Annotated in this window: 50 protein-coding genes (2 of these 50 running past the window's edge); 12 read left to right on the forward strand and 38 right to left on the reverse strand. The window is 72.8% G+C overall.

Annotated features, from left to right (window positions below; all coding sequences use genetic code 11):
• Positions 1 to 161 carry the 3' portion of a methyltransferase gene (locus tag ACIP5W_RS11305; RefSeq protein ID WP_401470178.1) on the forward strand. It extends 925 nt beyond the left edge of the window, so 161 of the gene's 1,086 nt are visible here — the last part of the coding sequence; its start codon lies beyond the left edge, outside the window; its stop codon occupies positions 159 to 161.
• Between the two features lie 89 nt (positions 162 to 250).
• Here the strand turns inward: ACIP5W_RS11305 and ACIP5W_RS11310 are convergent, their stop codons facing one another.
• The 9 genes from ACIP5W_RS11310 to ACIP5W_RS11350 form a co-directional block, all read right to left on the reverse strand.
• Complete coding sequence (locus ACIP5W_RS11310; protein ID WP_401470181.1) at positions 251 to 1,768, reverse strand: MDR family MFS transporter; 1,518 nt, start codon at positions 1,766 to 1,768, stop codon at positions 251 to 253.
• A 27-nt stretch (positions 1,769 to 1,795) separates the two neighbouring features.
• Positions 1,796 to 3,265 carry a multicopper oxidase family protein gene (locus ACIP5W_RS11315; protein ID WP_401470184.1) on the reverse strand — a complete coding sequence of 490 codons (1,470 nt, stop codon included), beginning with the start codon at positions 3,263 to 3,265 and terminating at the stop codon, positions 1,796 to 1,798.
• A gap of 109 nt (positions 3,266 to 3,374) precedes the next feature.
• Positions 3,375 to 4,133 (reverse strand): response regulator transcription factor, encoded by a 759-nt coding sequence (locus tag ACIP5W_RS11320; RefSeq protein ID WP_401470187.1) that lies wholly within the window; start codon positions 4,131 to 4,133, stop codon positions 3,375 to 3,377.
• Between the two features lie 92 nt (positions 4,134 to 4,225).
• Entirely contained in the window at positions 4,226 to 4,663 is a 438-nt protein-coding gene (locus ACIP5W_RS11325; protein WP_401470190.1) for a GNAT family N-acetyltransferase, read from the reverse strand.
• Positions 4,647 to 5,936: an adenylosuccinate lyase gene (gene purB / locus ACIP5W_RS11330; RefSeq protein WP_401470193.1), complete on the reverse strand. Its 1,290-nt coding sequence runs from the start codon at positions 5,934 to 5,936 to the stop codon at positions 4,647 to 4,649. Before purB ends, ACIP5W_RS11325 begins: the two co-directional genes overlap by 17 nt.
• A gap of 25 nt (positions 5,937 to 5,961) precedes the next feature.
• The gene (locus ACIP5W_RS11335; protein WP_401470195.1) at positions 5,962 to 7,473 is read right to left on the reverse strand and encodes a glutamine synthetase family protein; all 1,512 of its coding nucleotides are present in this window, start codon (positions 7,471 to 7,473) and stop codon (positions 5,962 to 5,964) included.
• Between the two features lie 4 nt (positions 7,474 to 7,477).
• Positions 7,478 to 8,875 (reverse strand): amidase, encoded by a 1,398-nt coding sequence (locus ACIP5W_RS11340; RefSeq protein WP_401470198.1) that lies wholly within the window; start codon positions 8,873 to 8,875, stop codon positions 7,478 to 7,480.
• A complete protein-coding gene (locus ACIP5W_RS11345; RefSeq protein ID WP_401470201.1) occupies positions 8,872 to 10,806 on the reverse strand; it encodes a hypothetical protein in 1,935 nt (644 codons plus the stop codon). Before ACIP5W_RS11345 ends, ACIP5W_RS11340 begins: the two co-directional genes overlap by 4 nt.
• Complete coding sequence (locus tag ACIP5W_RS11350) at positions 10,803 to 11,129, reverse strand: 4Fe-4S dicluster-binding protein (protein ID WP_401470204.1); 327 nt, start codon at positions 11,127 to 11,129, stop codon at positions 10,803 to 10,805. The genes ACIP5W_RS11345 and ACIP5W_RS11350 overlap by 4 nt, the downstream gene beginning before the upstream one ends.
• A gap of 211 nt (positions 11,130 to 11,340) precedes the next feature.
• Between ACIP5W_RS11350 and ACIP5W_RS11355 the strand changes: the two genes are divergently transcribed.
• Positions 11,341 to 11,805: a VOC family protein gene (locus tag ACIP5W_RS11355; RefSeq protein ID WP_401470207.1), complete on the forward strand. Its 465-nt coding sequence runs from the start codon at positions 11,341 to 11,343 to the stop codon at positions 11,803 to 11,805.
• 72 nt (positions 11,806 to 11,877) lie between these two features.
• Here ACIP5W_RS11355 and ACIP5W_RS11360 read toward each other — a convergent pair whose 3' ends face one another.
• Both ACIP5W_RS11360 and ACIP5W_RS11365 read right to left on the reverse strand, forming a co-directional pair.
• Positions 11,878 to 12,330, reverse strand: coding sequence for a carboxymuconolactone decarboxylase family protein (locus ACIP5W_RS11360; protein WP_366056996.1), 453 nt, complete (start codon positions 12,328 to 12,330; stop codon positions 11,878 to 11,880).
• A gap of 188 nt (positions 12,331 to 12,518) precedes the next feature.
• Positions 12,519 to 14,639 (reverse strand): MMPL family transporter, encoded by a 2,121-nt coding sequence (locus ACIP5W_RS11365; protein ID WP_401470211.1) that lies wholly within the window; start codon positions 14,637 to 14,639, stop codon positions 12,519 to 12,521.
• A 276-nt stretch (positions 14,640 to 14,915) separates the two neighbouring features.
• Here ACIP5W_RS11365 and ACIP5W_RS11370 point away from each other — a divergent pair, with 276 nt between their 5' ends.
• Complete coding sequence (locus ACIP5W_RS11370; protein WP_401470214.1) at positions 14,916 to 15,785, forward strand: sigma-70 family RNA polymerase sigma factor; 870 nt, start codon at positions 14,916 to 14,918, stop codon at positions 15,783 to 15,785.
• A 20-nt stretch (positions 15,786 to 15,805) separates the two neighbouring features.
• Here ACIP5W_RS11370 and ACIP5W_RS11375 read toward each other — a convergent pair whose 3' ends face one another.
• The 11 genes from ACIP5W_RS11375 to ACIP5W_RS11425 form a co-directional block, all read right to left on the reverse strand.
• Complete coding sequence (locus ACIP5W_RS11375) at positions 15,806 to 16,654, reverse strand: alpha/beta hydrolase (RefSeq protein WP_401470460.1); 849 nt, start codon at positions 16,652 to 16,654, stop codon at positions 15,806 to 15,808.
• A 71-nt stretch (positions 16,655 to 16,725) separates the two neighbouring features.
• Positions 16,726 to 18,246: an FAD-dependent monooxygenase gene (locus ACIP5W_RS11380; protein ID WP_401470217.1), complete on the reverse strand. Its 1,521-nt coding sequence runs from the start codon at positions 18,244 to 18,246 to the stop codon at positions 16,726 to 16,728.
• Between the two features lie 91 nt (positions 18,247 to 18,337).
• Positions 18,338 to 19,867, reverse strand: coding sequence for an FAD-dependent monooxygenase (locus ACIP5W_RS11385; protein WP_401470220.1), 1,530 nt, complete (start codon positions 19,865 to 19,867; stop codon positions 18,338 to 18,340).
• Position 19,868: 1 nt separating this feature from the next.
• Positions 19,869 to 20,813 (reverse strand): aromatase/cyclase, encoded by a 945-nt coding sequence (locus tag ACIP5W_RS11390; RefSeq protein WP_401470223.1) that lies wholly within the window; start codon positions 20,811 to 20,813, stop codon positions 19,869 to 19,871.
• 29 nt (positions 20,814 to 20,842) lie between these two features.
• Positions 20,843 to 21,628, reverse strand: coding sequence for a 3-oxoacyl-ACP reductase FabG (gene fabG / locus ACIP5W_RS11395; protein ID WP_401470226.1), 786 nt, complete (start codon positions 21,626 to 21,628; stop codon positions 20,843 to 20,845).
• Between the two features lie 13 nt (positions 21,629 to 21,641).
• On the reverse strand, positions 21,642 to 21,911 hold the full coding sequence (locus tag ACIP5W_RS11400) for an acyl carrier protein (protein WP_401470229.1): 270 nt from the start codon (positions 21,909 to 21,911) through the stop codon (positions 21,642 to 21,644).
• A gap of 86 nt (positions 21,912 to 21,997) precedes the next feature.
• Complete coding sequence (locus ACIP5W_RS11405; RefSeq protein WP_401470231.1) at positions 21,998 to 23,209, reverse strand: ketosynthase chain-length factor; 1,212 nt, start codon at positions 23,207 to 23,209, stop codon at positions 21,998 to 22,000.
• Positions 23,206 to 24,477 carry a beta-ketoacyl-[acyl-carrier-protein] synthase family protein gene (locus ACIP5W_RS11410; RefSeq protein ID WP_401470234.1) on the reverse strand — a complete coding sequence of 424 codons (1,272 nt, stop codon included), beginning with the start codon at positions 24,475 to 24,477 and terminating at the stop codon, positions 23,206 to 23,208. Before ACIP5W_RS11410 ends, ACIP5W_RS11405 begins: the two co-directional genes overlap by 4 nt.
• On the reverse strand, positions 24,474 to 24,803 hold the full coding sequence (locus tag ACIP5W_RS11415; protein WP_401470237.1) for a TcmI family type II polyketide cyclase: 330 nt from the start codon (positions 24,801 to 24,803) through the stop codon (positions 24,474 to 24,476). Before ACIP5W_RS11415 ends, ACIP5W_RS11410 begins: the two co-directional genes overlap by 4 nt.
• Before the next feature lie 143 nt (positions 24,804 to 24,946).
• On the reverse strand, positions 24,947 to 25,642 hold the full coding sequence (locus ACIP5W_RS11420; RefSeq protein WP_401470239.1) for an antibiotic biosynthesis monooxygenase: 696 nt from the start codon (positions 25,640 to 25,642) through the stop codon (positions 24,947 to 24,949).
• 61 nt (positions 25,643 to 25,703) lie between these two features.
• A complete protein-coding gene (locus ACIP5W_RS11425) occupies positions 25,704 to 27,167 on the reverse strand; it encodes an FAD-dependent monooxygenase (protein WP_401470242.1) in 1,464 nt (487 codons plus the stop codon).
• Positions 27,168 to 27,344: 177 nt separating this feature from the next.
• Between ACIP5W_RS11425 and ACIP5W_RS11430 the strand changes: the two genes are divergently transcribed.
• Positions 27,345 to 27,812 (forward strand): nuclear transport factor 2 family protein, encoded by a 468-nt coding sequence (locus ACIP5W_RS11430; protein ID WP_401470245.1) that lies wholly within the window; start codon positions 27,345 to 27,347, stop codon positions 27,810 to 27,812.
• A gap of 56 nt (positions 27,813 to 27,868) precedes the next feature.
• Here ACIP5W_RS11430 and ACIP5W_RS11435 read toward each other — a convergent pair whose 3' ends face one another.
• Entirely contained in the window at positions 27,869 to 28,285 is a 417-nt protein-coding gene (locus tag ACIP5W_RS11435; protein ID WP_401470248.1) for a pyridoxamine 5'-phosphate oxidase family protein, read from the reverse strand.
• Positions 28,286 to 28,373: 88 nt separating this feature from the next.
• Positions 28,374 to 28,508, reverse strand: a complete 135-nt coding sequence (locus ACIP5W_RS11440; protein ID WP_401470251.1) for a hypothetical protein — start codon at positions 28,506 to 28,508, stop codon at positions 28,374 to 28,376.
• Between the two features lie 694 nt (positions 28,509 to 29,202).
• Here ACIP5W_RS11440 and ACIP5W_RS11445 point away from each other — a divergent pair.
• A complete protein-coding gene (locus tag ACIP5W_RS11445; protein WP_401470254.1) occupies positions 29,203 to 29,439 on the forward strand; it encodes a DUF6059 family protein in 237 nt (78 codons plus the stop codon).
• 17 nt (positions 29,440 to 29,456) lie between these two features.
• On the opposite strand, the gene ACIP5W_RS11450 is transcribed toward ACIP5W_RS11445, so the two are convergent.
• From ACIP5W_RS11450 to ACIP5W_RS11505, 12 genes are all read right to left on the reverse strand, one after another.
• Complete coding sequence (locus ACIP5W_RS11450) at positions 29,457 to 30,599, reverse strand: ParB/RepB/Spo0J family partition protein (RefSeq protein ID WP_401470257.1); 1,143 nt, start codon at positions 30,597 to 30,599, stop codon at positions 29,457 to 29,459.
• A 145-nt stretch (positions 30,600 to 30,744) separates the two neighbouring features.
• Positions 30,745 to 31,638, reverse strand: a complete 894-nt coding sequence (locus tag ACIP5W_RS11455) for an ABC transporter permease (RefSeq protein WP_401470260.1) — start codon at positions 31,636 to 31,638, stop codon at positions 30,745 to 30,747.
• Entirely contained in the window at positions 31,625 to 32,413 is a 789-nt protein-coding gene (locus tag ACIP5W_RS11460) for an ABC transporter ATP-binding protein (protein WP_401470463.1), read from the reverse strand. Before ACIP5W_RS11460 ends, ACIP5W_RS11455 begins: the two co-directional genes overlap by 14 nt.
• Before the next feature lie 20 nt (positions 32,414 to 32,433).
• The gene (locus tag ACIP5W_RS11465; protein ID WP_401470263.1) at positions 32,434 to 33,573 is read right to left on the reverse strand and encodes an aliphatic sulfonate ABC transporter substrate-binding protein; all 1,140 of its coding nucleotides are present in this window, start codon (positions 33,571 to 33,573) and stop codon (positions 32,434 to 32,436) included.
• On the reverse strand, positions 33,570 to 34,895 hold the full coding sequence (locus ACIP5W_RS11470; RefSeq protein WP_401470266.1) for a sulfate adenylyltransferase subunit 1: 1,326 nt from the start codon (positions 34,893 to 34,895) through the stop codon (positions 33,570 to 33,572). The genes ACIP5W_RS11465 and ACIP5W_RS11470 overlap by 4 nt, the downstream gene beginning before the upstream one ends.
• Before the next feature lie 2 nt (positions 34,896 to 34,897).
• Entirely contained in the window at positions 34,898 to 35,845 is a 948-nt protein-coding gene (gene cysD, locus ACIP5W_RS11475) for a sulfate adenylyltransferase subunit CysD (protein WP_401470269.1), read from the reverse strand.
• Positions 35,842 to 36,378 carry an adenylyl-sulfate kinase gene (cysC, locus tag ACIP5W_RS11480; RefSeq protein ID WP_401470272.1) on the reverse strand — a complete coding sequence of 179 codons (537 nt, stop codon included), beginning with the start codon at positions 36,376 to 36,378 and terminating at the stop codon, positions 35,842 to 35,844. The genes cysD and cysC overlap by 4 nt, the downstream gene beginning before the upstream one ends.
• Before the next feature lie 210 nt (positions 36,379 to 36,588).
• Complete coding sequence (locus tag ACIP5W_RS11485) at positions 36,589 to 38,091, reverse strand: FAD-dependent monooxygenase (RefSeq protein ID WP_401470275.1); 1,503 nt, start codon at positions 38,089 to 38,091, stop codon at positions 36,589 to 36,591.
• Positions 38,088 to 39,653, reverse strand: a complete 1,566-nt coding sequence (locus tag ACIP5W_RS11490) for an FAD-dependent monooxygenase (protein WP_401470278.1) — start codon at positions 39,651 to 39,653, stop codon at positions 38,088 to 38,090. Before ACIP5W_RS11490 ends, ACIP5W_RS11485 begins: the two co-directional genes overlap by 4 nt.
• 158 nt (positions 39,654 to 39,811) lie before the next feature.
• Positions 39,812 to 41,332 carry an alpha/beta fold hydrolase gene (locus tag ACIP5W_RS11495; RefSeq protein WP_401470281.1) on the reverse strand — a complete coding sequence of 507 codons (1,521 nt, stop codon included), beginning with the start codon at positions 41,330 to 41,332 and terminating at the stop codon, positions 39,812 to 39,814.
• A gap of 497 nt (positions 41,333 to 41,829) precedes the next feature.
• On the reverse strand, positions 41,830 to 42,504 hold the full coding sequence (locus tag ACIP5W_RS11500; RefSeq protein WP_401470284.1) for a sulfotransferase family protein: 675 nt from the start codon (positions 42,502 to 42,504) through the stop codon (positions 41,830 to 41,832).
• Between the two features lie 265 nt (positions 42,505 to 42,769).
• Entirely contained in the window at positions 42,770 to 43,216 is a 447-nt protein-coding gene (locus ACIP5W_RS11505; RefSeq protein ID WP_401470287.1) for a carboxymuconolactone decarboxylase family protein, read from the reverse strand.
• A gap of 344 nt (positions 43,217 to 43,560) precedes the next feature.
• Here ACIP5W_RS11505 and ACIP5W_RS11510 point away from each other — a divergent pair, with 344 nt between their 5' ends.
• The 5 genes from ACIP5W_RS11510 (at position 43,561) to ACIP5W_RS11530 (ending at position 49,314) form a co-directional block, all read left to right on the forward strand.
• Positions 43,561 to 44,289, forward strand: coding sequence for an SDR family oxidoreductase (locus tag ACIP5W_RS11510; protein WP_401470290.1), 729 nt, complete (start codon positions 43,561 to 43,563; stop codon positions 44,287 to 44,289).
• A gap of 362 nt (positions 44,290 to 44,651) precedes the next feature.
• Positions 44,652 to 44,969: a Rieske (2Fe-2S) protein gene (locus ACIP5W_RS11515; protein ID WP_401470293.1), complete on the forward strand. Its 318-nt coding sequence runs from the start codon at positions 44,652 to 44,654 to the stop codon at positions 44,967 to 44,969.
• 13 nt (positions 44,970 to 44,982) lie between these two features.
• On the forward strand, positions 44,983 to 45,714 hold the full coding sequence (locus ACIP5W_RS11520; RefSeq protein ID WP_401470296.1) for a gamma-glutamyl-gamma-aminobutyrate hydrolase family protein: 732 nt from the start codon (positions 44,983 to 44,985) through the stop codon (positions 45,712 to 45,714).
• 643 nt (positions 45,715 to 46,357) lie between these two features.
• Positions 46,358 to 48,172: an FAD-dependent monooxygenase gene (locus ACIP5W_RS11525; RefSeq protein WP_401470299.1), complete on the forward strand. Its 1,815-nt coding sequence runs from the start codon at positions 46,358 to 46,360 to the stop codon at positions 48,170 to 48,172.
• A 254-nt stretch (positions 48,173 to 48,426) separates the two neighbouring features.
• Positions 48,427 to 49,314, forward strand: coding sequence for an NmrA/HSCARG family protein (locus tag ACIP5W_RS11530; protein WP_401470302.1), 888 nt, complete (start codon positions 48,427 to 48,429; stop codon positions 49,312 to 49,314).
• A gap of 1,851 nt (positions 49,315 to 51,165) precedes the next feature.
• Here ACIP5W_RS11530 and ACIP5W_RS11535 read toward each other — a convergent pair.
• A complete protein-coding gene (locus ACIP5W_RS11535; protein WP_401470305.1) occupies positions 51,166 to 51,942 on the reverse strand; it encodes an alpha/beta fold hydrolase in 777 nt (258 codons plus the stop codon).
• A 1,036-nt stretch (positions 51,943 to 52,978) separates the two neighbouring features.
• Here ACIP5W_RS11535 and hemG point away from each other — a divergent pair.
• Complete coding sequence (gene hemG, locus ACIP5W_RS11540) at positions 52,979 to 54,430, forward strand: protoporphyrinogen oxidase (RefSeq protein ID WP_401470308.1); 1,452 nt, start codon at positions 52,979 to 52,981, stop codon at positions 54,428 to 54,430.
• 55 nt (positions 54,431 to 54,485) lie between these two features.
• A complete protein-coding gene (locus ACIP5W_RS11545; protein ID WP_401470311.1) occupies positions 54,486 to 55,106 on the forward strand; it encodes a DsbA family protein in 621 nt (206 codons plus the stop codon).
• 225 nt (positions 55,107 to 55,331) lie between these two features.
• On the opposite strand, the gene ACIP5W_RS11550 is transcribed toward ACIP5W_RS11545, so the two are convergent.
• On the reverse strand, positions 55,332 to 55,557 hold the final stretch of the coding sequence (locus ACIP5W_RS11550; protein WP_401470314.1) for a cytochrome P450. Its footprint extends 746 nt past the window's final position; 226 of the gene's 972 nt are visible here — the last part of the coding sequence; the start codon falls outside the window, past its right edge; the stop codon is at positions 55,332 to 55,334.

A 55,557-nucleotide genomic window follows, 5' to 3' on the forward strand; every position in this document is an offset into this window, starting at 1 on the left:
ACTCGGGGAAGCTGGTCGACCTGTGGCTGATGCTGCTGGTGGGCGGCAAGGAGCGCACCCGCGCCCAGTACGGCGACCTGCTGGACAGGGCCGGGTTCAGGCTGGAGCGTGTCGTGCAGACGCCGGCGGCGATCTCGATCGTCGAGGCGAGCCGGCGCTGACCGCACCGGTGCCGGTTCCGGCCCCGCGGCCCCCTGATGCTTGGGGGGCCGCGGGGCCGTCCTTGTCGCCGGGGGGGCTGCTGCGGGGGTCAGGTGCGGTCGGTGCGCAGGGGGACCTCGCGCACGAGGAGCGCGGTCAGCAGGGCGAGGCCGGCGGCCAGCGACGCCAGCAGGAAGGCGCCCTGGACGCCCTGGGCGACGGCGCCGCGGTAGACGGTGCGCATCCCGGCCTCCAGGCGGTTCATGCCCTGTGCGTTGAGCCGGGTGTCGGGGAGGGAGGCGGTGCCGTGTGTCTGCCGGGCCATCACCTCGCGCACCCGGCTGTTGAACAGGGTGCCCATGACGGCGACGCCGACCGACTGGCCCAGGGTGCGGAAGAGCGTCATCGCGGCGGAGGCGACGCCCACGTCCTGGGCGGTGACGCTGTTCTGCGCGACGGTCATCACGTTCTGTCCCAGAAAGCCCATGCCGGCGCCCAGCAGCGTCATGAAGAGCGCGGCGGCCGGCCGGGGGGTGTGGGTGTCCATGCGGGACAGCAGCAGGGTGCCGGCGAGCATGGCGGCCGCGCCGCTGACCTGGAGGGCTTTGTAGCGGCCCGTGCGGGCGACGGCCCGTCCGGAGAACTGGGAGACCACGACCAGGGCGCCGAGCATCGGCAGCAGCAGCAGGCCGGAGCCGGTGGCGGAGACGCCGTGCACGGCCTGCTGGTACAGCGGGAGGTAGAGGACCGCGCCGAACATCACGAAGCCGTTGGTGAAGCTCAGTGCGGACATCAGGGAGAAGTTGAGGCTGCGGAAGAGGCGCGGCGGCAGCACCGGCTGGGCGGCGCGGGACTGGGCGTGGACGAAGCCGGCCAGGGCCGCGGCGCAGACGGCGGCGAGGGCGAGGATCGTCGGTGAGTTCCAGGCGTGTCTGACGCCGCCCCAGGTGACCACCAGCACGAACGAGACGATGCAGATGACCAGCAGGACGGCGCCCACGTAGTCGATGTGGGCCTCGCGGCGGGGGCCGGCCACCCGCACCAGACGGGCGATCAGGACCAGGGCGAGGGCGCCGACGGGCAGGTTGACCAGGAACGTCCAGCGCCAGCCGACGGTGTCGGTGATGCCGCCGCCGATCAGCGGGCCGACGATCATGGAGAACACCATGACGCTGGTGATCATGCCCTGGTAGCGGCCGCGTTCGCGCGGCGGGATCAGCTCGGCGATGACGGCCATGACGCCGACCGCGAGCCCTCCCCCGCCGAGGCCCTGCAGGGTGCGGGCGGCGATCAGCTCCGCCATGTCCTGGGCCAGCCCGCACAGGGCGGAGCCGGTCAGGAAGACCGACATCGCCACGACGAGCCAGCGGGTGCGCCCGTACATGTCGCCGAGCCGGCCCCAGACGGGGATGGAGGCCGCGGCGGCCAGGGTGTAGGAGGTGACGGCCCAGGACAGGTAGGCGACGCCGCCGAGTTCACCGGCGATCGTGGGCATCGAGGTCGCGACGATGGTGGTGCCCAGCGAGGAGGGCAGCATCGCGAGCAGGAGCGGTATCAGCGCCAGGCGTACGCTGTGCTGCCGGGGGCCGCGCCTGGTGCCCTCGGTCTCGCCGGTCGTCGCGCCCATGAGCTTTCCCCTCCTGGCCAGAACGCCTCATCTGATGTGCATCGTGGCCATCATGCCCCGCGCGCCGTGCTCGAACATGTGGCAGTGGTAGACGTAGCGGCCCCGGTAGGTGTCGAAGACGGCCTGGAGCCTGACCGTCTCGCCCGGGGCGAGGAAGACGGTGTCCTTCAGGCCGCTCTCCCCCGGCTGCGGGGGCCGTCCGTCGCGCTCCAGCACCCGGAACTGCACCAGGTGCAGGTGGAAGTTGTGCTCGGCGCGCGCGTTGGCGTTGGTGACCGTCCAGATCTCGCTGGTGCCGAACTTGACGAAGGCGTCGACGCGTTCGGGGTCGTAGGTCTTCTCGTCGATGTAGGCGCCGGGGTGTTCGCCGCCCTCGTCCATGCGCAGGACGACGGCGCGTTCGGCGTCGGGGCGGGGCAGCGGGGGCAGGGTGCGCAGCCGGGCGGGGATGCGGCTGGGGTCGTCGGCGGTGCGCACCACGTCGAAGCGCAGCACCTCGCCGGTCTCCTCGGCCGGGCCGGGGCCGTTGGTGTTCTTCAGCACCACGCTGGTGCCGACCGGGTAGCGGGAGAAGTCGACGACGACGTCGGCGCGTTCGCCCGCGGACAGCGGGACGTGGTCGGTGGTGTGGGGGGCGGCGAGCAGGCCGCCGTCGGAGCCGATCTGGACGAGGGGGCCGCCGTCGGCGAGGCGCAGGTCGAAGCGGCGCTGGTTGGAGGCGTTGAGCAGGCGCAGCCGGTACTTGCGGGCGGCGACCTCGAAGTAGGGGTAGGGCACGCCGTTGGCCAGGAGGGTGTTGCGGGCGCGGTCGCCCATCGCGTAGGCGAGTTGGCCCTGGTCGTCGAAGCGGGCGTCGCGCAGGGCGATGACGACCTCGTAGCGTCCCGCGGGCAGGGGCAGGGCGCGTTCGGTGGCGTCGGTGAGCAGGTAGGAGCCGGACAGCCCGCGGTAGGTGTTCTCCGCCTCGAGGTGGTGGGCGTGGTCGTGGAACCACAGCGGGGCGTGCGGCTGCCGGTTGGGGTAGTGGTAGACGCGGTCGGCGCCGGGGGCGATGACGTCCATGGGGTCGCCGTCGCTGTCGGGGCGCACGGCGGCTCCGTGCAGGTGCACCGCGGTCGGCACGGTGAGGCGGTTGCGCTGGCGGATCACCACGGGGCGGCCGGTGCGGGCCTTGATGAGCGGTCCGGGGAAGTGGCCGTCGTAGGTGAGGACGTCGGTGTGTATGCCGGGCAGGATCTCCGCGCGGGCGGGCTTGATGGTCATCTCGTACACGTCGGCTCTGCCGGCGGTGCCCAGCGGTCGTTTCACCGGCAGCAGGGGCATGGGCCGGCGGAACTTCTCCACCGCGGCCGGGGCCGCCGGTTGCGCCGCGGCCGGCGCCGCGGCCGGGTTCGCGGGCGTCGAATTCGCGGCGACCAGGGGGGCCAGGGCGGCGCCGGTCAGCCCCACGCCTGTGGTGGCGACCGCAACGCTCAGTGCACTGCGTCGGGTGATCATGGTGTTCTCCTGGACTCGTCTGCACGGCTGCCGGTGCGGGGGGCGGCTGTAGTCCAGCAAGGCGCACTCGCGTCCGGCTCGTGCGGCGTGCTCGCGGGGTGCGGCCGCCTCACCCGGTGCCCAGCTTGAATCCCACCCCGCGCACGGTGACGACCCATCCGCTGCCGCCGAGTTTGCCGCGCAGGCTGCTGACGTGGGTGTCGATGGTGCGGCGCGACCAGAAGTCGCCCCACACCTGCTGCAGGAGCTGCTTGCGCGGGATCACCGTGTCGGGCTGGGAGGCGAGCAGGTGCAGCAGGTCGAACTCCTTGCGGGTGAGGGCCACCGGCTCGTCGTCGACGGTGACGGTGCGCGAGTCGACGTCGATGTGGAGGCGGCCGTGGTGGATCTCGCGGGCCGCGGCGGGCTGCCAGCGGGCGCGGCGCATCACCGCCTCGATGCGGGCCATGAGTTCGCGCAGCCCGTAGGGCTTGGTGACGTAGTCGTCGGCGCCGGCGTGCAGCCCGAGGACGCAGTCGAGTTCGGAGCGGCGGGCGGTGACGATGATGATGGGGACCCGGCTGACCTCGCGGATCGCGCGGCACACCTCCAGGCCGTCGAGGTCGGGCAGGTCGAGGTCGAGCAGTACCAGTTCGACGTCGCTGTAGGCCTGCAGGGCGGCGCTGCCGCGGCGGACGCCGACCGGGTCGTGTCCGTGGCGGCGCAGCTGGGCGGTCAGGGATCCGGCGAGGGCGGCGTCGCCGTCGACGACCAGGATGCGCTGGCCGGTGGGTGCCCGCGCCGCCGGGGCGTCCGGCTGCGCGGGCCGGGTGGCCTCGGGTTCGGGGACGGCGGGCTCCAGCAGTGCCGGTGACGGAATGTGGCTCATGCCTCCCCCGTGGAAGGTGCTGGCCGCCGCGCGCGGGCGGCGGCCGGACGGTTTTCCCGCCGACGAACCTAGGGATGCGTGGTGGAGTCCGGCTACGGCTGGGCTCGCGGCCCCTGCAGGGGCGCTCCGGGGCTGAGGACCCAGGCCGAGTCGTGGCGGGTGAAGCCGACGCGCGGGTAGTAGGCGGTCGCGGCGGGTGCCGAGAGGAGCACCACCTTGGCGTCGGGGGCTTCTTGCCGGGTGGCCTCCAGCAGGGCCCGTCCCACCCCGGAGCGCTGGTGGCGGCGCACCACGGCGATGTCGGACAGGTAGGTGACGTAGGAGAAGTCGGTGATGCTGCGGGCGATGCCGATGAGGGTGCCGTCGGGGTCGCGGGCGACGACGACGAGGTTGGCCTGGCGGATCATGGCGGCCATCCGGTCGCGGTCCTCGACGGGGCGGCGCTCGCCCAGTCCGGACTCGTGGTAGACGGCGAGCACCTCGTCGAGGTCGAGGCCGGCTCCGTCGGCGCGTTCAGTCTTCCAGCTCATCGAGTGTCTCCAATCGCCGCCGTACGACGTCGTGGTGGACGAGGAAGCGTTCGGGCCGCAGTTCCTCGCGCAGGTGGACGCCTTCCTCGGCCAGGGTGTGGGTGAACGCGGTGCCGGTGGCCAGGGTCCGGTCGGCGGCCCGTTGCGCGGAGCGGTAGGCCTGCTCGCGTTCGGTGCCCTCGCCGAGGAGTTCGGCCAGGACGGCGGAACTGTAGATGAGGCCGTGGGTGCGGTCCAGGGCGGCCCGCATCCGGTCGGGGTGGACGTGGAGGCAGGACAGCAGTTCCTCGGCCATCGTGGCCTGGAAGTGGGCGACGGCCAGGCTGTCGGGCAGGATGACCCGCTCGACCGACTGGTGGGCCAGGTCGCGTTCGTGCCACAGGGCGACGTCCTCGAGCGCGGTGGTGGCGTAGCCGCGCAGCAGGCGGGCCAGGCCGCACAGCCGTTCGCTGGTGGTGGGGTTGCGTTTGTGGGGCATGGCGCTGGAGCCCTGGTAGGCGCTGGAGCGGCGTTCCTCGACCTCGGCGACCTCGGTGCGTTGCAGCAGCCGCATCTCCAGGGCGATCTGCTCGATGCAGGCGCCCAGGGCGGCGACGGCCTGCACCAGTTGGGCGTGCCGGTCACGGGCGACGACCTGGCTGGGGGCGGGTTCGGTGCCCAGGCCCAGCGACTGGCACACGTAGCTCTCGACGAAGGGGTCGATGAGGGCGTAGGTGCCGACGGAGCCGGAGATCGTGCCGACGGCGACGGCGTCGCGGGCGGCGGCGAGGCGGCGCAGCGAGCGGTCGACGGCGAAGGCGTAGCCGGCGAGTTTGTGCCCGAAGGTGGTGGGTTCGGCGTGGACGCCGTGGGTGCGTCCGACCATGAGGGTGTCGAAGTGCTCCAGGGCCTTGTCCACCAGGGTGCGGCGCAGCCGGCGTGCGGCGGCCGTCAGCAGGTCGGTGGCGCGGGCCAGGGTGTGGCCCAGGGCGGTGTCGACCAGGTCGTAGCTGGTCATGCCCAGGTGCACCCAGCGGGCCGAGGAGTCGGGGATGTCCTCGCAGTAGGCGGCGAGGAAGGAGAGCACCTCGTGGTCGCGGTCCTTCTCGATCTCGGCGACGCGGGCGGCCAGCGGGACGCGGGCCCGGCGCATGTCGCGGACCGCTTCCTCGGGTACGCGTCCCAGCCGTACCTGGGCCTCGGTGGCGAGGATCTCGACGCGGACCCAGGTGGCGTAGCGCGACTGGTCGGAGAAGAGCTCGGCCATCTCGGGCAGGGTGTATCGGGCGATCATGCAACGACCTCTGTTCTGCCGGTGGTCAGTAGGCCTCGAAGTACTCGCGCTGCTCCCAGTCGGTGACCTGGCCGTCGCCGGTGCCGGTGGTGGCGCGCCAGGTGTCGTAGCGGCGCAGTTCGCTCTCCTTGAGTTTGGTCAGGCAGGTGGTGAGCGGGCGGCCCAGGAGCTGGTCGGCGCGTCCGGCGCGGAACGCGGCGAGGGACTCGCCCAGGGACTGCGGCACGAACTGGGCGGCCGTCCCGGCGGGGCCGGGGCGCCGCCCGGTCGCGCCGTCGAGGCCCTCGAGGCCCTTGAGGCCGGCGAAGAGCTGGGCGGCGATGGCGAGGTAGGGGTTGGCGCACGGTTCCGCGCTGCGGTTCTCGATGTGTGCGCCGGTGCCGCCGCCGACCATGCGGAGCATGACGGTGCGGTCCTCCACGCTCCAGTCGATGCGGGTGGGGGCCAGGGCGTGCCGGGCGTCCAGGCGCCGGTAGCCGTTGACGGTGGGCACCGACAGCAGGAACAGTTCGCGGCTGTAGTCCAGCAGGCCGTCGGCGTAGGCCTTGGCTTCGGCCGAGGGGCCGCCGGCGGGGCCTTCGGCGGCGAAGAGGTTGCGTCCGGTGGCGTTGTCGCGCACGGACTGGTGCAGGTGCCAGCCGCTGGGGTCGAAGGCGGGCAGGCGCGGCTGGGACATGAAGGAGGCGTGGTGGCCGCGTTGGGCGCACCAGCGTTTGGTGGTGGTGCGGAACAGCAGCATCGCGTCGGCGGTGTCGAGGGCGGACATGGGGCTGAAGGTGGACTCGACCTGGCCGGGGCCCGATTCGTGTTCCATGGAGCGCAGGGGCAGGCCGAGGGCGCTCAGGTGCAGGGCGAGCGGGTCGGTGATGTGGGCGACGGAGTCGTAGCGGGCGTCCAGGTTGAACTGGTAGCCGGCGTTGAGGGGGGTCACGCGCGGGGCGCTGCCCTGCAGGCCGAAGCCGTTGCCCTCGTGGCCCGGGGCGTCGTCGAGGCGCCGGGTGAGGTACCACTCGACCTCCAGGCCGACCACCGCGGAGTAGCCGCGTCGGGTGTAGGCGGCGTCGAGTTCGCGCAGCACGGCGCGGGAGGACAGCGGGTGGGGGGTGCCGTCGCGCAGGTACTCGTCGCCGATGACCCAGGCGGTGCGCGGTTCGGTGCCGGGCAGGGTCTGGAAGGTCAGCGGGTCGGGGACCAGGATGAAGTTGCCGGCGCCGGCGATCTCCTCCACGCCGAGGCCGGGTTCGCCGAGGAAGTCGACCGCGATGGCGTGTCCGGTGTCGAAGAGGAAGGGTCCGGGGCTGAAGTTCATGCCGTTGCGCAGGACCGAGCGGAAGGCGTCGGCGGTCAGTGTCTTGGAGCGGGCCAGGCCGTGCGGGTCGGGGAAGACCAGGCGGACGAGGTCGAGGTGGGTGAGGTCGGCCTCGATCCGTTCGGCGGCGGCGAGCTGCTCCGGGCTCCACAGGCCGTGGTCGGAGACGAACGAGGGGGTGCCGACGGCGTCCTCGGCGGAGACCGGGCGCCATGACCGGGTGTACATGGTGTCAGGGGGTCCTTTCGGTGGCGGGGACGAGCGCGTGCCGGGCGCGGGGCGGGGGCAGCGGTCCCAGCTCCGCCTCCAGCCGGTGCGCGGCCTTCAGGACCAGGTCGTCGGCCCCGACGGGTCCGACGAGCTGCACTCCGGCCGGCAGTCCGGAGCCGGTCAGGCCGGCCGGGAGGGTGACGGCGGGCTGGCCGGTCATGTTGAAGGGGTACGAGGCGGGTGACCAGGCCAGCCAGAGCAGGTCGCGGGGATCGGCGGCCCAGGCCGGTGCGACGGCGCGCACGTCGAAGGGTTCGATGGGGACGGTGGCCATGGCCAGCAGGCCGTAGCGGCTCATCACCGAGCGCAGTCTGGTGCGCAGTTCCTGGCGGACCTCCTCGGCCCGCATCAGGGCGGCGGCGCTGAGGGTGCGTCCGTAGCGGACGATCTCGAGGCGGCCGGGGTCGCAGTCGTGCTCGTCCTCGGGGGGTGTGGCGGCCGCCTCGGCGGCGGCGAGGATGTCGACGAGGGCGGGGTAGAGGTCGTCGCAGCGCACGTGGACGCGTTCGACCTGGTGTCCCTGGCCGGTCAGGGCGGTCATGGCCTGTTCGGTGACCTTGCGGATCTCGTCGGTGGTGCCGTCGTACTCGATCCATCCGATGCGCCGGCAGCGGCTGTCGCGGGGCAGGTCGATCGAGCCGAGTCCGGAGTCGGGGTCGGCCGGGTGCGGTCCGGTGATGACGGCGGCCAGTGCGGCGGCGTCGGCGACGGTGCGGGCCAGTGTTCCCTGGTGGGCGAGGCGGTCGACGCCGTTGGGGACGTAGGGGACCTTGCCGTAGGAGGGTTTGTAGCCGGCCACTCCGCAGAACGCGGCGGGGATGCGGATGGAGCCGGCTCCGTCGGTGCCCAGGGCGCCCTCGCCCAGGCCGGTGGCCACGGCGGCGGCGGCGCCGCCGCTGGAGCCGCCGGCGGTGAGGTGCGGGGCGTAGGGGTTGGCGGTGGGGGGTGCGACGCGGCCGAGGGTGGAGGCGCTCCAGCCGTACTCGGAGGTGGTGGTCTTGCCGATGACGACGGCGCCGGCCCTGCGCAGCCGGGCGACGGCCGGGGCGTCCTGGCGGGGGCGCCGGTTGGTCAGCAGGGAGCCGCGGGTGGTGGGCAGGTCGCGGGTCTGCAGGAGGTCCTTGACGGAGACGGTGACGCCGAGGAGCGGGGCGGTGCGCCAGGCGTCGTCTCCGTGGGCGCGGATGCGCCGGTCGGCGTGTTCGGCGGCTTGGAGGGCCTCCTCGCCGGCGGTGGTGACGAACGCGCCCAGGGTGTCGTGTTCGCGGACGGCGTTCAGCACGGACGTGACGTGTTCGACGACGGTGATCTCCCTGCGGCGCAGGCGCTCGGTGAGTTCACCGATGCCCGGGGCCGTCATCGGGTGGTGTCCGGGGGGCCGGGGCGGGCGGTGTCGGTGCCGGTGATGGTGCGCCAGTGCCATCCGGCGTCGAAGGCGGTGACCTCGACGGGTGTGCCGTCGGCGGTGAGCTGGGCGGCCAGCTGGGTGGCGGTGGCCAGGAGGCGGGAGGCGCGGTGGGCGGCGAGCAGGTCCGCCGGGGTGAAGGGGGTGCCGGCGCAGCGCAGCAGGCGCAGGTCGACGAAGCCGTTGAAGGTGCGTCCGGCGACCTCGACGGGCTGGGGGGAACGGATGGAGAAGCGCACCTTGTTGGTGACGTGGCCGTGGTGGTGCTGGTCGGAGAAGAACGCGATGTCGGGGATGGTCGGCGGCACGAAGTGGTCGCGGGCCAGCACGGCGGGGTGGCGGGGCAGGTTGCCGGGGACGAAGTGCCAGGAGTTGTACTGCATGCGCGAGGACATCGCCCAGGCCGCGTCGGCCATGGTGTGGGTGGAGCCGGCGAAGTGGGTGCGGGCCTGGGGGCGGGGCACCACGCAGCAGAAGTAGCGGGTGATGTCCCAGTCGCAGATCTGTGCCCAGCTCTCCGCGCGCAGGGCGCTGATCAGGGCGGGCAGGGAGCGCATGCCGCGGCTCATGGCGAAGTCGGCGGCGAAGACCTCGGCGGCGGCCGTGACGGTCTCGTGCACCAGGGCTTCGAGGCCGGTGCCGAACGCGCCGTGGGGCCGGGCGAGCCAGGTGGGGTCGGCGGCGGCGCTGCGGCCGAGTTCGTCGAGGGTGGCGCCGTCCAGCGGGAGGCGCTCGCTCAGGTGTGCGCTGATCTCCTCGTCGCGGCGCCGCGCGCCGGCGGTGTCGGTGGCGATGCGTTCCACCTTGTGCATCAGCGCGCCGTGGATCTCGCGGTAGAGCGGGACCTGTCCGATCACCTGCCGGCGGCGGGCGCCGAGGGCTTCGGCGAGGGTCTTGAGGTCTTCCACGCCGTGCGAGGCGGCGGGGTGGACGGGTTCGCCGGGGACGCTGTTGTAGGAGCGGCGCACCCGTTCCAGCATGGCCGCGACGTGGTCCAGGCCCAGTTGGGTGCCGTTGGCCTCCTCGATCCGGCCGAAGCCGGCCGAGCGGATGAGGAGGGTGAGGCCGACCACCAGCTGGACGTCGTTGTCCGACCACAGTTCCAGGGGCAGTTGCTGCAGGCTGCTGAGGGCGCAGTCGGGGTGTCCGGGCCACAGGGTCTTGCCGGTGAGGTTGTTCTGGTCGCGGAAGTTGGTGTACTGGCGGTGCTCCTGGTAGAGCACGAAGGGGGCGGTGCGCAGGGCTGCTTCCTTGGCCTGTTCCAGGAGTTCGTCGCGGCCCTTGTCGCCCTGGCGCTCCAGCCAGGTGCGGCAGTCGGCGACCGCGCGGGCGGTGCGGGCGGCCGCGCGGCTCATCTCGGCGTGGTAGGCGCGGGCGGCCTGCAGCGACCACGGCACGCGCAGTACGCCGCCGACCAGTTCCCGCCGGTCGAGGGGGCCTTGTGCGGGGGTGCGCAGGACGATGCGGCCGCTGGTGGCCAGGGCGAGTTCGCCGGTGAACACGGGCTCCTCGTCGGCCGTTTCGACGAGGTCGGCGGCCGGCGCGGTGCCGGGTGCGGGGGCGGGGGGGCCGTCGGGGCGCCAGGTGAGGTGCCACAGGGCTTTGAGGGCGGCCTCGTCGCGGGTGCTCAGGGCGCGCAGCTGGACGTCGGCGGGGACGTGTCCGTCGAGGCTGAGCAGGATGTCGACGGAGGCGCGCAGGTCGGGGGCGGTGCGGGCCTGTTCCCAGACGCGGCCCAGGAGGCCGGGGAAGCCGGCGTGGGGCTCGCGGGCGCGGTCGGGTCCCGGGGCGGTGCCGGCGGGCGTGCCGAGTCTGCTGGGGCGGCGGCTGATGCGTTTTCTGGCGTTGGCGTCGCGGCGGCTCTCGCGCTCCGCGGAGCCGCTCATGAGGGGCTCGCGGACAGATCGATGTGGCTCCACAGGCCGGCGTCGGTCGGGGTCCAGTCCTCGTCGACGTAGATGCAGTCGACGGGGCATTCGAGCACGCAGGCGGGACAGCCCGAGCACAGTTCGGGAATGATGACGACGTCCAGGCCGCGGTCGAATATGGCGCCGAACTCCTCGGGACAACTGCGCAGGCAGCTGTCGCAGGTGATGCACTCGGAGGTTTCTATGCGGCGCGGTGGTTTCTTCCAGTTCTCGCCGCGAGTCCGCGCGGCGATCCGCTCGGAACGGGCGGATCGCGCCGCCGACAATGCGTTCTCGCTCACGGACACTCACCCTTCGGGTCGGTTCGGCACGACCATCACTGCCGCCCTCATCGTTACGGCGTCGTCTCGATGACTCCATGAGCTTCGGTGGTGGCGTGCTGGACCGCTGTTCAACCGGCGAATTGCCCGGTTGAACAGCGGCGTCCGGTGGATACCGTCGTCGGGGAAAATCCGCCCGGGCCCCACCGACCACGGAGTAGGAGCAGCCACGATGCCTGCGACGCCGACGCCGAAACTCATGACGTTCCTGGCCTTCAGAAGTGACGCCGAGGAGGCGCTGCGGTTCTACACCTCGCTCTTCGACAACAGTGAGGTGCACCGGATGATCCGGGCCCGGGCCGGAGAGGCGGGGTGGGAGGAGGGAATGCTGCAGCACGCTCTTTTCACGCTCGGCGGGCAGATGTTCATGTGCACGAACATGCCTCCGCCGGGGGCGGTGGGATACGACCTGGCGCCGTGGGAGTCGTATACGTTCTCGCCGGCGACGGCGATATACGTGCAGTGTGAATCGGAGAGTGAATTCGACCGGTTGTACGCGGCGCTTTCGGAGAAGGGTGAGGTCATCATGCCGGCGGGGCCGTATGAATTCAGTGCCCGGTTCGCGTGGTTGACCGACCGGTTCGAGGTGGCGTGGCGGCTCAACCTGGTGCCGTCGCGGGGGGCCCGCCGGGGGTGAGCGGCCGGGCACGGGTCAGGCCCGGCCCACCGCTGCGGTGGGCCGGGCCTGGCCGGTGGTGGTGGGTGCCGGTCAGCCCCAGGCGCCGGCGATCTGCTTGGTGGTGACGTTGAGGCGGTTGAAGAAGTTGGTCAGGGCGACCATCAGGGTCAGTGCGGCCAGGCCCTTGTCGTCGTAGTGGGCGGCGGCGCGCTCCCACACGTCGTCGGGCACCGGGTCGCTGCGGTCCGCGAGGCGGGTGGCGGCCTCGGCCAGTTCCAGCGCGGCCCGCTCGGCGTCGGTGAAGTAGGACGTCTCGCGCCAGGCGGCGACGGCGAACAGGCGCTCCTCGGTCTCGCCGGCCTTGCGGGCGCCGCGGGCACCGGAGTCCACGCAGGGGCTGCAGCCGTTGATCTGGCTCGCGCGCAGGTGGACCAGGTCGAGGGTCGTCTTGGAGACGCCGCCGGAGTAGATGGCCTTGTACATCTCCTGGATGGGCTGCGTGGCCCCGAGGATCATCGCCGGGTTCTGCAGGCGCGCTTCCATGGTCATTCCTCTCATCGATCAATATCCGACGCCGCTGGCAGGCGGGGTCACTTCTATGACGAACGGGGGCGGGTGAGTGTGACAGCGGCAGGCCGGCGGGGTGTGCCGGCGGTGCCGGTGCGGCGGGTCGGGGGGCGCCGCACCGCGGGGGATTCGGCGCGGCGCCCCTTTTCCGTCCGGCGCGTCGGTCAGGCGCCGACGTCGACGCGGGCGGTCTGTGACGGGCGCTCGCTCGCGGGCGGCGCCTCGTCCTCGGGGTGGCCCGGGCGCCAGATGCGCGCTCCGATGCCGAGGGAGAGGGCGGGGATCAGCAGGCTGCGCACCAGGAAGGTGTCCAGGAGGATGCCGATCGCGATGAGCAGGCCCTGCTGCAGCGAGGCCACGGTGGGGATGGCGGCCAGGACGCAGAAGGTGGCCGCCAGGACGACGCCCGCGGAGGTGATGACCCCGCCGGTGACGGTGAGGCCGGTGAGGATGCCCTCGCGGTGTCCGCGCAGCCGGACCTCCTCGCGGGCCCGGGCCATGAGGAAGATGGTGTAGTCCACCCCGAGCGCGACCAGGAACAGGAAGCCGATCAGCAGCAGTCCGCGGTCGATGCGGGGGTAGTCGATGGCGTGGAAGAGCAGGGAGGCGGCGCCGACGGCGGCGGCGTAGGAGAGCACCACCGACGCCAGCAGGACGAGCGGGGCGACCAGCGCGCGCAGTACCAGGACCAGCATGAGCAGGACGACCGCGAGGATCAGCGGGATCAGCAGCATCTCCTCGTCGCGCTGGGCGTCGGCGGTGTCGAGGGCGATGGCGGTCTGGCCGCCCACGACGGCGTCGGCGCCGTCGCCGGGTGTGTTGTCCAGGGCGGTGCGCATCCGTTCGACGGTGTCCTTGGCCGCCGCGGTGTCGGGGGCGTCCTCGAAGACGGCGGTCAGGTGGGTCCAGCCGCCGGCGGTGCGCTGGGTGGCGGCCGATTCCACGCCCTGCACGTCCTGGACGGCCCGCAGTGCGGCGTCGGCCGCCTGGGCGGGTACGTAGATGTCGGCGGGGGCGGCGGAGCCGGCGGGGAAGTGTTCGGCGAGCAGGCGCTGGCCCTCGACGGAGTCGACGGTCTTGGTGAACTGCTCGGCCTGGGTCTGGCCGGTCTGCACCGTGGTGGTGCCCAGGGCCAGGAGGGCCAGGACGGCGAGGGAGGCGGCCCAGATGACGCGGGGCCTGCGTCCCACGGCCTGGGCGACGCGGGCCCAGGTGCCGTGTTCCTTCTCCACGCCGGCGGCGGCGCCGGGGGTGTGGCGGGGCACGAAGGGCCAGAACGTCCAGCGGCCGAGGATGACGAGGAGGGCGGGCAGCAGGGAGGTCATCGCCGCGAAGACCACCGCGATGCCGATGGCCACGACGGGGCCGAGGCCGCGGGTGGAGTTCATGCTGCCGAAGACCAGGCACAGGGTGGCGACGGCGACGGTGGCCGCGGAGGCCGCCAGCGCCGGCAGCGAGTGGCGCACGGCGATGCGCATCGCGTCGTGGCGGTCCTCGTGGCGGTGCAGTTCCTCGCGGTAGCGGGCGATGAGGAGCAGGGCGTAGTCGGTGCCGACGCCCACGCACAGGATCATCAGGATGTAGGCGCTGAGTCCGTTGACGAGCAGGCCGGCGTGTTCGGCCAGGAGGTAGACCACGCCGCTGGCGACCTGGCTGGCCAAAAAGACGGTCAGCAGCGGGACCAGCCACAGCACCGGGCTGCGGTAGGTGAGCAGCAGCAGGACGGCGACGACGGCGAGTGCGGCGCCCAGCAGGGCTCCGTCCATGCCGCTGTAGACCTCGGCGAAGTCGCGGACGCTGCCGGCCTCGCCGGCGATGCGGATGTCGAGGCCGTCGGGGGCGTCCTTCTTGACGATGTCCTCGGAGGTGCCGACGGCGTCGGTGAGGACGGCGTTGTCGCTGGGGCTGGTGCGCAGGGGGTAGCTGAGGAAGGCGGCCTTGCCGTCCGCGGACACCTGGGGCTCGCTCACGTCGCCGACGGCGACGTCGCCCTGCAGGGTGGCGCGGTCGGCGGCGATCTTCTCCCGGTCGGCGGTGGTGAGGCCGCCGGCGCGGGCGTAGATGACGACGGCGGTGCTGCTGTCCTTGTCGGCGAAGTACTTCTCCGCCAGTTCGACCGCCTGGGTGGACTGGGCGCTGGAGGGCAGCCACGTCTCGGGGTCGTTGTCCTGGACGTCGCCGAGCTTGGCCGCCAGGGATCCGCCCGCGGCGATCAGCACGAACCAGATCAGCAGCACGGCCCACTTCGAGCGGCGGCCGCTGACCAGCGTCGCGTAGCGGTTCATGAACCCGGTCTGCGTGTTGGGATTGTCGCTCCGGGTTGCTTTTCTTGGCCGTAGGGTCGTCATGGCTGCTCACAAAGGGTCGGGGAGCCTGCTCTCGGGGGCTCCGAGCGGAATCCGGGAGAGAGCGCGGCAGGGCGCGGCGCCCTGTCGTGGCCTGCGACCGCATCCCGTCACACGCGGATGGTCCCGTTCGTCACTGCTATGACGGCCGGCGGCGTGAAGATGTGACAGGCGCGGGTCACACACCGACCGAGAGCGAAGGGGACGACGGTGGTCATGCAGGAGAACGAACGCCTCGCACGCACGTTTGAGGAGAAGCGTCCGCGGCTGCACGCCGTGGCCCACCGCATGCTCGGTTCGGCCGACGAGGCCGAGGACGCGGTGCAAGAGGCGTGGATCCGGTTGCACCGCAGTGACACCGACACCGTGGAGAACCTCGACGGCTGGCTGACCACGGTCGTGGGCCGGGTCTGTCTGGACATCCTGCGGGCCCGCAACCGCCGGGAGGAGTTCTTCGAGGAGCACGCCGATCCCTCGGCCGGGCCCCGTCCGCAGGAGGGGGCGGACCCGGAGCAGGCGGCCATGCTGGCGGACTCGGTCGGTCTGGCGCTGATGGTGGTGCTGGACACGCTCGATCCGGACGAGCGGCTGGCCTTCGTGCTGCACGACACGTTCGCCGTGCCGTTCGCCGACATCGCCTCGATCATCGGGCGCAGTCCGGCGGCCACCCGCCAGCTGGCCAGCCGTGCCCGCCGGCGGGTGCACGGGGCCTCTCCGCTGCCCGACCTGCGGCGCCAGCACAAGATCGTGGACGCGTTCCTGACGGCGGCGCGCAACGGGGAGTTCGAGCGCCTGCTGACGCTGCTGGCGCCGGACGCCGCCATGCGGGCCGACGACACGGCGGTGCGCATCGGTGCGGCTCCGCTGACCCGGGGCGCCCGGGACGTGGCGAGTGTGTTCTCCGGCGGTGCCGAGGCGGCCCGTATCGCGCTGGTCGACGGGTCGGTGGGGGCGGTGTGGCAGTCGAAGGTGCGGCCGATCGTGGTGTTCCGCTTCACCCTGGAGGACGAGCGGATCACCGCGATCGACCTGGTGGCCGAGCCCGAGCGGCTGCGGGAGCTGGACGTGGTGGTCCTCGACGGCTGAAGCCCGCCCCCCCCGGGGGGTCAGCTTCCGGGGGCGGCGGGGTCGGGGGGCAGGCATTCCTCCAGGAACGCCAGGGCCCGCAGGTGGTAGGCGCGGGCCGCCCAGCCCAGGCTGATGTTGTGCCCCGCGTCCGGCTGGCGTTCGACCAGGGCGCGGGGGGAGGCGGTGAAGTCGGCGGCCAGGGCGGCGAGTTCGGCGTCCTCGTGCCGCCACCAGCGTTCGTGCTCGGCGAAGGTGACCCGGACCGGTACCCGCACCCGGGGGGCGAGGCGGGCGAACAGGCGCGGCCAGTGCGCCAGGTCGGCCGCTTCCCGGGCGGGCATGGGGGCGACCACGGCGGCGCCGGTGCGGAAGGTGCCCGGCGGGTACAGCCGCAGCGGCCCCCAGTGCCGGCGCTGGTCGGCGGGCCGGCCGGCGAGGACGTCGGCGGCGGCGGCCGGGGTGTAGCGGCGGCCGCAGCCGGAGATGTCCACGCCGAGCAGCGGGTCGCCGTCCTGGGCGTGCGCGGCGAGGGAGAGGGCGAGTTTGCCGCCGAAGGAGTGTGCCAGCAGCAGGATGCCGGCGCCGGCCGGGTGGCGGCGGGTGAAGTCGGCGAGGGCGGCGTGCAGCAGCGGGGTCTGCTCGGTGACGCCGAGTCCGTCGGGCAGGGCGGCGGCGGAGCGGCCGTAGCCGGGGCGGTCCACCGCCAGCACGGTGTAGCCCAGGTGTGCTCCCAGGTGGAGCAGGGACAGTTCCGGCCGTGCCTGGCCGTGGAAGTATCCGGCGGTCATGCCGCCGCCGTGCACCGCGACGACGGTGGCGCGCGGGGTGCCGGTGGCGGGTCGGCTCAGCAGGGCGGACAGGGGGGTGCCGGCTGCGTCGAGGACGATCTCGCGGACGTCGCCGGCGCTGCGGTCGGGGTGCGGGGCGGCCGTGGGCGTCGCGGCGCGGGCCGTTGCCACTAGGCGGCGTGCCCGTCGCCGAACCAGCGGGCCAGTGCGCCGGCGAGGGGGTGGGCAGAGCCGTGGGAGGTCCATGCCACGTGGCCGTCGGGCCGTACCAGGACCGCGTCCAGGCCGGCGAGGACGTCGGTGGTGCCCTCGGCGGGTTTGGCGGCGGCGGTGACCGTGTCGACGCGGTCGCTCCAGCGGGCGGCGGTCGCGCGCACCGCCGGGTCGTCGGCGAGGTCGAGCAGGACGCCGCGGGCCGGGTGCAGCAGGCGGAAGGTGTCGGTCTCGCCGGCGGCGCCGGTCAGGGGGCGCTTGGCGAGGCGGCGGCCGAGCAGGGGGTGGGCGGGGGTGTCGGGGTCGGTCATGTCGTAGCGGATGTCGAGGTGGCTGACGATGCCGGCGAGGTGCTTTTTGACGGCGTCGTGGGTGATGAGTTCGGCGAACAGGGCGCGCAGGGGGTCGGACTGCTCGCCGCCGAGGAAGACGGTGCCCTGGGCGCGGGTGTTCATCATCAGCCGCTGTCCGACCGGGTGCCGTTCGCCGTGGTAGGTGTCGAGCAGGTCGGCGGGGGCGGTGCCGCGGACGGTGGCGGCCAGTTTCCAGCCGAGGTTGACCGCGTCCTGCACGCCGGTGCTCAGTCCCTGGCCGCCGGCGGGGAGGTGGATGTGGGCGGCGTCGCCGGCCAGCAGGACCCGGCCGCGCCGGTACTGGCTCGCCAGGCGGGTGGCGTCGCTGAAGGAGCTGACCCATTGGGCGCTGCCGGCGCTGATGTCCTCGCCGGTGATGTGCTGCCAGGCCGCGGCGACCTCGGCGAAGGTGACGGTGTCGTCGCGGTCGCGGGCGGGGGTGCCGTGGGGGCAGACGATGATGCGGTCGACGCCTTCCTTCAGCGGTGCCGCCATCACCATGCCGTGGGGCAGCCGTTCGCCCAGGAAGCGGGGCTCGAGGTGGCAGCCCACGACGTCGGCGAGGAACATGGTGCGGCCGGCGGGCAGTCCGGGGAAGTCGAAGCCGGCCGCCTTGCGGACGGCGCTCTGTCCGCCGTCGCAGCCCACCAGGTAGGCGGCGCGCAGCCGCTGGGTGCCCCGGCCGGTGGCGAGGGTGATCTCGACGTGGTCGCCGTCGAGGAAGGTGTCGGACAGGCCGGTCACCTCCCAGCCGCGGCGGATGTCGGCGCCGAGCCGGCGTGCCCAGTCCTCCAGGACGGCTTCGGTCTGGTCCTGGGGGATGCCGCGGGCCCCGAAGTGCGCGTCCTCCAGGGCGGTGTAGTCGAACTGCACGCCGCCGAAGTGGCCCAGGGCGCTGACGGCGAGGGTGTCGCCCTGTCCGAAGCGGGGCAGCAGGCCGCGCTGGTCGAACACCTCCATGGCGCGGGCGGTGAAGCCGAGGCCGCGGGACTGCCCCGTCGGCTCGGTGAGGCGTTCGACGACGGTGACACGGGCTCCGCCCAGGCGCAGTTCGCCTGCGAGCATGAGTCCTGTCGGTCCGGCGCCGACCACGATGACGTCGGTGTCCACCGCTGTGCCTGCCATGGGTGTCCTGCCTCTCCTGGCTCGTCTTTGTCAAGTTCGTGGGCTCGCCGGGCGGCCGGGGGGTGCGGGCCGGCGGGCGGGGCGGGGCGGGTCAGCGGGGGGTGCCGAACCAGTGCTCCAGCGCGGCCGGGAGGCTGTCGTCGGCGGCCGGGTCGGTGCCGGTTTCGGCGGCCCAGATCACGTGGCCGTCCGGGCGTACCGCCACGGCGGCCACCCCGTCGAGTTCGCCGCCCGGTTCGGGGCGGGCCGCGACCAGTTCGACGCGGTCGGACCAGTGTTCGGCCGCGGCCGGCACCCGGCCCTCGAGGCCGAGCAGCAGTCCGCCGGGGCAGCGCAGGAGTTCGGTGGTGGTGCAGGTGGAGCTGCCCACCCGCAGCCGGGCGTGCGGCAGGCGGCGGCCGAGGAGCCGGTGGCCGGTGCCGCAGGTGTCGTAGCGGATGTCGAGGCCGCTGATCATGCCGGCCAGGCGGGTGCGGACCGGTTCGTGGTCGATCAGTTCGGCCAGGACGGCGCGCAGCGGTTCGACCTCACGGCTGCCGAGCAGGAGTGCGGCCTGGGCGCGGATGTTGGCCAGCACGGCGCTGCCGACGGCGTGCCGTTCGGCGTGGTAGGTGTCGAGGAGGTGGTGGGGGGCGTGGCCGGTGACGACGGCGGCGAGTTTCCAGCCGAGGTTGAAGGCGTCCTGCAGGCCGAGGTTGAGTGCCTGGCCGCCGATGGGCATCTGGCGGTGGGCGGCGTCGCCCGCGTACAGGACGCGGCCGTGGCGGTAGTGGGTGAGCTGGCGGTTGGCGTCGTCGAAGTGGTTGACCCACAGGGGTTTGCCGGCGCTGATGTCCTCGCCGGTCACGCGGTGCCAGGCGGCGGCCATCTCCTGGAACTGCGGGGGGCCGGTGCGCGGGCGGGCGGGGGTGCCGAACTCGTGGACCATGACGCGGGTGACGCCGTCGGGGCGGCGTGCGGCGATGGCCAGGCCGCCCGGCAGCCGCTGGAAGCGCCGGTCGGCGATGGTGATGTTGTCGACGTCGGCGCGCAGCAGTTCGCGGGTGGCGTCCTGGCCGGGGAAGTCGGCGGCGGTCAGCCGGCGCACGGTGGAGTCCTGGCCGTCGCAGGCGACGAGGTAGCCGGCGCGCAGGCGGACGGGGCGTCCGTCGCGTCCGACGGCTTCGGCCTCGACGGCCTCGCCGTCCTGGGTCAGGTCGAGCAGTTGCAGGCGGTGGCCGCAGCGGATGTCGGCGCCGAGGGAGAGCGCCCATTCCTCGAGGACCGATTCCGTCTTGGTCTGGGGCACCTTCCACTGCCCGGGGTAGGGGCCGGGCAGGGTGAGGTCGAGGGGGATGCCGCCGAAGTGTCCGCGGGCCTCGTGGGGCGGGCCGGCGAGGTCGGTGAGCAGGCCGCGGCTGTCGAGGATCTCCATGGTGCGGGCGTGCAGGGTGGAGGCGCGGGACTCCTTGGTGGGGCGGTGGCGCTGCTCGACGACGGACACGTGGACGCCGCGCAGGCACAGTTCGGCGGCGAGCAGGAGTCCGACGGGGCCGGCGCCGACGATGATGACCTGGGTGTGCATCACGGCGGTGCGGGCGGCTGCGGCGCGGTGGGGGCGCTGCGGGTGCTGCGCGGCCATGTCAGTTCTTCCGCTCCGCGTAGTCCTTGGCGTGCCCGAGGGTGGCGCGGCTGTTGGTGCTCAGCGCGTTGTGCACGTAGGTGCGGGCGTCGGCGACGGTGGCCTGGTCGCCGAGGATCTTGGCGATGGTGGCGGTGTTGAGGCAGACGGTGTGCTGCGAGCTGGCCTCGGTGGTGCCCCGGCCGGTGTCGGTGAACGTCCACACCCCGGTGTGCAGGGTCATCAGGGCGGGCAGGGTGACCTGCTTGTAGGCGATCTTGTCCGGTGCGAAGGCGACCCGGTAGGACTTGGTGGTGTGCACCGAGCCGTCCTTGGCGCGGGTGTCCATCTCCAGGGTCTGCAGTCCGGGGGTGGGCTCCTCGAAGCGCACGGTGGCCACGTGGGGCAGGCGTTCGGGCCAGCGGCCGGCCTCGTTGACGAAGTCGAAGACGTCCTGGGGGGCGCCGTCGATGTGGACGGTGTCGGTGAAGGAGAAGACGAGGTCGTCGGTTTCGGCGGTGTGGGCGCGTTCGACGTTGTCCTTGAGCGCGGCCAGTTCGGCGGTGCTGTTGGTGTCCACGGCCTTGTCGATCCACTGCAGGTCGCCGGGGTCGTCGTCGACGGCGCGGTAGTCGTGCAGCAGGCGCACGCGGGAGGTGTTCTCGCCGAGGGGTTCGACGATCCAGGTGCCGCCCATCGCGGCGACGGGGGCGGTGGTGACCTCCTGGCGGAAGGTGATGCGCAGGGCGTCGGGGTCCAGGGTGCGGCGCGAGGTCCAGTTCTTGGCCTCGCCGTTGGCGGTGGCCCAGATGCGGATGCGTTCGGTGTTGCCGCCGGTGGCCTCGCGTTCGACGTGGATGGTGGGCGGGAAGATCTGCGGCCAGTGGCTCACGTCCGCCAGCAGGCGGTAGATGGTGGCGGCGGGCGCGCCGATGGTGATCTCGTGCTCGACCTCACGCGTCGTCATGACAGCTGCTCCTCGGGTGGTCGGGGCGGTCAGAAGTTGCCGAGTCCGCCGCAGACGTTGAGCGCCTGGGAGGTGATGGAGGCGGCGGTGTCGGAGGCGAGGTAGCCGATGAGGCCGGCGACCTCGGCGGGGGTGCTGTAGCGGCCGAGGGGGATCTTGGCCTGGAACTTGGCCAGGATGGCTTCCTCGGTGGTGTCGTAGGCGGCGGCGTAGCCCTGCCGCACGCGCTGGGCCATGGGGGTTTCGACGTAGCCGGGGCAGACGGCGTTGACGGTGATGCCGGTGGGGGCGAGTTCGTTGCCCAGTGCCTTGGTGAAGCCGACGACGCCGTGTTTGGAGGCGGAGTAGGGGGCGCCCAGGACGACGCCCTGCTTGCCGGCGGTGGAGGCGACGTTGATGATGCGGCCGCGGTCGCGGCCGCGCATGCCGCCGGTGGTGAGGACTGCGCGGGTCATGCGGAAGACGCTGGTGAGGTTGGTGTCGATGACGTCGTCCCACAGCTGGTCGGTGAGGTCGGCGGTGACGCCGCCGCCCGAGCGGCCGGCGTTGTTGACCAGGACGTCGACGGGGCCGAAGGTGTCGAGGGCGGCCTGGACGAAGGCGGTGACGGAGGCGGTCTCGCGCACGTCGAGGGCCTGGCCCTCGGCCTGGAGGCCTTCTTCCTTGAGGGACTTGACGGTGGCGATGACGTCGGACTCGGTGCGGGCGCCCAGGAACACCCGGTGTCCCTGCGTGGCCAGCAGGCGGGCGGTGGCCAGGCCGATGCCGCTGGTGGCGCCCGTGACGAGCGCGACGCGGGGGGCGGTCTGTGTCATGTCGGGTGTCCTCTCAGGCCACACGGGCGGCGGCCAGCCGCTCGTTGACGGTGTCGATCAGGTCCCGGGGGGTGAGGGCGTCGGTGAGGGTGTCGTCGTCGAGGGAGATGCCGTATTCGCGTTCGATGCAGCCGCCGGTCTCCAGCAGCGCGAGCGATTCGTAGCCGAGCAGGTCGAAGGTGGTGTCGAGGATGTCGTCGTCGAGGGCGGTGGCCTCGTCGGCGCCGGCGGCCTGGAGGAGGATGCGCCTGAGGTCGGCGAGGGTGAAGCGTTGGGGCGTCATGTCGGTGGTGTCCTTTGCGTCTGGGGCTCGTGCGGTGCGGGCTCGTGCGGTGCTGCGGGGCGGCGGCCGGTGGGGGTGCGGGCGGTTCAGGGCGCGGCGCGCACGACCATCGCGGAGTTGAAGCCGCCGTGGCCGCGGGCGAGCACCAGTGCGGTGCGCACGGTGGCCGGGCGTGGCTGGTGCAGCACCAGGTCCAGGCCGTACTCGGGGCAGGGGTCGGTGTGGACGGTGGGCGGGATGACGCCGGCCCGCATGGCCAGCAGGGCGCAGGCCACGTCCAGCGGGGCGGCGCCGGAGTACAGCCGGCCGGTCATCGTCTTGGGCACGGTGACGGGTACGGCTCGGGGGCCGAAGACGTCGGTGATGGCGTCGGCCTCGGCGCGGTCGAGGTCGGGCAGGCCCGCGCCGTCGGCGAAGACGGCGTCGATGTCGGCGGGGGCGGCGTGCGCGTCGTCGAGGGCGATGCGGATGGCGGTGGCCAGGGTGGGGCCGCGGCCGGCGGCGGGCGGGGGGTCGAAGGTGGCTCCGTAGCCGGCGATCTCGCCGTAGCTGCGGGCGCCGCGGGCGCGGGCGGTGGCGGCGGACTCCATGATGAGGATCGCGCCGCCCTCGCCGGGCACGTGGCCGCGGGCGTCGCGGTCGAAGGGCAGGTAGGCGCGGGTGGGTTCGTCGCTGTCGCTGAGGCGTCCGCCGGCGAGCTGGGCGACCCAGCCCCAGGGGCAGAGGGAGGCGTCGACGGCGCCGGACACGATCAGCGGGGTGCCCTTGCGCACCAGCCGTCTGGCCTGGGCCAGTGCGTCCAGGCCGCCGGCCTGGTCGCTGACGACGACGCCGCTGGGGCCCTTCATGCCGTGCCGGATGGAGATCTGGCCGCTGTTGACGGCGTAGAACCAGGCGAAGGACTGGTAGGCGGAGACGAACTGGCTGCCCTTGGCCCACAGTTTCTGCAGTTCGTTCTGGCCGAACTCGAAGCCTCCGGCGTGGCTGGCGGTGACGACTCCCATGTCGAGGGGGTCGTAGGAGCGCGGGTCGACGCCGGCGTCGGCGAGGGCCCAGTCGGCCGCGGCCAGGGAGAGCCGGGTGACGCGGTCGGTCTGCGGCAGGAGCCGGCCGGGCAGGTGCGCGGCGTCCTCGAAGCCGGGTATCTGTCCGGCGAGGCGGGCGGGGTAGCGGGTGGGGTCGAAGCGGGTGATGCGGCCGATGCCGCTCTTCGCGCCGAGGGTGGCCGCCCAGTAGTGGGCCGTTCCCAGGCCGTTGGGGGCGGCGACGCCCAGGCCGGTGACGGCGACCGCGGTCATGGGGTGCTCCTTCGCGCGCCGGTGAGGACCATGGCGCTCTGGAAGCCGCCGAAGCCGCTGCCGACCGTCAGGACGGAGTCGACGCGCTGGTCGCGGGCGGTCAGCGGGACGTAGTCCAGGTCGCACTCGGGGTCGGGGGTGTGGAGGTTGGCGGTGGGGGGCACGACGTCGTACTCCATCGCCAGGGCGCAGGCGGCGATCTCGATGGAGCCGATGGCTCCCAGCGAGTGGCCCACCATCGACTTGATCGAGCTGACCGGGGTGCGGTGGGCGTGCTCGCCCAGGGCTTTCTTGAAGGCGGCCGTCTCGTGGCGGTCGTTCTGCTTGGTGCCCGAGCCGTGGGCGTTGACGTAGTCGATGGCGTCGGGGTTCATCCGGGCCTCGTCCAGGGCGAGGCGGATGGCCTCGGCCATCTCCGCGCCGTCGCGGCGCAGTCCGGTCATGTGGTAGGCGTTGGAGCGGGTGGCGTAGCCGGCGATCTCGGCGTAGATGTGGGCGCCCCGGCGCCGGGCGCTTGCGAGTTCTTCCAGGACGAAGAAGGCGGCGCCCTCGCCCAGGACGAAGCCGTTGCGGGTGGCGTCGAAGGGGCGGGAGGCGTGCTCGGGTGCGTCGTGGCGGGGTGTGGTCGCCTTGATGGCGTCGAAGCACGCCATGGTGATCGGTGAGATCGGCGCGTCCGAGGCGCCGGCGATCATGATGTCGACGGATCCCTCGCGCACCAGTTCGGCGGCGTAGCCGACGGCGTCGATGCCGGAGGTGCAGCCGGTGGAGACGACCGTGGCGGGTCCCTCGGCGCCGACCGCCCAGGCCACCTCGGCCGCGAAGGAGCTGGGCACGAGGTAGTCGTACAGGTGCGGGACGGCGTAGCGGTCGTCGACGAGGTCGAGGCGGCCGCCGTCGCTGACGACGCGGTACTCCTGGTCGAGGCCCATGGTGGCGCCCACCGCGCTGCCGACGGTCACGCCGATGCGGTGGGGGGCGGCCGCGGCCGGTTCGATGCCGCTGTCCTGGACGGCGTTGTGGGCCGTCACCACGGCGAACTGGGCGGCGCGGTCCATGCGCCGCACCTGCTGCGGGGTGAGGCCGTGTTCGAGGCCGCAGAAGTCGGCCTCGGCCGCCACCCGGGAGCGGAACGGGGAGGGGTCGAAGAAGGTGATGCCGCGGGTGGCGGTGCGTCCCTCGCTGATGAGCTGCCAGAACTCCTTGCGGCCGATGCCTCCGGGGGCGAGGACGTCCAGGCCGGTGATGACGACGCGGCGCTGCGTCATGCGCCGGCCTCCCAGGAGTAGAAGCGGCCGGCCATGGCGTCGGCCGGGGAGCGCCAGGTCGCCGGGTCGTAGGCCTGGATGAAGGGCTTGAGGTCCTCGCTGATGCGGACGAAGCGCGGGTCGTCCTTGGCCTGCTCGATGCGTGAGGTGCCGTCGTCGGTGTCGAAGTCCTGGAGGTGGAAGTACAGGCCGCGGTAGGCGAAGAGCTGACGGCGGCGGGTGCCCATGCGGTGGGGCATGTCGGTGGCGTCGAAGTCGGTGAACAGGCGGGCGACGTCGTGGCGGGAGTCGGTCGCCATCCGGGCCACGATCAGCGTGCTGTGCATGGCTGGCTCCTTGCGGTGGGCGCTGGGCCGGGCGGGGTGGGCGTGGGGCGGCCGTGGGACGGCTGGGGAGGGGGTGCGGGGCCGGGCGGGGACGCCCGGCCCCGCCCGGGGTGTCCCGGGGTGCTCGGCGGGCCGGGTGGTGGTTACTGGCCGGCGCCGCGGGTGTGGATGACGCGGTAGGAGTTCCAGTCGCTGCCGGTCTTCAGGGCGTCGATGCGCGCCTCGGACTTGCGGCGGTCCTCCGTCTTGTCGGCGTCCGCCTGGTTGCGGTGGGCGTCGTAGTCCTCCTTGCTCGCCCACTGGGAGTAGACGACGGCGAAGGGGCCGTCCAGGAAGCGGGCGCGCAGCCCCTTGAAGACGCTGTGCGAGCGGTAGCCGGGCACCTCGGCGAGCCAGGAGCGGCCCTGGCCCAGTTCGGCGACGAGTTCGTCCTGGTGGCCCTCGGCGACCGTGAAGATCTCGATGACGGTGTGGTCGTCGCGGTCGGGCGAGATCTCGGTGGTGTCGCCCTGGGAGGGGTGGCGCTGGGTGTAGACGATCTCGCTCTGCAGCAGCCGGATCGAGGTGGTGATGTCCTGGAAGACCGGCAGCGTGCGGTGCTTGAACTCCTCGCCGGCGTAGCGCTTTTCCAGGTCCTCGCCGCTGCGCCACTGGATGAGGTTGGCGGTTCCGGGGCTGTCCTGGCCGGCGTGGACGGTGGAGGAGATCCAGCCGTCGAAGGCCGCGGTGTCGACGATCTTGCGCATCTCCTGGATCAGCCGGTCCTGCTTGTCGGGCTGGTCGGTGGTGAACAGGTTGAGGACGGTCAGGTGCTTGTCCTGGGCGGAGATGTGGGGCATGGCGTGGGTTCGCTTCCTGTCGAAAGGGGTCGGCGGGGGGTGCGGGGGGCGCGGGGCGGGTTCACCCGGCGGGGCCGAACCAGCGCTCCAGGGCCTGGGTCAGGGTGCCGGCGTCGGGGTCGGGCGAGATCCAGGCGATGTAGCCGTCGGGGCGCACCAGGATCGCGTCGGCCGCCGGCAGGTCCTCGCCGGGTTCGGCGCGGACGGTGTCGACGCGGTCGGACCAGGGCTTGGCGGTGTCGGCCGCCGTGCTGCCGGCGTGGAGGTCGAGCAGCAGGGGGCGGCCGCCGCCCAGCAGGTCGTAGACGCTGGTGTGCCGGCCGTCGTGGGTCAGCCGGCCGTTCGGGAGGCGGCGGCCCAGCAGCGGGTGGGCGCCGGGTCCCATGTCGTGGCGGATGTCGAGTCCGGTGACCATGCCGACGAGGTGGCGCTGCACCGACTCGTAGCGGGTGAGTTCGGTGAAGACCTCGAGCAGCGGGGTGATCTCGTCGCCGCCGAGGTAGAGGATGCGCTGTGCCAGGGTGTTGGTGAGGATGCGGGCGCCGACCGGGTGGCGTTCGCTGTGGTAGGTGTCCAGCAGCGTGTCGGGGGCGTGCCCCTTGAGGGCGAGCGCCAGTTTCCATCCGAGGTTGACCGCGTCCTGCACGCCGGCGCTCATGCCCTGGGCGCCGATGGGCAGGTGGATGTGGGCGGCGTCGCCCGCCAGGAACACCCGGCCGCTGCGGTAGGCGGCGGCCTGCCGGCTGACGTCGGTGGTGGAGCTGACCCACAGCGGGGTGGCTGCGTGGATGTCCTCGCCGGACAGTTTCCGGAAGGTGTCGGCGACCTCGTCGAAGGTGATCGGGTCCGTGCTGGTGCGCAGCGGCTCGTCGCGGTCGTAGTAGATGATGCGGCAGCGGTCGGGGCCCAGCGGCAGCACCATGATCATGCCCCCGGGGACGCGTTCCCCGGCGAAGCGGGGGCGCAGCCGCACGCCGGCGATGTCGGCGAAGCGCAGTTCGATGGCCGGCTCGGTGCCGGGGAAGTCGATGCCGGCGGCGGTGCGCACGGCGCTGCGGGCGCCGTCGCACCCGATGACGTAGCGGGCCCGCAGCTCGCCGCCGCCGTCGCCGGAGGTCTGCACGGTCACGCCGTCGTCGTCCTGGACCAGGCCGGTGACCTCGACAGGCCGCTGGATCCGGGCGCCGTTCTCGGCGGCCCAGCCGGCCAGCATCGCCTCGGTGCGCGACTGGGGGATGCCCCGGGCGCCGTAGGAACCGCCGCTGAGCACCCGGTAGTCGAGCGGCACCCCGCCGAAGTGCCCGGCGGGGATGACGTCGACCTCGCCGAGGCGGGACAGCAGTCCCCGCTGCCCGAATTCCTCGATGGTGCGCGCCGAGAAGCCCAGAGCGCGTGACTGCCGCATCGGCTCGGCGAGCCGGTCGAGTACGAGAGTGGAAATTCCGTGCAGGCCGAGTTCGCCGGCGAGCATGAGTCCGGTGGGGCCGGCACCTACGATGATCACGTCCGCGTCATAATTGTCCATCGTCGCCCATCTGCCCTCTTCTGGTGGATGTTCCACGAGTATGGACAGCCCCGCACCGGGCGGTAAAGAGACATTGGTACAGGGCTTCTACAGGCCAGTACAGAAATGTGCCGAGAATGTCAGATCTTCTACAGGCGGGGTTGGTCGGAACGTCTTTCCGGGGCCATGCTCAAGCCCATGACCTCCACTGACGCTGCATCATTCGCTCCGGGCACGGCCATGACGGACGCCTTTGCCGTGGGCAGGCTGCTGGACCGCTATCTCCTGGCACTGGACAGTGAGGAACTGGACGACGCGTGGGCGGGAAGTCTCTTCACCGCGGACGCCGTCGTCGCTTTTCCCCTGAGCCGGCACGAGGGAATGGACGGACTCGCGCAATGGCACCGGAACTCGCTGGCGCATTTCGCGCGCACCCAGCACCTGAATTCTCCCGCGGTGGTGGACTGCGCCGGCGACGAGGCGACATTGCGCGCCAATCTCGTCTCCACGCACGTCCACCATCCCGGCGGTGAGGGAGGTGAGTTGTTCACCACCGGCACCTCGGTGAGCGGCGCGGCCCGCCGCACCCCGCAGGGCTGGCGCCTGACCCGGCTGTCGTTCGCCCTGATCTGGGTGGACGGGGTGCCGCCCGGCGCGCGCGGCTGAGCCGGCGCCCCGGGCCCGCCGCCCGCGGGGGCGTGTGGGGGGGGGTGGGGGTGCGGTCAGCAGTTGAGGCTCAGCACGCGGTCGACCGCGATCTCCACGACCACGCGTCCCGGCGGGTTCGGCGGGGCGGACCAGTAGCGCTGCGTGTAGCGGCGGACCCCTTCGGCGACGTGTTCGGGGGCGTCGAGGACGCGGGCGGTGCCCTCGAGGGTGACCCAGCGGAAACCGTCCACCTGGCAGAGCGCGACGCGGGCCTGCGGCGTGGCCAGCACGTTGCGGACCTTGCGCGTGGTGTTCACCGTCAGGACGCGGGCGATGCCCGTGCGGGGGTCGAAGGTGAACCGCACGGGCGTCAGGTGGGGCGAGCCGTCGGGCCTGAGCGTGGTCAGCACGGCGGTGTGCGGCGCCGTGAGGAACTCGTCGAGCGAGGGGGACACCGCGGTGGTGCCGGCGCGCTGCGGGGAGGGCGTCATCGTGTGAAATTCCTCTTTCGGTCACCGGCGCAGCGCGCCCTGGCATGCCACCGTCGCGGCTCGTGGGCCGTGCCGAGGTGGTGGGTCGTCAGTCGATCCCCCGGACCACGTGCGGCTCCGCGGGGTCGTCCTCGTCGTCGTCGACCCCGGCGAGCCGGAGCACCGGTGCCACCGCCGCCCCTTCCACGCCGCGTGCCTGCCGCTCACGTTCGGCCTCGTCCATGGGCCTCTTCCTCCCGTGACCGTGCGCCCTGCGGGGCTGCGGAGCCCGGTTGCTCCACCCGCCCACGTTGGCAAGCCGCTCTGGAGGCTGGGCGGAGGCGCGACTGGAGTCCGCCTCGACACCGCGTCGACCGCGGCGGGGCGCCGGGGCGGGCCGCAGACCGCGGCGTTCAGCGGCTCGGCCGGGCCGGCAGTCGCAGGCGGCGGTGCGTGGAGGTCGTGGGGACGGGGTGTCCATGGTTCTGACGGCGCGTCGGGTGTGGTCGCGGGGTGCGCGGCCGCTGCCGTCCTCTTGCGGGGGCCGGCCGGTGCGGCGCGCCGGCGACGGCGGTGGCGCGCCGGGGCGCCGGGGCGCCGGGGGTGGTGGGGCGCCGGGGGTGGTGGGGCGCCGGGGGTGGTGGGGCGCCGGGGGTGGTGGCTGCCGGTGCGGTGTTCGGTGCGCCGGATCGCTCGGCCGCCGCCCCTTCTCCCCCGGCGCCGTGCCCTCTCCCCCGCTGCCGTGCCGTGCCCCGGCGCCGTGCCGGCGCCTGCCGGGGCGCCGGGGTGCCCTCTTGTGCCGGGTGCCGGGTGCCGGGTGCCGATGGTCGGTGGCGGCGCTTGAGTCAGCTTCGAACCCGGCTCGATGAAGGGCCCGCACAGTGGCGGCACACGGCGAAGGGGAGCCACCGCGGCCCCGCCATCGGAGGGATCCGCCCATGGCCGGCTTGATCAGGCGTTTTCTGCACGGGGTGTACGAGGCCCTGCAGGCCTACGGCGCCATCTATGTGTCGGGGGCCCGGCTTCCCGGGGGGAGGCCGCCGCCGGAGGAGGGGCTGGAGGGGCCGGTGAGGCTGGAGGGGCCGCCCACGGCGCATCCGGAACGGCTGTGCCCGGATGTCGCGCTGAGCGCGGTGGAGCGCGCGCTCGAGCGGGAGCTGGACGGCGGGTCCTGACCTGGTGGGGAAGGGTGTCACACCGCTTCCTGGCGGCTTCTGAGCTGCTCGGCGAACAGGCTCCATTCCTTGCTGACGCTCTCGGCGATGGGGGCGATGACGCTGAGCCAGTGTGCCGGGACGGCGTTGATGAGTTGCTGCCATCCGTCGGGGTCGGCGGCGTGCAGCGCCATCCACTGGAGGAACTCCTTGCCGCCCTCGGTGTAGCGGACGCAGGGGTCGTTGGCGACCTTGGCCGCGACGCTCTCCCAGGCGGGGGGCGTGTCGGCGGGGTGGGTGCGCCGTGCGGGGGTGGGGCCGGGATCCGGCGGGCCGGCGCGGTCGGGTGCGGTGCCGGTGGCCGCGGCGGTGTCCGCGGCGGTGTCCGGGGCGGTGTCCGGGTGCGCGGTGGGTCGTGCAGCGGTGCCGCGTGGTCCGCCGCGTTCGGGGCTGATGCCGCGGCGCAGCCGGGCGACGACGTCGTGGACGGTGCCGAGGGAGACGTCGGTTGCTCTGGAGACTTCTCTGAGGGTGGCGTGGGGGTGGGCGTTGATGTATTCGGCGGCGCGGCGTCTGCCCTCGCCGGCGGTGACCGAGCGCAGTTTCCCGTCGCGGCCGAGGCGTTTGGTGCCCGGTGGTGTGCCGCCCGGTGTGAGGCGGTCGCGCAGTGAGCGGATCGTCTTGGCACTCAGCCCGGTGATGCCGGCCAGGGCGCGGTCGGACCATTCGGGGTGCGCCGACAGGACGCGTTCGGCTCCGAAGAGGCGGTCGGTCTTGGACAGCGGCAGTCCGTGGGCGCTGTTGGTCTTCATGGCCAGGACGAGGGCTTCGGTGTCGGTGCAGTCGACGAAGCGTGCGGTGATGCTGTGGTCGCCGCGGAGCTTGGCGGCCTCCAGGCGGTGGAGGCCGTCGATGACGCGCCAGCCGTCTTTCTGGACGAGTATGGGCGGCAGTGGGGTGTGGCCGGATGCGTCGATGAGCAGTTGGACGTGGGCGGTGCTGATTCCGCCGCGGCGCAGGTGCGGTCCGGGTGACAGGGCGTGGACCGGGAGTTGCTGTGCGGGGGTGTGGTCGAGGTCGTGGGGGTCGGTGCGGTCGCCGGCCGCCGGTTCGTGGTGCGTCGGCCCGGCCGGGCCGAAGCCGTGTGCGGTCGCCGTGGCCCGCCCGTCGTTGAAAGCCATCCGGTGTGGCCCCTTTCTGCTGCCGTTCCGGACGAGCGTCGCAGCGCTGTCTTTAGCCGCGGTCGAGGGTGGGTTGACGAGTGGGGGGCGGCGGCCGGGGCGGGTGGGGTGCCCGGGAGGGGGGCGGCAGAAAGGGGGGGTGGTGTCAGTCCTTCAGCAGCAGGCCACGGCTGCGCAGGACCCGGCGTTCCAGGGGGCTGAAGACGAGCAGGTCGATGGTGATGCCGACGACGAGGATGAGCCCGATGGCTTCGAAGACCATGGCCATGTCGCTGGCGTTGCGGCCGTTTTCGAGGAGCCGGCCGAGGCCGACGCCGAGGTCGGGGAAGGAGGCGATGATCTCGGCGGCCATGAGGGAGCGCCAGGAGAAGGCCCAGCCCTGTTTGAGGCCGGCGACGTAACCGGGCAGGGCGGCGGGGAGCACGATGTGCCAGGTGCCCTTGAGGCCGGTGGCGCCCATGGTGCGGCCCGCGCGCAGGAACAGCGGTGGCACCTGGTCGACGCCGGAGACCAGGCCGCCGGCGATGGAGGGGACGGCGCCCAGCAGGATGACCGCGTACATCATGGAGTTGTTCAGGCCCAGCCAGATCACCGCGGGCGGCACCCAGGCGACGGAGGGCAGGGTCTGCAGGCCGGACAGGATGGGGCCGATCGCGGCGCGCACGAGGCGGACCCGGGCGACGAGGAGGCCGAGGGGGGTGGCGATGAGCAGGGCGAGGCCGAAGCCGAGCAGGCCGCGCGAGACGCTGGTCCAGATGTAGCCGAGGAGTTCGCCCTCCAGCCATGCGGTGACCACCACGTCCCCCACCGCGCGGGGGGAGGGCAGTTTGGCGGGGTCGTCGACGATGTGGAAGGAGATCAGCGCCTGCCACAGCGCCAGGACGAGGGTGACGGCGGTCAGGGGCGGCAGGACCTTTTCGCGCAGGGTCTGTGCGAGCGGTGGGGCGGTGGGGCGGCGGGTGTCGAGGGCGTCGAGGCCTGCTTCGAGGCCGGCGAGGTCGTTGCCGTCGTCGGTGGTGGTGGTGTCAGGGCCGGCCATGTCGGCGGATCTCCTCCCGCAGTTCCCCGGTGATCTCGGCGGACAGCTGTGCGACGGCGGTGTCCTCGATGCGGCGTGGCTGGGCGATGTCCACGTTCCACTGGCGGGCGATGCGTCCGGGGCGGGAGGACAGCAGGATCACGCGCTGGGCCAGGCGTACCGCCTCGCGCACGTTGTGGGTGACGAACAGCACCGACAGGTGCGTCTCGCGCCAGATGCGGGTCAGTTCTTCGTGCAGCACGTCGCGGGTGATGGCGTCGAGGGCGGCGAAGGGTTCGTCCATCAGCAGCAGGCTGCTCTGCTGTGCCAGGGCGCGGGCCAGCGCGACGCGTTGGCGCATTCCTCCGGACAGTTCGTGCACGCGTTTGCCGTGGGCGCCTTCGAGGCGGACGAGTGCGAGGAGTTCGCGGGCGCGGGCGCGTCGCTCGGGTGGGGCGACGCCGCGCAGGCGGAGGGCGAGTTCGATGTTCTTGCCGGCGCTCAGCCAGGGCAGCAGGGCGTGTTCCTGGAACATCAGGGCGGGCCGGCCGTCGGTGGTGATGGTGCCGGTGGTGGGGCGGTCGAGGCCCGCGACGAGGTTGAGCAGGGTGGATTTGCCGCAGCCGGAGGCTCCCAGGAGGGTGACGAACTCGCCGGGTGCGACATCGAGGCTGATGTCGTCCAGGACGGGCTGGGGTCCGGCGGGGCCCGGGAACGACTTCGAGACGTGCTCGATGCGGGCGGCGTGCCGGGCGGTCGCGGTGCCGTCACCGGCCGTGGTGAGGGTGGTGGCCATGGTCGTCACCTCCTGGGAAGTCATCGGGGGCAGGGGGGTGCGGCGCCGAGGCCGGCGGCGTCGACGGCGTTCTCACCGGCGTCGCAGAGGATCTTGTTGAGCAGGGTGAGGTCGTAGATGCCGTTCAGGGCGGGGTGGTCGAGCAGGCCGGCGTGGGCGGCGTGCTCGGCCTGGGTGCGCAAGGTGGCGGCCAGCGGGTCGTCGGTGATGTCGATCGATTCCCAGGCCGGGTCCAGCACCGTGGCGGGCAGGGCCTTGCCGGAGTCGGCCGCCAGTTGCTGGTTGGCCACGTGCTTGGCCTGGGCGGGGTGGGTGTTGATCCACTTGTTGGTGTCCACCGATGCCTTGAGGACCGCCTCGACGGCCTGGGGGTGGTGGGCGAGGAACGTGCGGGACACGATGATGTGGGTGGTGACGAACGTGTTGCCGGGCCACAGGCTCCTCTCGTCGAGCAGGACCCGGCCGCCCTCGGCGACCAGTTTGGAGGCGGTCGGCTCGGGCACCCAGGCGCCGTCGATGGAGCCGGACCGGTAGGCGTCGGGGATGATCTTGTTGTCGGTGCGGGCCACCGACACGTCGCCCTTGCCGCTGTGCGGGTCGATGCTCCAGCCCTGCTGCGCGGCCCAGTTGAGGAAGGCCACGTCCTGGGTGTTGCCCAGCTGCGGGGTGGCGATCCGCTTGCCCTCGACGTCCTGCAGGGAGGTGATGGTGTCGGGGTCGACGACGAGTTTGACACCGCCGGAGGCCGAACCCCCGATGATCCTGAGGTTCTTGCCCTGCGACCGGGTGAAGGCGTTGACCGCCGGGGAGGGGCCGATCCAGGCGATGTCGATCGAGCCGGCGCTCAGCGCCTCGATCTCGGAGGGGCCGGCGTTGAAGGTGGCGTACTGCGCCTTGGTGGCGCCCAGCGCCTTTTGGAAGAAGCCCTTGCGGTGGCCCACCAGCGCGGTGGCGTGGGTCAGGTTGGCGAGGTAGCCGATCCGCACGGACTCCAGGCCGTCGATCCGGTGCGCGCCGACGGCGACCTCGGCGCCGGGGTCGTCCTTGGCCTTCGAGCCGTAGCCGCAGGCGGTGAGGACGAGCAGCGCGAGAGCGGCGAGGACCGCGGCACGGCGGTGCCGGACGGCACGGCGGGCGGCCGGCACGGGGGGTGTGCTCATCGTGCCCGCCCCCGGTGCGGTGTGCGGTTGCCGGCCGGGTCCGGGCCGGTGAAGGAGGCGCCGGCCATGCCGGCGGTGAGGGTGGTGCCGTCGTCCGGGTCGATGAGGATGAACGAGCCGGTGCGCCGGGAGTCGGCGTAGGAGTCGACCGGCAGCGGCTCGGCGGTGCGGATGTGCACCCGGCCGATGTCGTTGGCGAGGAGCTGTCCGGGGTGCGGGTGCGGGGAGAGGTCGTCGAGGGTGAGACGGGAGGGGATGTCCTTGACGATGGCCTTGACGGTGCGGGTGCCGTGCTTGAGGAGGACCCGGTGGCCGACGGTCAGCGGCTGGTCGGCGACGTGACACACGGTCGCCTCGACGTCCTGCGTGGTCGGCGGGGCGTCCTTGCTGGGCACGATCAGGTCGCCGCGCGAGACGTCGAGGTCGTCCTCCAGCAGCACGGTCACCGACTGCAGGGTCCGGGCGGTTCGCACGGGCCGACCCAGCCGTTCGATCGCAGCGATCCTGGAGGTGCGGCCCGAGGGCAGCACGCTCACCTGCTGCCCGGTGTGCAGGGTGCCTTCGGCGATCTGGCCGGCGTATCCGCGGTAGTCGCGGTGCTGGGGGGTCTGCGGGCGGATCACGTACTGCACGGGCAGCCGGGCGGGGCGGTGGGCCAGGTCGTGGGCGGCCGGCACGGTCTCCAGGTGCTCGAGCACGGTCGGGCCGCCGTACCAGCGCATGGCCGCCGAGGGCTCCACGACGTTGTCGCCGGCGAGCGCGGAGACCGGGATCGCGGTGACGCGGGCGAGGCCCAGCTCGCCGGCGTAGGCGGTGAACTCCTCGGCGATCGACGCGAAGGCGGACTCCTCGTAGCCGACGAGGTCCATCTTGTTGACGGCGAGCACCACGTGCGGGACGCGCAGCAGGGCGGCGATCGCTGCGTGGCGGCGGGTCTGCTCGACGACGCCGTTGCGGGCGTCGACGAGGATCACCGTCAGTTCGGCGGTGGAGGCGCCGGTGACCATGTTGCGGGTGTACTGCACGTGGCCGGGGGTGTCGGCGAGGATGAAGCGGCGCCGCGCGGTGGCGAAGTAGCGGTAGGCCACGTCGATGGTGATGCCCTGTTCGCGTTCGGCGCGCAGGCCGTCGGTGAGCAGCGCGAGGTCGGGGGTGTCCCGGCCGCGGTTGCGGGAGGCGTGGGCGACGGCCTCCAGCTGGTCGGCGAGGACCGATTTGGAGTCGTGCAGGAGCCGTCCGACGAGGGTGGACTTGCCGTCGTCGACGGAGCCGGCGGTGGCCAGGCGCAGGGTGTCGGCGGTGGTGCCGGTCACAGTGGTCATCGTCAGAAGTACCCCTCGCGCTTGCGGTCTTCCATCGCGGCTTCGGAGAGTTTGTCGTCGGCGCGGGTGGCGCCGCGTTCGGTGAGCCGGGAGGCGGCGATCTCCGTGATGACCTTGTCGATGGTGTCGGCGTCGGAGTCGACGGCGCCGGTGCAGGACATGTCGCCGACGGTGCGGTAGCGCACCTGCCGCTTCTGGAGCGTCTCGCCGTCGCGGGGGCCGCCCCACTCGCCGGCCGTCAGCCACATCCCGGCCCGCCGGAACACCTCGCGTTCGTGGGCGAAGTAGATCTCGGGCAGTTCGATGCCCTCGCGGGCGATGTACTGCCACACGTCCAGCTCGGTCCAGTTGGACAGCGGGAAGACGCGCACGTGCTCGCCGGGGGCGTGGCGGCCGTTGTACAGGTTCCACAGTTCGGGGCGCTGGCGGCGCGGGTCCCACTGGGAGAACTCGTCGCGCAGGGAGAACACCCGCTCCTTGGCGCGGGCCTTCTCCTCGTCGCGCCGGCCGCCGCCGAAGACCGCGTCGAACCGCTCGGTGTGGATCTTCTCCGTCAGCGGCAGCGTCTGCAGCGGGTTGCGGGTGCCGTCCGGGCGTTCCCTGAGGATGCCGCGGTCGATGTAGTCCTGCACCGAGGCGACGTGCAGGCGCAGCCCGTGCCTGGCGACCGTGCGGTCGCGGTAGTGCAGGACCTCGGGGAAGTTGTGCCCGGTGTCCACGTGCAGCAGCGCGAAGGGCACCGGCGCCGGCGTGAACGCCTTCAGCGCCAGGTGCAGCATGACGATGGAGTCCTTGCCGCCGGAGAACAGCATCACCGGGTTGTCGAACTCGCCCGCCACCTCGCGCAGGATGTGCACCGCCTCCGACTCCAGCGCGTCGGGGTGGCTGAGGGCGTAGCGGGTGTGCGTGCCCTCTTGGTCCGCCGTCTGCGGGTGGCCGGTCGGCGTCATAACAGTCCCCTTTCGGTGAGCACGGCGTACACCGCGGCGGCGGACTCCTGGACACTGTGGTGCTGGGAGTCGAGGCGCAGGTCGGGTGAGGCGGGTTCCTCGTAGGGGTCGTCGACCCCGGTGAGCCCGGTCAGTTCGCCCGCGGCCTGCTTGGCGTACAGGCCCTTGACGTCCCGTGCGCTGCACACCTGCAGGGGGGTGGCGACGTGCACCTCGACGTAGGGGGTGTTGTTGCTGTGGTGGCGCCTGCGGACCGCTTCGCGGCTGTCGGCGTAGGGGGCGATCACCGGGACCAGGGCCAGCACGCCGTTGCGGGCGAGGAGTTCGGCGACGTAGCCGATGCGCTGCACGTTGGTGTCGCGGTCCGCGCGGGAGAAGCCGAGGCCGGCGGAGAGCGCCTGGCGGATCTCGTCGCCGTCCAGGACCTCCACGCGGTGGCCCCCCGCGCGCAGCCGGCGGGCCAGCTCGTGGGCGATGGTGGTCTTGCCGGCGCTGGGCAGGCCGGTGAGCCAGACGGTGACCGCGGTCGTCACGTGTGTCTCCTGGGGGTTGGTGGTCGTCGTGGCGTGCAGCCGGCGCGGGTGCGGCCGCGGGCCCCGTGCGGGCCGCCGCGCGGTGCGGGGCGGCGGGCCGGCGGCGGTGTGGCGTCGCGGTGGCCGGCGGTGGTGACCGCGGGTGCGGGGGTGCGGGGTGGCGCACGGTCGGGGCCGGTGCCGTGGCGGGCCGGTGCCGTCGTGGCGCGGTCAGGCCGGGCGGGCGGCGGGGGCGGCGGCGGGGGCGGGGTGGGGGTGGCCGAACCAGTGAGTGAGGGCGTCGGTGAGGTCGCGGCCGCTGCCGGGGCTGGTCCAGGCGACGTAGCCGTCGGGGCGGACGAGGACCGCCTGCAGGGCGGGGGCGGGGTCGGGTGCCCAGGCGGCGGTGACGATGTCGACGCGGTCGGCCCAGTCCTGGGCGAGCCGGGCCGCCCCGGCACCGGCACCGGTGTCGGTGGTGATCAGGACGCCGCGGGCGGTGTGGAGCAGGTCGGCGATGCGGGTCCGGCTGCCGTCGGGCAGGACCAGCACCTGGTCGGGCGGCATGCGCCGGCCCAGCAGCGGGTGCTCCCCCGGCCCCATGTCGTAGCGGATGCCCAGCCCGCTGAGCATGCCGGCCAGGTGGGCGGCGGCGTCGGGGTGGGTCATGAGTTCGCCCAGTACGGTGCGCAGCGGGGCGGTGTCCTCGCCGGTGAGGCGCAGTTCGATCGCGGCGCGGGCGTTGCGCGCCAGTTCCCGGCCGATGGGGTGGCGTTCGGCGTGGTAGGTGTCCAGCAGTCCTTCGGGGGCGCGGCCGTTGACCGCTGCGGCCAGTTTCCAGCCGAGGTTGACCGCGTCCTGCACGCCCACGCTCAGGCCCTGTGCCATCGCCGGGGGCTGGACGTGGGTGGCGTCGCCGGCGAGGAAGATCCGGCCGCTGCGGTAGGCGTCGGCGACCCGGGAGGCGTCGGTGAAGCAGCTGATCCAGCGGCACTGGCCGTGGTGGATGGACTCGCCGGTCAGGCGCTGCCAGGCGTCGGCGAGGTCGGTGTAGGACAGCGCGTCGCGGTCCTTGGGGCGCATGCCCCGCTCGTAGGCGACGACGCGGGTGACGCCGTTCTCCAGGTCCATCGCCATGATCATGCTGCCGTCGGGCAGGTTCTCGCCGATGCGGCGGCGGCGGGTCTCGATGCCGGTGACGTCGGCGGTGTAGAAGCCGCGGGTGGGCCGGGGGCCGGGGAAGCCGATGCCGGCCAGCCGGCGCACGGTGCTGCGTCCGCCGTCGCAGCCGACCAGGTAGCGGGCGCTGTCCTGGCCGGGGCCGTCGGGTCCGTCGAGGTCGACGGTGACGCCGTCGGGTGTCTGGTGCACGCCGGTGACCTCGTGGCCGCGGCGCACGGGGACGCCGAGTTCGGCGGCTCGTTCCTCCAGCATCCGTTCGGTGCGGAACTGGGAGACGCCCCGCGCGCCGCGGTGGTCCTCCTCCAGCAGGGACAGGTCGATGGGGACGCCGCCGAAGTGGCTGTCGGCGGGTTCGGTCGCGCCGAGCCTGGTGAGCAGCCCGCGCTGGTCGAAGCTCTCGGCGGTGCGCCGGGTGAAGCTGGCGCCGCGGGATTCGCGGGGCGGGGCGGGCAGCTTCTCGTAGACGACGACGTCGACGCCGCCCAGGCGCAGTTCGCCGGCCATCATCAGCCCGACGGGGCCGGCGCCGACGACGATCACGTCCCAGGTCATGCTCGCGCTCCTGTCCGGTGGGTGGTGCCGGCCGGCGGCCCGGCGGCGGCGGGGGCGGGGTGGGGGTGGCCGAACCAGTGGGTGAGGGCGTCGGTGAGGTCGCGGCCGCTGCCGGGGCTGGTCCAGGCGACGTAGCCGTCGGGGCGGACGAGGACCGCCTGCAGCGCGGGGGCGGGGGCGGGGGCGGGGTCGGGTGCCCAGGCGGCGGTGACGATGTCGACGCGGTCGGCCCAGTCCTGGGCGAGCCGGGCCGCCCCGGCACCGGCACCGGTGTCGGTGGTGTCGGTGTCGGTGTCGGTGGTGATCAGGACGCCGCGGGCGGTGTGGAGCAGGTCGGCGATGCGGGTCCGGCTGCCGTCGGGCAGGACCAGCACCTGGTCGGGCGGCATGCGCCGGCCCAGCAGCGGGTGCTCCCCCGGCCCCATGTCGTAGCGGATGCCCAGCCCGCTGACGATGCCGGCCAGGTGGGCGGCGGCGTCGGGGTGTTCGGCCAGTTCACCCAGTACGGCGCGCAGGGGGTCCATGTCGGCGTCGCCGAGGTAGAGCAGGGATGCCGCCCGGGCGTTGCGGATGAGCTGTTGGCCGATGGGGTGGCGTTCGGCGTGGTAGGTGTCCAGCAGTCCTTCGGGGGCCCGGCCGTTGACGGTGGCGGCGAGTTTCCAGCCGAGGTTGGCCGCGTCCTGCAGGCCGGCGCTGAGGCCCCAGGCGGCCAGCGGCGGCATCTCGTGCGCGGCGTCGCCGGCCAGGAGCACCCGGCCGCGCCGGTAGTCCTCGGCGAGGCCGGCGGTGTTGTCGCAGGCCCACATCCACTGTGCCTGGCCGTGGTGGATGGACTCGCCGGTCAGGCGCTGCCAGGCGTCGGCGACCTGGGTGAAGGTGAGGGCGTCGGGGTCGGGGTGGGGCGGCAGGCTCTTGTCGTGGATGACGATGCGCAGCCGGCCCTCGCCCAGGGGGGTGCACACCACCATGTGGCCGCCGGGCAGGCGTTCGCCGATGGGCCGCGGGCGCAGGCTCACTCCGGTGATCTCCGCGGTGTACATGCCGCGGGTGGCCGGCCAGACCCGGGCGTCGATGCCCGCGGCGGTGCGTACGGTGCTGCGCGGGCCGTCGCAGCCGACCAGGTAGCGGGCGCTGTCCTGGCGGGGGCCGTCGGGTCCGTCGAGGTCGACGGTGACGGCGTCGGGTGTCTGGTGCACGCCGGTGACCTCGTGGCCGCGGCGCACGGGGACGCCGAGTTCGGCGAGCCGGTGGGCGAGCATCTCCTCGGTGCGGGCCTGGGACAGGCCCAGGACGCCGCTGTGGTTGTCGGCCAGCATGCCGAGGTCGAAACGGACTCCGCCGAAGTGTCCCATCGGGCCCCACCGGAATTCACCGATCCGGGAAAGCAGTCCGCGCTGGTCCAGTGATTCGGCTGCCCGCCGGTTGAATCCGAGTGCGCGGGATTCTCCGGAAGGGGCGGCGAGTTTGTCGTAGACGGTGACTTTCACGCCGCCCAGGTGGAGTTCGCCGGCCAGCATCAGTCCGACCGGCCCGGCACCGACAATGATGACGCCAGTTTCCATTTTTGGCCTTCCACGCGGGCGGCTGGGAAATCGTCGCTGTCAAAGTACACAGGGCCCTCTTCGGCTGCAATGACCCGAGGAATGCCGAACTCGCCTGGTGCGGCGGGGTGTTCAACCGCGGATTGTTCCGCGGCTGAACACCTGCGGGGGTGCGGCGGCTACGGGGCCGGGAGGGGTGCGGGGTTGGCGTCGCAGGCGGCGTCGGCGCCCTTGGCGGAGGCCGGGCGGGTGCCGTCCCCCAGGTAGGCGCTGACGTAGGCGTTGATGCACGTGTTGGCGTTGCGCGACAGCGACGTCTCGTGCTCGTAGCCGTTGTTCTCCAGCAGCAGCCGGGAGTCGGGGAAGCGCCGGTGCACGTCGTAGGCGCCGGCCAGCGGGGACCCGGCGACGTGCTCGCCCTGCACCAGGAGGATGTCCACGCCCGCGGCGCCGGTCTTGAGGGGGGTGGCGGCGGGCACCGGCCAGAACGCACACGGCGCGTTGTACCAGGCGTTGTACCAGGTGAGGAAGGTGTTGCCGGTGCGGTACTGGCGCCAGTAGTCGCGGTGCCAGCGCCGGGTGTCGCGGGGCCAGGGCGAGTCGGTGCACTGGACCGCGTTGTACATGGCCTGCTTGTTCTGGGTGGGGTAGCCGGGGTCGTTGAAGTTGGCCTTCAGGCCGGCGGGGTCCTTGCGCAGCACCCAGTCGGCCAGTGCCTTGGTGTGGCCGCTCCAGGAGGAGCGGCGGTAGAGGTTGACCAGGAAGACCTCGGTGTACTCGGCGGGTCCGATCCTGCCGTCGACGGGTGCCTGGCGCACCATCGCCATGCCTTCGTCGTACCTGGCCGCCACCTGGGCCCGGGTGGTGCCCAGGTGGTAGGTGGCGTCGTTCGCGGCGATCCAGGAGAAGTAGTTCTCGGCGCTCTTTTGGAAGGTCACGTTCTGTTCGAGGACGTCCCGGTACCAGCCGCCGGTGGGCTGCACGACGGTGTCGAGGACCATGCGGCGCACCCGGTGGGGGAACATCGAGGCGTAGACCGAGCCGAGGTAGGTGCCGTAGTCCCAGCCGAAGTAGGTCAGCTGCTGCTGGCCCAGTGCCTGGCGGATCAGGTCCAGGTCGCGGGCGGCGTCCTTGGTGCCCAGGTGGGCGAGTGTGTCGCCGTGGGCGCGGCCGCAGCTGTCGGCGAAGGCGCGGGCCTTGTCCCACCATGCCTGTTCGTCGGCGGGTGTGGCGGGCACCAGGTCGGGGCGGGCCCTGCCCGGCCAGACGTAGGACGGCTCGCAGGTGACCTGCGGCTCGCTGGCCCCGGTGCCGCGCGGGTCGAAGCCGATCCAGTCGTAGGTGGCGCCGACGGCCGGGGACAGTCCGGAGGTGCCCTTGGCGAACCGGGTGGGCAGGTCACGTCCGAACTGCCCCGGCCACTGGCCGCGGTTGAGCAGCACGATGCCCTGGTACTGCTCCTCGGGCGCGGTGTGCCGGGCGCGGGTGAGCGCCAGTCGTATCGTGCGGCCGTCGGGGCGGCTGTGGTCGAGCGGGACCTGGAGGGTGCCGCATTCGAGCCCTTTCAGATAACCCCCGATGACCGGGTCGTTGTCCGGGCAGGCGGACCAGGAGACGCCGGCCGCCGGCAGGTCGGCCGACGCCTTCGCCGGTGCCGCGACCGCCGCGCCGGCCAGGGCGGTGGCGGCCGCCACCGTCATTGCTAGGAACTTCCTCACGTATTCCCCTTCTTGAGCGCAGGCGCGCCGCCCGGCCCGGTGCGCGGGCAGGTCGGCGGACCCGATTTCCACGGGCATGTCCAGGGGGGTCGGCGAGAGACTATCGACAGGGGTAAGTGGCGGGAAAACACCTACGGTTGAACACCGCATGCGCCCGGAGCGGGGCGGAGCGGGGCAGGGCAGGCGGGAATGGCGCACCGGTTTGGCTACGAAAAAAAAAGGGGGGCGGCCGCGGAATAGAAAAAAGGGGGGGTGGCCGCCGGGTGCGGGACGGGGGCGTAAAAAAGGCTGCGGAGCGCGCCGCCGGGCCGGGCCGGGTTGGGGATGCGGAACGGCTGCTGTGCCGGGGCCGGGCCGGGGATATGAAACGGCCGCTTCGCCGGGGCCGGGCCGGGGATATGGGAAAACCCCGCGGAGCGGCCGTGGGTCGGGCCGTTTTCCGCGGGGTGAGGGTGACGGAGAAAAAAGAGGGTGGTGTCTTAGCGTGTGGTGCCGGGGGCGGCGGGCGGGCCGCCGGCGGCCATCTGCTGCATCCGCTCGCGCATGTTCGCGGTGGTGTTGGCGTGCGGGAACGCCGCGGCCGGCACGTCGGCTCCCAGGAACGCGCACAGCGGTTCCCAGCCCTGCTTGACGTCGTAGACGAGGAGGTTGTCCGCGGGGACCGCGTCGATGATCTCCTGGTTGCGCCGGTGGTAGACCTCGATGGCCCGGTCCTTGTCGGCGAACCGGCCCTCGAACAGGCCGTCCCAGGTCATGACGCTGGTCATGCGGTAGACGCGGGCCTGCCGGGACCCCTGCGGCGGAGGGTTGTCCTTGTTCTTGAGGACGAACTGGTAGAGCGTGTTGTAGGTGCTCTCGTACCAGCTGTCGGCGTCGCGCACCGTGAGGACGACCTTGGCGTCGGGGAACGCCTTGGTGATCTGGTCGTAGTAGAAGGAGGGCGGGCCGTCCACCGCGCTGGTGTAGCCGTCGAAGACGGCGTCCCAGTCGGGCTGCAGGCCGTCGCAGATGATGCGTTCCCACTGCTCCAGGCGCTTCTCGTCGCCGACGATGTCGAACATGTGGTAGCAAGGCCCGTAACCGAGCTGTTCCAGCGCCTCCTGCAGTGACGTCGTCCCGGTCCTGCCTAACCCGGCGTTGATGAGCTTCAGCACGGTGCGGTTCCTTCCCTGGCGGCTGGGTGGTCGGCTGCGAGCATGCTTTCCCGCGGCCCGCGCGCAGTCAACAGGGGCGCACGCTGCCGCAGTTGACCGGGCGCGCCGGGCCCCGGCGGTGGGCCGGGCGGTGGCCGGCGCCCGGTGCGGCGCCGCGGGCCGCGGACCGGGCTGCAGCCGGTGCCGGCGGTGGGCGGGGCGGGGTGGCACCGGTCCTGTCCGGGGCGGTGGCCGGCGCCGCGGGCCGGCGCGGCGTGCCGGTCGGTCAGCGCCAGGCCGCCGGGACCTGCCGGGTGGAGACGTTGATGCGGTTCCAGAGGTTGACCAGGCCGATGTGGATGACCAGGGCGGCGAGTTCTGCCTCGCTGTAGTGGCGGGCCGCTTCCTGCCAGACCTCGTCGCAGACGGGGTCGTCCTGGCCGCTGAGGTCGGTGGCGGCCTCGGCCAGTGCCAGCGCGGCGCGCTCGGCGGGGGTGAAGCAGTCCGTTTCTTGCCAGTGGGCGACCTGGGGCAGGCGTTCGTCGGCCTCGGCGGCGCTGCCGAGATCGGCGGGGATCGTGTAGATGCGGCCGTTGATCTGGCTCACCCGCAGCCGGATCAGGTCCAGCGTGCGCTGGGGGACGCCGACCTGGCCGATGACCTTGGTCAGGTCGAGCAGGGGCTGCAGGGCGTCGGGGACGACCAGCGAAGGGTTGTTCATCCTCGGGGGCATCGGGGCTTCTCCCTGTGAGTCGGGCCTGCTCCGTCGCGGCTCGGGCGCCCTGCGGCGCGAAACGACGAAGGGGCGAAGGCACGCGGCGCAAACGGTGCGGCGGCGGGTGCCGGTGCACCAGGCTGCCGTCGCGCGGCCGGTCCTGCAAGTGCGGGCCGCGCCGGGCGGTGCGGCGCCGGTGTTCGACTGCGGAACGGGCGCGGTTGAACAGCGGGGGCGTTCACGCCGGCCCCGGGTGGCGCACCGCACCTGTGTGACGCTTCGGTGGAACACCCCGCGCGTGCCCCACCCCATCCCCCCTCCACCCTCATCCTCACTCCCCTACGACGGAAGGGACGTCCACCGTGGCGGTCGACAGGATCGCGCTCATCACGGGCGCCAACAAGGGCATCGGATACGAGACAGCACGGCAGCTGGGCGAGCAGGGAGCCGTGGTCCTGGTCGGCGCCCGTGACGAGGTGCGCGGCAAGCAGGCGGCCGCCGCGCTGGCGGACGGCGGCATCACGGCGGTGCCGCTGCACCTCGACGTGCGGGACGCGGCCCGCGTGGCCGCTGCCGCGGCCTTCGTCGAGCAGCGGTACGGCCGCCTGGACATCCTGGTCAACAACGCCGGCGTCGCCGGCGGTTTCACCGGGGCGCCCAGCCAGGCGCAGGCAGGTGATCTGCGCGAGGTGTACGAGACCAACGTCTTCGGCGTGGTCACCGTGACCCACGCGATGCTGCCCCTGCTGCGCCGCTCGGAGGCCGGACGCATCGTCAACATGTCGAGCCACCTGGGGTCGCTGGCGTTGAACGCCGACCCGGCGTCCCCGATGGCGGGCGTCAACATGATCGCCTACCAGTCCTCCAAGACCGCCCTCAACGCGATCACGCTCGCCTACGCCAAGGAGCTGCGGGACACCCCGATCAAGGTGAACGCGGCCCATCCCGGGGTGGTGGCCACCGACATCAACGGCCACCGCGGACAGCGCACTCCCGCGCAGGGCGCCGTGATCGCGGTCCGCCTGGCGCTGCTGGACGCCGCGGGACCCTCGGGGGCGTCCCTGTCGCAGGACGGCCCCGTCCCCTGGTAGCCGCCCGCCGGCCGGGGCGGCCTTGCCCCGTCCTCTGGCAGCACCGGGCCGCCCGCCCGGCCGCCCGGCCGCCCGCCGGGGCGCCTGCCGGGGCGCCTGCCGGGGCGGGCCCGCCCGCGCCCGTGCGGCGAGCGGCCTGCCGGCCCCGAGCGGCCGAGCGGCCGAGCGGTCCGCCGGCGGGCCGGGGGCGGGCCGGGGGCGGGCCGGGGGCGGGCCGGCCGGGCTGCTCGCCGGCCGGGCGCGGGGGCTCCAACAGGGGTCGTTCTGTGCTCGGTCGATCCTCCAGAGCGGGGGCGCAGGGTGGAGCGAGGTGCGTGAGATCCGGGAGAGGCCGGACTTGATGCAGGAGGAGTGCTGCAGCGATGAGCTTCGTCAAGGTGTGTCCGGTGGACAAGATCCCGGCCGGGGGTGTGATCGCGGTGGAGGTCGGCGACGTGCCGGTCGCCCTGGTGCGCAGGGGCGAGACGGTGTACGCGGTCAGTGACCTGTGCTCCCACGCCGAGGTCTCCCTGTCCGAGGGGGAGGTCCACGGCACGACGATCGAGTGCTGGCTGCACGGGTCGTGTTTCGACCTGGGCAGCGGCCGGCCGGTCAACCCGCCGGCGACAGCGCCGATCGCCACCTACCGGGTGAAGGTCGAGGACGGCTTCGTGTACGTGTCGCCGGACAGCGAAGGCTAGGCGGGAGACGGTCATGACGTCAGCGTCGAACAAGCCGGGGCGCCGGCCGGTGATCGGGATCACCGGCCGGAGCGTCCCGGTCACCCTGCAGGGCACCGACATGGTGGTGAGCCTCGCGCTCCAGTCACATGTGGACTTCCTCGCCGCCGCGGGCTGTCTGCCGGTGGTGCTGCCGCTGGGGCCGGGCGTCGAGGAGGCCGTCGCCGGCCTCGACGGCCTGCTCGTGCCGGGCGGCCCGGACGTCGATCCGGCACTGTACGGGCAGAGCCGGCATCCGCGTACCCGTGGCGGCAGCGCGGACATGGACCGCGCCGAACTGGCCGTGCTGGGGGCGGCGCTGGGGGCCGGGCTGCCCCTGCTCGCCATCTGCCGCGGCATGCAGCTGCTCAACGTCCAGTGCGGGGGCACCCTGCACCAGCATCTGCCGGAGATCACCGGTGACGACACCCACCGTCCGGACGGCGCCGCGTTCGTGTTCGGCCGGCACGTCCTGGAGCTGGGGGCCGGCAGCCGTATCGCCTCGGTCCTGGGCAGCGACGACCCGCCCAAGACCGCCTGCCACCACCACCAGGCGGTCGACCGGATCGGCACCGGCCTGACCGCCACCGCCTGGGCGCCGGACGGCGTCGTCGAGGCGGTCGAGGCGGTCGGCCACCCCTTCGCGGTCGGCGTGCAGTGGGAAGCCGGCCAGACCGAGGACGACCGGCTCCACGTGGCACTCGCCCAAGCGGCCCGGAGCCGCTGAACCACCCGCCCGGGCCCGCCCGGCACCCCCCCCACCCCACGCCACCCCACGCCGCCCGCCCGGCACAGGACACCCCACGCCGCCCGCCGGCCGGGGCCCGCCCGGTCCGGTCCGCCCGGCCGGGAGCCATGGGCCAGGGCCGTCCGGCGGGGCCGCCCGGCGGTGACGAGCCGTCGAGGCCGGCCCGGCCCGGCACAGCCGGCGGGAGCCCGGCCGGGAACCGCCCGGCGGGAGCCGCGGCGGCCAGGCCCGACGGGCGGAAACCACCCGTCGAGGACCACCCGGCCGATTCCGCCCGGCGGGAGCCGCCCGGTGGGGGCACCCCTGCCGGGGCCCGTCCGCCAAGACCCGTTCCACCACAGCCCGTCCGACGGGGCCCGTCCGCCAAGGCCCCTTCCACCGCAGCCCGTTCCACCGCAGCCCGTCCGCCAAGGCCTGTTCCGCCGGGGCCCCTTCCGCCGCAGCCCGTGCTGCCGGGGTCCACCGGTCGTTGACCGGGACTAAAGAGGCCCAGGTCATGCTGCGTAGGCATCTCCACTCAGGATGCACAGCCGAGCACGACCACATTTGCGTGTCGAAGGCATTCCCGGCACATGCGGCAGTCCCCGTGAGCGTGAGGCTGTCACCTTCCGGAAGGACGAAAATGGGAGCAGTCGAGGTTCCGGTTCTTATCGTGGGCGGCGGCGGGTGCGGTCTTGCCGCCTCCAACTTCCTCTCCGATCACGGTGTGGACCACCTGCTCGTCGAACGGCACGCGGACACCGCGCACGTGCCCAAGGCGCACTACCTCAACCAGCGCACGATGGAGATCTTCCGTCAGCACGCACTCGACGGGCCGATGGTGGAGCAGGGGGCGCCGCTGGAGCTGTTCGGGAAGCTGCGCTGGCTGACCTCGCTCGCCGGGGACCGGCCGATGGACGCGCAGCACATCCACGAGATGGACGCCTTCGGCGGCGGCTCGCTGCGCGCCCGGTACGCCGCGGCCGGGCCCGTGCTGCCGGTCAAGCTGCCGCAGGTGCGGCTGGAGCCGATCCTGCGCCGCAGCGCACAGGAACGAAATCCCGGGCGCATCCTGTTCGGCCACGAGATGACCGCCTTCACCGACGAGGGCGACCGGGTGGTCGCCGAGATCCGCGACACCACCACCGGTGAGAGCACCACGGTCACCGCCCGCTACCTCGTCGGGGCCGACGGCGGCCGCACGGTCGGCCGGGCCCTGGGCATCGAGATGCAGGGCGTGCACGGCCTGCTCGACGTGACGACCGCGTACTTCAGCGCCGACCTGTCGCCGTGGTGGCAGGAGGGCACCTTGCTGACCCACCTGCTGAACCCCTACGACCCCGACCTGTGCAGCAACCTCATCGAGATGGGGCCCAGCTGGGGCAAGGCCTGCGAGGAGTGGGTCCTGCACTTCGAGCCGATGGACGCCGGCCGGCTCGACGAGGAATCGGTCGTGGCCAGGATCCGGGAGGTACTGGGCCTGCCCGGCCTGGAACTGACCTTGCACCACGTGACGAACTGGACGGTGGAGGCGCTGGTCGCCGAGCACTACCGCAAGGGACGGGTACTGCTGGCCGGCGACTCCGCGCACCGCCAGCCGCCCACCGTCGGCCTGGGCCTGAACTCCGGCATCCAGGACGCCCACAACCTGGCGTGGAAGCTGGCCGCGGTACTCAGCGGCCGCGCCCACGACAGCCTCCTGGACACCTACGAGGCCGAGCGGCGGCCGGTGTGCCTGCTCAACGTCGACTGGGCGGTGTCGGCGGCCTCGCACCACCAGACGGTCCTGGGCACCGTGGGCCTGGGCCCGCGCGCCCCCCAGGAACGCCGGCAGCGCATGTTCGCCGCGTACTTCGCGCAGTCCCCCATCGGCGAGGTGGTGCGGGCACGGACCGCGGAGATCCTGGACACCCACCGCGCCGGCTGCCAGGCCCACGACTTCGAGATCGGCTTCCACTACGAACAGGGCGCCCTCGTCCCCGACGGCAGCCTGCCCCCCGCCCGGGTGCCCATGCGCGACGTGTACCACCCCACCACCCGGCCCGGGCACCGGCTGCCGCACGCATGGCTCGAACAAGGCGGCGAGCGCCTGTCGACCCACGACCTGACCGGCTCCCCGGCCGGTTTCGTCCTGCTCACCGGCGACGAAGGGGCGGCGTGGGCACAGGCGGCCGCGCAGGTGGCGGAGAAATTCTCGGTCCCGATCCGCACCGTACGCATCACCCAGACCCCCCAGAACCCCCAAGACGGGCAGGACGGGCAGGACGGGCCGTTCACCGACGTCGACGGCGGATGGCAGGCGGTCCGCGAGATCCGCGGGGACGGCGCCGTCCTGGTGCGTCCCGACAACCACGTGGCATGGCGCGCCATGACCGCCGCCGCGCACCCGGCGGACGTCCTGGCGAACGCGTTCTCCCGCATTCTCGACCCCCGGGCCACAGCGGCTTCCGCTTCCTGACCCCCCGGCAGACAACGCCACAACCCAAAAAAAAAAGGGGGGCGGGGCGGGGCCCCGAAAAGGGGCGCGGGGGCCCCGAAAGGACGCCGGCGGCGCTGACGGCGCCGCCGGCAGCCGGCCGCACACCGGCCGCCACCACCCCCACCCCCACTCCCCCGCTCCCCCCCCCCGATCCCCCGCTTTCGACCCTTTTTTCTCTTCCTCCTCTTTTTCCGGTTTTTCCCGGCAGGCCGGGACGACGCATCGGTGAGGCAATGGACAACAAAGACAACACCGCGGCCGCAGACGCGCAGATCCTGGTCCTGGGCGCGACCGGCCGGCAGGGCGGTGCGGTGGCCCGCGAGCTGCTGCGCCGCGGACGCGCCGTGCGCGCCCTGGTACGTGACGTGCGCGCGCCCGCGGCGCTCGCGCTCGCCGAGGCGGGTGCGCACCTGGTACACGCAGACCTGGACGAACCCGCCTCCGTGCGCGCGGCGATGCACGGCGTGAGCGGCGTGTTCAGCGTCCAGACGTTCCGGGGCCCCGGCGGGGTGGCCGCGGAGGAACGCCAGGGCAAGACGGTCGCCGACGCCGCCGCCGAGGCGGGCGTGCAGCACCTGGTGTACAGCTCGGTGGGCGGCGCCGAACGCTGCGACGCCATCCCCCACTTCCGCAGCAAGCTCGCCATCGAGGAACACATCGGCAAACTCGGCCTGCCCGCAACGGTGCTGCGGCCGACCATGTTCTACGACATCCTCCTCGACCTGGCCCCCCGCCTGGTCGACGGCGAGCTGGTACTGGGCCTGTGGCTGGACCCCCGCACCCCCGTCCAGGTCATCGCGACCGACGACATCGGCGCGTTCGCCGCGGACGCCTTCGACGACCGGGCCACGTGGCTGGGCCGGCAGGTGGAGATCACCAGCGACGAACTGACCGGCGTGCAGATCGCCGAGACGTTCGGGCGCGTGGCCGGCCTCCCGGCCCGCTACGCACAGCAGTCCTTCGAGCCCCTGCGCACCGCCCGCCCCGACCTGGCCGCCATGTTCGACTGGCTCGAGAACGACGGCTACCACGCCGACCTGGCCGAACTGCGCCGCATCCGGCCCCGCCTGACCAGCCTGGAGAGCTGGCTGCGCAGCAACTGGACCGCCCCCGTGAGCTGAACGGCCACCCACCTCCCCACTCCTGCGGCAGACCGGCAAAAACACCGCCGCACACCGGGCAGCCACCACGAAACCCGGCACCACGACCCTCCCCCGGGCCCGCGCGGTACGGGACCCCGGCAGCCACCACGGCACAAGACCCGCCCCACCCACCACCGCGCCCCCGCCTGCCCCACCCACCATGAACAACCACCCCCACCCCCAACCCCGCCCCGGAGCCACCAAAGCCCCCGCGCACAAGAACGGGCAACGCCCCGGAACGGGACAGCCAAGGAGAACGGGCAACGACCACAGGCAGACCACGGCCGGGCGCGACCAGCGACCAGGGGCGGGACGGCCAGGGGCAGCCAGGGGCAGCCAGGGGCAGCCAGGGGCAGCCAGGGGCGGCCGGGGGCGGGGCAGCCGAGGAGAACGGGCAACGACCACAGGCAGACCACGGCCGGGGACGACCAGCGACCAGGGGCGGGACGGCCAGGGACGGCCGGGGAGAACGGGCAACGGCCACAGGCGGACCACGGCCGGGGACGGAGACGGTCCGTCGCCGGACGGCAGCCCCGGGCACGGCGGCCGCAGCACGGGCACGGGCCGGGCCGGGCCGGGCAGACCGAAGAAGAGGCCGGCCGCCCGTGCCCGCACGCCCCGCCGAAGACCCCACGCGCGGCAGCTGACGTCCGGTCAAGGAACACCAGGCGCATACCCGTCCGCGGGCACACCGCCTCACACCCGGTGACCACCGGCGTCGCGCGATGACCACCGGACGTCGCGCGATGACCACCGGACGTCGCGCGATGACCACCGGACGTCGCGCGATGACCACCGGGCGTCGCGCGGGCCGCATCCGGCCGATGAGAGGGGCCCTGACCGCACCCGGAGCGGCCAGCCTGCCCGCCTGCCCCGGTGCGCGCCGCGCCCCACCGCTTCGAGACCACCAGCTCCCACCCGCCGGCAACCTGCCCGGCGCCCGGCACACCCGGCCCCGGCCACCGGCAAAACCCCCCGGCGCCGCGACCACCGCAGCAGCGCGTCCGGCCCACCGCCACGGCAGCAACCGCCCACAGACCGGGAACACCCGATCCCTCACACACACCAGCCGCTTCCCCCTCCGGCCGCCTCAGCCGATAACCCGCCCCCCACTACGGCGCTCACCCACAACCGCATCACACCCGCGGCAGCAGCGACCGTAGCTGCGGCAGCGGCAGCGGCTGCGGCTGACGCACTCACGGATACCGGTACCCCACGAACCGACCCGGCCCGCACAAGGCCGGGCCTCCTGTACCGCCACAGACACCGACAGACGGGCGGACACCGCAGCAAGGAGCGCCGACGAGGAGGTGAGCGCCGCAGGGGTGGACGCCGACGAGGAGGGTGGGTGCCGCAGCGGGGGCACCGACGAGGGGGTGGACGCCGCAGCGGGGAGGCGCCGACAAGGGAGCGAACGCCGAAGCAGGGGGCGCCGACGAGGGGGGAGCGCCGCAGGGGGTGGACGCCGCAGCGGGGAGGGTGGGTGCCGAAGCGGGGGGCGGGCGGGGAGGACGTGCCCGCCCGCCCCTTGCGTACGCGCACCGGTCGCACACCGCCGCCACCGCGACTTCGCCCACCGCCTGGCCGCCGTCACCGAGGGCCGCACACACCGGGATCAGGCAGCCAGGCCGCACCGAAGGCCTCCCCGGCCTCGAGCCCGCCTCACGCAGGTGACACGGTGCTCACCGGTACCGAGCCGGCAAAACGACAGCACGGCCCCGGCGGGCCGAACAGGCAGCACCGCGACACGGACGCCGGTGGCCCCGCTCACCACACCACCTCGAGGCAACGCCCGGCGAGCACAGCGCACACGCACCGCCCCGCACTCCTTCAGGTGGTGGCGAACCCGGCGAGGACCCGGCCCAAAATGGGGGTGTCGATACGGTGCCACGAACCCGGCAACTGCATCCCGAACCCGTTGGGCAGCGCGGCCGCGGTCGCCCGGGCCGCATCACGCAGCCAGTCACTGCTGGCGTCACTGCTGAGGACCACAGCCGGCGTGCGCAAGGCGGCCAGACGGGCGACGGGCACCTCGAAGTCACCCAGAATGGCCGTGTCGTACAACAACGTGTGGGCGTTCGCCTCGTTCGTCGCCCACAAAGGAGCCTGCCGCCACTCGGCAATGACCTCCGCACTGAGACCCAGCAGCTCACTCAGCCAGTACTGCGCGGCCTCCCCGCGCCGGCCCTGGGCAAGCAACGCCCGCAAAACATCCATACAGTCCGCCGGCGGCTTGGGATGCCCCAGGGTACGGAAATACGGCTCGTGCAACGCGAGCTTCGTGACCCCCACCCCCGCCAGCGCCGCCTCCAACGCCAGGTTCGCACCGGTCGACCCGGCGAAGACGACCGCCTGCCCCCCGGCCTCCTCGATCACCGCCGCCAGGTCCTCCACCTCCCGCTCGACCGCATACCCCGGACAGTCCCCGCTGTGCCCGCGCCCCCGGCGGTCATAGACATAGACCGTGCAGTGCGCCACCAGCTCCGGAACCAGCGGATCGAAAATGGTGTGATCACGAAACGCACCGTTCACCAGCACGATCGGCAAACCCTCACCGGCACTGCGATACGCAATCGTCGTACCGTCCCGCGAAACGACCTTCCGCATACCACACTCTCCTCATCCTCCACCGATACCTACGCGCAGCAGCAATCTCCAGCAACACAGTCGACAGCCGGTCGAGAACGGATCGGACGCCCCCCACCACACCCCGCCCCGACCCCACCCACCACCCCCGCCCCGCCCCGCAGCACACCACAACCCGAAAAACAGCACCAAAACCCACCACCACAGCAACAGCAACAGCCGCAACCACCGCAACGCCAGCCAGCGGCAACACAAAGACGCAACGAGCGACGAAGACACCGGCAAAACCCGAAAACCACACGACCGCAAAGACCACGAGCACCACACGACCACGGCAACGCCAGCACCACACGACCACGGCAACGCCAGCACCACACGACCACGCCACAGCGAGCACCACGAAACCGCGCGACCGCGAAGGCCCTCGCAACCACCGCACCACACGACCACGCGACCACGCGACCACGCGACCACGCGACCACGAGAACGCGCGCACCACGCCACAGCGAAGACTGCGGGAACACAGGAACACGGGACCCATACGGCAGGAAACACGCCGCACCAGCCGCCGCCCAGACCAACCCGATCCCCCCGGACCCAACCCAACTCAACCCGCCCCAACCCGCCCCGCCCCGCCCGGACAACCACCCGCCCCTCCCCCACCACCCCACCACCCCACCACCCGGCCGGCCCACCCCGCCCCGCTCCACCACCCAGGGCCTCGGCCCGCCCCGCCCCGCCCCGCCCTGGTCCGGCCGGGCACCCCCACCACCTCGGCCCCGACCCACCCCGCCCGGGCACCCCCACCCCCGGCCCGGTCCGCCACCCCGGCCCGGCCCGGTCCACCACCCCCCGACCCGGTCCACCACCCCAGTCCGGCCGGGCCCCCAGGGCCCCGACCCGCCCCCAGGGCCCCGACCCGCCCCCAGGGCCCCGCCCCGCCCGGCCGGGCACCCGCCCCGGCCCCGCCTTCCCCGGTCCACCCCGACTCGACCAAAACTATCGGCACCCCTTCGACACTGAGGCGACAGCCATATCCACAAAGGAGCAGGGGCCCATGGCGGACAACAACACGGCGCACACAGCCACACCCGCACACGTGGTCGTCATCGGAGGCGGCATCAGCGGCCTGGCGGCCGCGTTCTTCCTGCGCAACGCCCCCGTACGCGTGACCGTCCTGGAAGCCTCCTCCCGCCTGGGCGGACAACTGTCCACCACACAACTGGCCGGCGTCACCATCGACGAAGGCGCCGAATCCACCTACGCCCGCCGCCCCAAAACCGCCCGCCTGCTCCAGGAAGCCGGCCTCACCGACCAGGTCGTGGCCGCCACCACCAAATCCATGGCCATCTACACCCGCGGCCAGATCCGGCCCCAGCCCGACCGCCAGTTCATGGGCGTCCCCAGCGACCTCGACGAACTCGCCAAATCCGGCATCCTCTCCGACACCGCACTGGCCCGCGCCCGCGAAGACCTCACCCTGCCCCCCACCGAACACCACCAGGACATCTCCGTCGCCGACTACATCACCCCCCGCCTCGGCCGCGAAGTCGTCGACCGCCTCGTCGAACCCTTCCTGTCCGACGCCTACTTCGGCCGCGCCGACGAACTCTCCTTCGAAGCCACCCTCGCCCCCCTCGCCGCCGCCACCCGCCGCCACACCTCACTCACCGCAGCCGCCGCCGCCCTGCTCCCCCCACCACCCCCGCCCGGCCAACAGCCCACCACCGGCATCTCCACCCTCACCCACGGACTCGGCTCCCTGCCCCAGACCCTCGCCGACCACCTCCTCACCGCCTCCCCCCACTCCACCATCCGCACCCACACCCCCGTCCACACCCTCACCCGCCGCCCACACGGCTGGCGCGTCACCACCGGCACCCCCACCCACCCCGAACACCTCGACGCCGACGCCGTCATCCTCGCCGTCCCCACCGACCAGACCCGCCGCCTGATCACCCCCCTGCCCCACACCACCACCGCCACCACCGCCCTCGCCGACATCCCCCACGCCGGCTCCCTCATCATCACCCTCGCCTACCCCCGCACCGCCCTCACCCACCTACGCACCCTCGGCCACAGCGGCTACCGCATCCCCACCACAGAAGGACACACCCTCAAAACCGTCACCTTCTCCACCATCAAATGGCCCCACCTCACCCACGACATCGACATCATCCGCTGCCAAGCCGCCGGCAGCAAAGAAGAACACCTCCTCCACCACGACGACACCACCCTCACCACCCTCGCCACCCGCGAACTCACCCACACCACCGGCATCACCCACCCACCCCTCGCCACCCACATCACCCGCTGGCCCAACGCCATCCCCCAATACACCACCGGCCACCACCACCGCACCACCCGCATCCGCACCACCCTCCACAACCAACCCCACCTCGCCATCTGCGGCGCCGCCTACGACGGCATCGGCATCGGCCAATGCATCACCAGCGCCCTCAAAGCCACCGAACACATCCTCACCCAACTCCCCACCACCACCCCCTAACCCGACACCCCCCAACCCACCCACCCACCCGGCCACACAGCACAGGGAGACCGACGTGCCCGCAGACGTGTCCCCACCCGACACCATCACCGTCGACTTCTGGTTCGACCCCCTCTGCCCCTGGGCCTGGATCACCTCCCGCTGGATCCACGAAGTGCACCAACAACGTCCCCTGACCCTCCGCTGGCACGTCATGAGCCTCGCCATCCTCAACGAAGGCCGCGACATCCCCCGCAAGTACCGCGAAAAAATGAGCTACGGACCCGCCCGCGTCTGCATCGCCGCCGAACAACGCTACGGCTCCCACATCCTGGGCCCCCTCTACACCGAACTCGGCCACCGCTACCACCACGACAACGCACCCGCAAACCAGACCACTCTGGAAAACGCCCTCCACGCCACCGGCCTCGACCCCCAGCTCGCCACCACCGCCACCACCACCGACCACGACACCGCCCTCCGCACCTCCCACCAAAACGCCATCGACCAGGTCGGCGAAGACCTCGGCACCCCCATCATCGCCATCGACAACCACGCCTTCTTCGGCCCCGTTCTCACCCCCACCCCCCGTGGAGAAACCGCCCTCCACCTCTTCAACGCCATCCACCACCTCGCCACCACCCCCGGCTTCTACGAGCTCAAACGCACCCGCACCCAAAAACCCCAGACCCACTAGTAAAAGTGGGTCAAGGTCGTGAGTAATCGCGTGCTGTGGAGCCGGACGGACTGACGTACTCCGCGCCGTGACGACCAACCACAGCTTTGGCCCGACTCTGACCATCGGCGAGCGTGACACCGACCTCAATGACCGATTGGGCGATTGGGCGATTGGGCGAAGAATTGGCCGCCTTCAACACAGCCGCCCCAGGTGCGACCGACCGCGGGACGTTCTCGGTCGAGGTCACCGATGAAGCAGGTGAATTGGTCGGCGGACCGGCCGCATGGGCTTGGGCAGGCCTGTGCGGCACATGTGGCCGCGGGCGTCGCGGGAGATGTCGAAGCGGTCGGGTGAGGGGAAGCGGGCGGGGTCGCGGTCGGCGTCGGCCATGGCGATCAGGACGAGTTCGCCGCCGCCCGGGACGACCGTGTCGCCGATCGTCACCTGCTCGGTGGTGAAGCGGAACGTG

The organism is Streptomyces sp. NPDC088766, assembly GCF_044750845.1.
Classification (GTDB): Bacteria; Actinomycetota; Actinomycetes; order Streptomycetales; family Streptomycetaceae; genus Streptomyces.

Excerpts from the sequence above, each read along its gene's own strand:
- ACIP5W_RS11310 (WP_401470181.1), bottom strand. The coding sequence starts at position 1,768 with ATGGGCGCGACGACCGGCGAGACCGAGGGCACCAGGCGCGGCCCCCGG.
- ACIP5W_RS11315 (WP_401470184.1), bottom strand. The coding sequence starts at position 3,265 with ATGATCACCCGACGCAGTGCACTGAGCGTTGCGGTCGCCACCACAGGC.
- ACIP5W_RS11320 (WP_401470187.1), bottom strand. The coding sequence starts at position 4,133 with ATGAGCCACATTCCGTCACCGGCACTGCTGGAGCCCGCCGTCCCCGAA.
- ACIP5W_RS11325 (WP_401470190.1), bottom strand. The coding sequence starts at position 4,663 with ATGAGCTGGAAGACTGAACGCGCCGACGGAGCCGGCCTCGACCTCGAC.
- purB (WP_401470193.1), bottom strand. The coding sequence starts at position 5,936 with ATGATCGCCCGATACACCCTGCCCGAGATGGCCGAGCTCTTCTCCGAC.
- ACIP5W_RS11335 (WP_401470195.1), bottom strand. The coding sequence starts at position 7,473 with ATGTACACCCGGTCATGGCGCCCGGTCTCCGCCGAGGACGCCGTCGGC.
- ACIP5W_RS11340 (WP_401470198.1), bottom strand. The coding sequence starts at position 8,875 with ATGACGGCCCCGGGCATCGGTGAACTCACCGAGCGCCTGCGCCGCAGG.
- ACIP5W_RS11345 (WP_401470201.1), bottom strand. The coding sequence starts at position 10,806 with ATGAGCGGCTCCGCGGAGCGCGAGAGCCGCCGCGACGCCAACGCCAGA.
- ACIP5W_RS11355 (WP_401470207.1), top strand. The coding sequence starts at position 11,341 with ATGCCTGCGACGCCGACGCCGAAACTCATGACGTTCCTGGCCTTCAGA.
- ACIP5W_RS11360 (WP_366056996.1), bottom strand. The coding sequence starts at position 12,330 with ATGGAAGCGCGCCTGCAGAACCCGGCGATGATCCTCGGGGCCACGCAG.
- ACIP5W_RS11365 (WP_401470211.1), bottom strand. The coding sequence starts at position 14,639 with ATGAACCGCTACGCGACGCTGGTCAGCGGCCGCCGCTCGAAGTGGGCC.
- ACIP5W_RS11370 (WP_401470214.1), top strand. The coding sequence starts at position 14,916 with ATGCAGGAGAACGAACGCCTCGCACGCACGTTTGAGGAGAAGCGTCCG.
- ACIP5W_RS11380 (WP_401470217.1), bottom strand. The coding sequence starts at position 18,246 with ATGGCAGGCACAGCGGTGGACACCGACGTCATCGTGGTCGGCGCCGGA.
- ACIP5W_RS11385 (WP_401470220.1), bottom strand. The coding sequence starts at position 19,867 with ATGGCCGCGCAGCACCCGCAGCGCCCCCACCGCGCCGCAGCCGCCCGC.
- ACIP5W_RS11390 (WP_401470223.1), bottom strand. The coding sequence starts at position 20,813 with ATGACGACGCGTGAGGTCGAGCACGAGATCACCATCGGCGCGCCCGCC.
- fabG (WP_401470226.1), bottom strand. The coding sequence starts at position 21,628 with ATGACACAGACCGCCCCCCGCGTCGCGCTCGTCACGGGCGCCACCAGC.
- ACIP5W_RS11400 (WP_401470229.1), bottom strand. The coding sequence starts at position 21,911 with ATGACGCCCCAACGCTTCACCCTCGCCGACCTCAGGCGCATCCTCCTC.
- ACIP5W_RS11405 (WP_401470231.1), bottom strand. The coding sequence starts at position 23,209 with ATGACCGCGGTCGCCGTCACCGGCCTGGGCGTCGCCGCCCCCAACGGC.
- ACIP5W_RS11410 (WP_401470234.1), bottom strand. The coding sequence starts at position 24,477 with ATGACGCAGCGCCGCGTCGTCATCACCGGCCTGGACGTCCTCGCCCCC.
- ACIP5W_RS11415 (WP_401470237.1), bottom strand. The coding sequence starts at position 24,803 with ATGCACAGCACGCTGATCGTGGCCCGGATGGCGACCGACTCCCGCCAC.
- ACIP5W_RS11420 (WP_401470239.1), bottom strand. The coding sequence starts at position 25,642 with ATGCCCCACATCTCCGCCCAGGACAAGCACCTGACCGTCCTCAACCTG.
- ACIP5W_RS11425 (WP_401470242.1), bottom strand. The coding sequence starts at position 27,167 with ATGGACAATTATGACGCGGACGTGATCATCGTAGGTGCCGGCCCCACC.
- ACIP5W_RS11430 (WP_401470245.1), top strand. The coding sequence starts at position 27,345 with ATGACCTCCACTGACGCTGCATCATTCGCTCCGGGCACGGCCATGACG.
- ACIP5W_RS11435 (WP_401470248.1), bottom strand. The coding sequence starts at position 28,285 with ATGACGCCCTCCCCGCAGCGCGCCGGCACCACCGCGGTGTCCCCCTCG.
- ACIP5W_RS11440 (WP_401470251.1), bottom strand. The coding sequence starts at position 28,508 with ATGGACGAGGCCGAACGTGAGCGGCAGGCACGCGGCGTGGAAGGGGCG.
- ACIP5W_RS11445 (WP_401470254.1), top strand. The coding sequence starts at position 29,203 with ATGGCCGGCTTGATCAGGCGTTTTCTGCACGGGGTGTACGAGGCCCTG.
- ACIP5W_RS11450 (WP_401470257.1), bottom strand. The coding sequence starts at position 30,599 with ATGGCTTTCAACGACGGGCGGGCCACGGCGACCGCACACGGCTTCGGC.
- ACIP5W_RS11455 (WP_401470260.1), bottom strand. The coding sequence starts at position 31,638 with ATGGCCGGCCCTGACACCACCACCACCGACGACGGCAACGACCTCGCC.
- ACIP5W_RS11460 (WP_401470463.1), bottom strand. The coding sequence starts at position 32,413 with ATGGCCACCACCCTCACCACGGCCGGTGACGGCACCGCGACCGCCCGG.
- ACIP5W_RS11465 (WP_401470263.1), bottom strand. The coding sequence starts at position 33,573 with ATGAGCACACCCCCCGTGCCGGCCGCCCGCCGTGCCGTCCGGCACCGC.
- ACIP5W_RS11470 (WP_401470266.1), bottom strand. The coding sequence starts at position 34,895 with ATGACCACTGTGACCGGCACCACCGCCGACACCCTGCGCCTGGCCACC.
- cysD (WP_401470269.1), bottom strand. The coding sequence starts at position 35,845 with ATGACGCCGACCGGCCACCCGCAGACGGCGGACCAAGAGGGCACGCAC.
- ACIP5W_RS11485 (WP_401470275.1), bottom strand. The coding sequence starts at position 38,091 with ATGACCTGGGACGTGATCGTCGTCGGCGCCGGCCCCGTCGGGCTGATG.
- ACIP5W_RS11490 (WP_401470278.1), bottom strand. The coding sequence starts at position 39,653 with ATGGAAACTGGCGTCATCATTGTCGGTGCCGGGCCGGTCGGACTGATG.
- ACIP5W_RS11495 (WP_401470281.1), bottom strand. The coding sequence starts at position 41,332 with ATGACGGTGGCGGCCGCCACCGCCCTGGCCGGCGCGGCGGTCGCGGCA.
- ACIP5W_RS11505 (WP_401470287.1), bottom strand. The coding sequence starts at position 43,216 with ATGCCCCCGAGGATGAACAACCCTTCGCTGGTCGTCCCCGACGCCCTG.
- ACIP5W_RS11515 (WP_401470293.1), top strand. The coding sequence starts at position 44,652 with ATGAGCTTCGTCAAGGTGTGTCCGGTGGACAAGATCCCGGCCGGGGGT.
- ACIP5W_RS11520 (WP_401470296.1), top strand. The coding sequence starts at position 44,983 with ATGACGTCAGCGTCGAACAAGCCGGGGCGCCGGCCGGTGATCGGGATC.
- ACIP5W_RS11525 (WP_401470299.1), top strand. The coding sequence starts at position 46,358 with ATGGGAGCAGTCGAGGTTCCGGTTCTTATCGTGGGCGGCGGCGGGTGC.
- ACIP5W_RS11530 (WP_401470302.1), top strand. The coding sequence starts at position 48,427 with ATGGACAACAAAGACAACACCGCGGCCGCAGACGCGCAGATCCTGGTC.
- ACIP5W_RS11535 (WP_401470305.1), bottom strand. The coding sequence starts at position 51,942 with ATGCGGAAGGTCGTTTCGCGGGACGGTACGACGATTGCGTATCGCAGT.
- hemG (WP_401470308.1), top strand. The coding sequence starts at position 52,979 with ATGGCGGACAACAACACGGCGCACACAGCCACACCCGCACACGTGGTC.